Source organism: Janthinobacterium sp. SUN211, from assembly GCF_030587315.1.
Lineage (GTDB): Bacteria > Pseudomonadota > Gammaproteobacteria > Burkholderiales > Burkholderiaceae_D > Janthinobacterium > Janthinobacterium kumbetense.
Genome location: NZ_JAPWIC010000001.1, coordinates 970,083 through 1,025,784 on the forward strand (window position 1 = coordinate 970,083; position 55,702 = coordinate 1,025,784).

55 protein-coding genes (2 of these 55 only partly in view) are annotated in these 55,702 nt (G+C 65.0%); 20 read left to right on the plus strand and 35 right to left on the minus strand.

All coding sequences use genetic code 11. The features are described 5' to 3' along the window. From O3301_RS04225 to ppc, 6 genes are all read right to left on the minus strand, one after another. Positions 1-799, minus strand: partial view of a FecR domain-containing protein gene (locus O3301_RS04225; protein WP_305055643.1) — the 5' portion only. It extends 182 nt beyond the left edge of the window; only the first 799 of its 981 coding nucleotides appear in the window; it begins with the start codon at positions 797-799; the stop codon falls past the left edge of the window. Beyond that, on the minus strand, positions 796-1,302 hold the full coding sequence (locus O3301_RS04230; RefSeq protein WP_257219004.1) for a sigma-70 family RNA polymerase sigma factor: 507 nt from the start codon (positions 1,300-1,302) through the stop codon (positions 796-798). The genes O3301_RS04225 and O3301_RS04230 overlap by 4 nt, the downstream gene beginning before the upstream one ends. 198 nt (positions 1,303-1,500) lie before the next feature. Further along, positions 1,501-1,680, minus strand: a complete 180-nt coding sequence (locus O3301_RS04235; RefSeq protein ID WP_289914548.1) for a hypothetical protein — start codon at positions 1,678-1,680, stop codon at positions 1,501-1,503. Between the two features lie 156 nt (positions 1,681-1,836). Beyond that, positions 1,837-3,297 (minus strand): pyruvate kinase, encoded by a 1,461-nt coding sequence (gene pyk / locus O3301_RS04240; RefSeq protein ID WP_083292642.1) that lies wholly within the window; start codon positions 3,295-3,297, stop codon positions 1,837-1,839. A 91-nt stretch (positions 3,298-3,388) separates the two neighbouring features. After that, the gene (gene gap, locus O3301_RS04245; RefSeq protein WP_289897698.1) at positions 3,389-4,399 is read right to left on the minus strand and encodes a type I glyceraldehyde-3-phosphate dehydrogenase; all 1,011 of its coding nucleotides are present in this window, start codon (positions 4,397-4,399) and stop codon (positions 3,389-3,391) included. 32 nt (positions 4,400-4,431) lie between these two features. Further along, entirely contained in the window at positions 4,432-7,185 is a 2,754-nt protein-coding gene (ppc, locus tag O3301_RS04250; protein ID WP_305055644.1) for a phosphoenolpyruvate carboxylase, read from the minus strand. Positions 7,186-7,650: 465 nt separating this feature from the next. Here ppc and O3301_RS04255 point away from each other — a divergent pair, with 465 nt between their 5' ends. Further along, a complete protein-coding gene (locus O3301_RS04255; RefSeq protein ID WP_251348507.1) occupies positions 7,651-8,106 on the plus strand; it encodes an Rrf2 family transcriptional regulator in 456 nt (151 codons plus the stop codon). 64 nt (positions 8,107-8,170) lie between these two features. Here O3301_RS04255 and O3301_RS04260 read toward each other — a convergent pair whose 3' ends face one another. The 4 genes from O3301_RS04260 to O3301_RS04275 form a co-directional block, all read right to left on the minus strand. After that, positions 8,171-9,856: a cation acetate symporter gene (locus O3301_RS04260; RefSeq protein ID WP_289910223.1), complete on the minus strand. Its 1,686-nt coding sequence runs from the start codon at positions 9,854-9,856 to the stop codon at positions 8,171-8,173. Beyond that, positions 9,853-10,161 (minus strand): DUF485 domain-containing protein, encoded by a 309-nt coding sequence (locus tag O3301_RS04265; protein WP_152281460.1) that lies wholly within the window; start codon positions 10,159-10,161, stop codon positions 9,853-9,855. Before O3301_RS04265 ends, O3301_RS04260 begins: the two co-directional genes overlap by 4 nt. A 129-nt stretch (positions 10,162-10,290) precedes the next feature. Next, the gene (gene hmpA, locus O3301_RS04270) at positions 10,291-11,487 is read right to left on the minus strand and encodes an NO-inducible flavohemoprotein (protein WP_305055645.1); all 1,197 of its coding nucleotides are present in this window, start codon (positions 11,485-11,487) and stop codon (positions 10,291-10,293) included. Positions 11,488-11,532: 45 nt separating this feature from the next. Continuing rightward, complete coding sequence (locus O3301_RS04275; RefSeq protein ID WP_289907149.1) at positions 11,533-11,946, minus strand: hemerythrin domain-containing protein; 414 nt, start codon at positions 11,944-11,946, stop codon at positions 11,533-11,535. Positions 11,947-12,173: 227 nt separating this feature from the next. Here O3301_RS04275 and O3301_RS04280 point away from each other — a divergent pair, with 227 nt between their 5' ends. The 7 genes from O3301_RS04280 (at position 12,174) to O3301_RS04310 (ending at position 19,481) form a co-directional block, all read left to right on the plus strand. Continuing rightward, the gene (locus O3301_RS04280; RefSeq protein ID WP_305055646.1) at positions 12,174-13,067 is read left to right on the plus strand and encodes an STAS domain-containing protein; all 894 of its coding nucleotides are present in this window, start codon (positions 12,174-12,176) and stop codon (positions 13,065-13,067) included. Between the two features lie 7 nt (positions 13,068-13,074). After that, the gene (locus O3301_RS04285) at positions 13,075-13,437 is read left to right on the plus strand and encodes an STAS domain-containing protein (protein WP_099667758.1); all 363 of its coding nucleotides are present in this window, start codon (positions 13,075-13,077) and stop codon (positions 13,435-13,437) included. A gap of 10 nt (positions 13,438-13,447) precedes the next feature. After that, on the plus strand, positions 13,448-13,885 hold the full coding sequence (locus tag O3301_RS04290; protein WP_305055647.1) for an ATP-binding protein: 438 nt from the start codon (positions 13,448-13,450) through the stop codon (positions 13,883-13,885). Then, positions 13,882-14,967: an ATP-binding SpoIIE family protein phosphatase gene (locus O3301_RS04295; RefSeq protein WP_257219001.1), complete on the plus strand. Its 1,086-nt coding sequence runs from the start codon at positions 13,882-13,884 to the stop codon at positions 14,965-14,967. Before O3301_RS04290 ends, O3301_RS04295 begins: the two co-directional genes overlap by 4 nt. After that, on the plus strand, positions 14,964-16,787 hold the full coding sequence (locus O3301_RS04300) for an ATP-binding protein (RefSeq protein WP_305055648.1): 1,824 nt from the start codon (positions 14,964-14,966) through the stop codon (positions 16,785-16,787). Before O3301_RS04295 ends, O3301_RS04300 begins: the two co-directional genes overlap by 4 nt. Next, positions 16,774-18,288, plus strand: coding sequence for a response regulator (locus O3301_RS04305; protein WP_305055649.1), 1,515 nt, complete (start codon positions 16,774-16,776; stop codon positions 18,286-18,288). The genes O3301_RS04300 and O3301_RS04305 overlap by 14 nt, the downstream gene beginning before the upstream one ends. Positions 18,289-18,359: 71 nt before the next feature. After that, positions 18,360-19,481 carry a metallophosphoesterase gene (locus tag O3301_RS04310; RefSeq protein WP_305055650.1) on the plus strand — a complete coding sequence of 374 codons (1,122 nt, stop codon included), beginning with the start codon at positions 18,360-18,362 and terminating at the stop codon, positions 19,479-19,481. 3 nt (positions 19,482-19,484) lie between these two features. Here the strand turns inward: O3301_RS04310 and O3301_RS04315 are convergent, their stop codons facing one another. Both O3301_RS04315 and O3301_RS04320 read right to left on the minus strand, forming a co-directional pair. Beyond that, on the minus strand, positions 19,485-20,237 hold the full coding sequence (locus O3301_RS04315; RefSeq protein ID WP_305055651.1) for a DUF4303 domain-containing protein: 753 nt from the start codon (positions 20,235-20,237) through the stop codon (positions 19,485-19,487). Between the two features lie 16 nt (positions 20,238-20,253). Then, positions 20,254-21,177, minus strand: coding sequence for a LysR family transcriptional regulator (locus O3301_RS04320; protein WP_289897688.1), 924 nt, complete (start codon positions 21,175-21,177; stop codon positions 20,254-20,256). Positions 21,178-21,300: 123 nt separating this feature from the next. Here O3301_RS04320 and O3301_RS04325 point away from each other — a divergent pair, with 123 nt between their 5' ends. Beyond that, positions 21,301-22,062, plus strand: coding sequence for an SDR family oxidoreductase (locus O3301_RS04325; protein ID WP_305052172.1), 762 nt, complete (start codon positions 21,301-21,303; stop codon positions 22,060-22,062). A 27-nt stretch (positions 22,063-22,089) separates the two neighbouring features. On the opposite strand, the gene O3301_RS04330 is transcribed toward O3301_RS04325, so the two are convergent. The 10 genes from O3301_RS04330 to O3301_RS04375 form a co-directional block, all read right to left on the minus strand. Further along, positions 22,090-23,046: an NAD(P)/FAD-dependent oxidoreductase gene (locus O3301_RS04330; protein WP_305055652.1), complete on the minus strand. Its 957-nt coding sequence runs from the start codon at positions 23,044-23,046 to the stop codon at positions 22,090-22,092. Further along, positions 23,033-23,485: an Rrf2 family transcriptional regulator gene (locus O3301_RS04335; RefSeq protein ID WP_305055653.1), complete on the minus strand. Its 453-nt coding sequence runs from the start codon at positions 23,483-23,485 to the stop codon at positions 23,033-23,035. The genes O3301_RS04330 and O3301_RS04335 overlap by 14 nt, the downstream gene beginning before the upstream one ends. Positions 23,486-23,610: 125 nt before the next feature. Continuing rightward, positions 23,611-25,014, minus strand: coding sequence for a cytochrome c (locus O3301_RS04340; RefSeq protein WP_305055654.1), 1,404 nt, complete (start codon positions 25,012-25,014; stop codon positions 23,611-23,613). Then, positions 25,011-26,621, minus strand: coding sequence for a GMC family oxidoreductase (locus tag O3301_RS04345; RefSeq protein WP_099667748.1), 1,611 nt, complete (start codon positions 26,619-26,621; stop codon positions 25,011-25,013). Before O3301_RS04345 ends, O3301_RS04340 begins: the two co-directional genes overlap by 4 nt. A gap of 9 nt (positions 26,622-26,630) precedes the next feature. Next, entirely contained in the window at positions 26,631-27,155 is a 525-nt protein-coding gene (locus O3301_RS04350; protein ID WP_305055655.1) for a sugar dehydrogenase complex small subunit, read from the minus strand. A gap of 28 nt (positions 27,156-27,183) precedes the next feature. After that, the gene (locus O3301_RS04355) at positions 27,184-28,377 is read right to left on the minus strand and encodes a porin (protein ID WP_369812167.1); all 1,194 of its coding nucleotides are present in this window, start codon (positions 28,375-28,377) and stop codon (positions 27,184-27,186) included. 366 nt (positions 28,378-28,743) lie between these two features. Further along, positions 28,744-29,199 (minus strand): homoprotocatechuate degradation operon regulator HpaR, encoded by a 456-nt coding sequence (gene hpaR, locus O3301_RS04360; protein ID WP_251348489.1) that lies wholly within the window; start codon positions 29,197-29,199, stop codon positions 28,744-28,746. A gap of 86 nt (positions 29,200-29,285) precedes the next feature. Beyond that, positions 29,286-30,245, minus strand: coding sequence for a DMT family transporter (locus O3301_RS04365; protein ID WP_305055656.1), 960 nt, complete (start codon positions 30,243-30,245; stop codon positions 29,286-29,288). Positions 30,246-30,305: 60 nt separating this feature from the next. Further along, positions 30,306-32,123, minus strand: a complete 1,818-nt coding sequence (locus O3301_RS04370; protein ID WP_305055657.1) for a DUF885 domain-containing protein — start codon at positions 32,121-32,123, stop codon at positions 30,306-30,308. Positions 32,124-32,188: 65 nt separating this feature from the next. After that, positions 32,189-33,232, minus strand: a complete 1,044-nt coding sequence (locus O3301_RS04375; protein ID WP_305055658.1) for a LacI family DNA-binding transcriptional regulator — start codon at positions 33,230-33,232, stop codon at positions 32,189-32,191. Positions 33,233-33,338: 106 nt separating this feature from the next. Between O3301_RS04375 and O3301_RS04380 the strand changes: the two genes are divergently transcribed. Together O3301_RS04380 and O3301_RS04385 are read left to right on the plus strand one after the other, a co-directional pair. Further along, on the plus strand, positions 33,339-34,532 hold the full coding sequence (locus O3301_RS04380; protein WP_305055659.1) for a phytanoyl-CoA dioxygenase family protein: 1,194 nt from the start codon (positions 33,339-33,341) through the stop codon (positions 34,530-34,532). Positions 34,533-34,563: 31 nt separating this feature from the next. Beyond that, positions 34,564-35,682, plus strand: coding sequence for a Gfo/Idh/MocA family protein (locus O3301_RS04385; RefSeq protein WP_305055660.1), 1,119 nt, complete (start codon positions 34,564-34,566; stop codon positions 35,680-35,682). Between the two features lie 14 nt (positions 35,683-35,696). Here O3301_RS04385 and O3301_RS04390 read toward each other — a convergent pair whose 3' ends face one another. After that, positions 35,697-37,691 carry a glycoside hydrolase family 3 N-terminal domain-containing protein gene (locus O3301_RS04390; protein ID WP_305055661.1) on the minus strand — a complete coding sequence of 665 codons (1,995 nt, stop codon included), beginning with the start codon at positions 37,689-37,691 and terminating at the stop codon, positions 35,697-35,699. 222 nt (positions 37,692-37,913) lie between these two features. Here O3301_RS04390 and O3301_RS04395 point away from each other — a divergent pair, with 222 nt between their 5' ends. After that, positions 37,914-38,957, plus strand: a complete 1,044-nt coding sequence (locus tag O3301_RS04395) for an AraC family transcriptional regulator (protein ID WP_305055662.1) — start codon at positions 37,914-37,916, stop codon at positions 38,955-38,957. A gap of 6 nt (positions 38,958-38,963) precedes the next feature. On the opposite strand, the gene O3301_RS04400 is transcribed toward O3301_RS04395, so the two are convergent. Next, positions 38,964-39,359, minus strand: a complete 396-nt coding sequence (locus O3301_RS04400) for a helix-turn-helix domain-containing protein (protein WP_289916133.1) — start codon at positions 39,357-39,359, stop codon at positions 38,964-38,966. Between the two features lie 162 nt (positions 39,360-39,521). Between O3301_RS04400 and O3301_RS04405 the strand changes: the two genes are divergently transcribed. The 4 genes from O3301_RS04405 (at position 39,522) to O3301_RS04420 (ending at position 41,880) form a co-directional block, all read left to right on the plus strand. Beyond that, a complete protein-coding gene (locus O3301_RS04405; RefSeq protein WP_305055663.1) occupies positions 39,522-40,094 on the plus strand; it encodes an FMN-dependent NADH-azoreductase in 573 nt (190 codons plus the stop codon). Positions 40,095-40,215: 121 nt separating this feature from the next. Next, a complete protein-coding gene (locus tag O3301_RS04410; RefSeq protein ID WP_305055664.1) occupies positions 40,216-40,503 on the plus strand; it encodes a putative quinol monooxygenase in 288 nt (95 codons plus the stop codon). A 79-nt stretch (positions 40,504-40,582) separates the two neighbouring features. After that, complete coding sequence (locus O3301_RS04415; RefSeq protein WP_305055665.1) at positions 40,583-41,149, plus strand: hypothetical protein; 567 nt, start codon at positions 40,583-40,585, stop codon at positions 41,147-41,149. After that, complete coding sequence (locus tag O3301_RS04420; RefSeq protein WP_289914521.1) at positions 41,149-41,880, plus strand: hypothetical protein; 732 nt, start codon at positions 41,149-41,151, stop codon at positions 41,878-41,880. The genes O3301_RS04415 and O3301_RS04420 overlap by 1 nt, the downstream gene beginning before the upstream one ends. A gap of 30 nt (positions 41,881-41,910) precedes the next feature. On the opposite strand, the gene O3301_RS04425 is transcribed toward O3301_RS04420, so the two are convergent. From O3301_RS04425 to alkB, 7 genes are all read right to left on the minus strand, one after another. Beyond that, on the minus strand, positions 41,911-42,609 hold the full coding sequence (locus O3301_RS04425) for a hypothetical protein (protein ID WP_305055666.1): 699 nt from the start codon (positions 42,607-42,609) through the stop codon (positions 41,911-41,913). A gap of 21 nt (positions 42,610-42,630) precedes the next feature. Continuing rightward, positions 42,631-45,078, minus strand: a complete 2,448-nt coding sequence (locus O3301_RS04430) for a penicillin-binding protein 1A (protein WP_305055667.1) — start codon at positions 45,076-45,078, stop codon at positions 42,631-42,633. An 86-nt stretch (positions 45,079-45,164) separates the two neighbouring features. Further along, positions 45,165-45,560, minus strand: coding sequence for a hypothetical protein (locus tag O3301_RS04435; RefSeq protein ID WP_289914518.1), 396 nt, complete (start codon positions 45,558-45,560; stop codon positions 45,165-45,167). Further along, positions 45,557-46,375 carry a class D beta-lactamase gene (gene blaOXA / locus O3301_RS04440; protein WP_305052188.1) on the minus strand — a complete coding sequence of 273 codons (819 nt, stop codon included), beginning with the start codon at positions 46,373-46,375 and terminating at the stop codon, positions 45,557-45,559. The genes O3301_RS04435 and blaOXA overlap by 4 nt, the downstream gene beginning before the upstream one ends. 100 nt (positions 46,376-46,475) lie before the next feature. Beyond that, positions 46,476-46,643, minus strand: a complete 168-nt coding sequence (locus O3301_RS04445) for a hypothetical protein (RefSeq protein ID WP_289897666.1) — start codon at positions 46,641-46,643, stop codon at positions 46,476-46,478. Between the two features lie 24 nt (positions 46,644-46,667). Continuing rightward, positions 46,668-47,597 carry a GTP cyclohydrolase FolE2 gene (gene folE2, locus O3301_RS04450; RefSeq protein ID WP_305055668.1) on the minus strand — a complete coding sequence of 310 codons (930 nt, stop codon included), beginning with the start codon at positions 47,595-47,597 and terminating at the stop codon, positions 46,668-46,670. A 91-nt stretch (positions 47,598-47,688) separates the two neighbouring features. Continuing rightward, positions 47,689-48,351: a DNA oxidative demethylase AlkB gene (gene alkB, locus O3301_RS04455; RefSeq protein WP_305055669.1), complete on the minus strand. Its 663-nt coding sequence runs from the start codon at positions 48,349-48,351 to the stop codon at positions 47,689-47,691. Positions 48,352-48,445: 94 nt separating this feature from the next. On the opposite strand from alkB, the gene O3301_RS04460 reads away from it, so the two are divergent. Continuing rightward, on the plus strand, positions 48,446-48,916 hold the full coding sequence (locus O3301_RS04460; protein WP_034786432.1) for a heme-degrading domain-containing protein: 471 nt from the start codon (positions 48,446-48,448) through the stop codon (positions 48,914-48,916). On the opposite strand, the gene O3301_RS04465 is transcribed toward O3301_RS04460, so the two are convergent. Genes O3301_RS04465 through O3301_RS04475 form a run of 3 tightly spaced genes read right to left on the minus strand, consistent with a single transcriptional unit; the run spans position 48,913 to position 51,093 of the window. Next, the gene (locus O3301_RS04465; RefSeq protein ID WP_305055670.1) at positions 48,913-49,605 is read right to left on the minus strand and encodes an aspartate/glutamate racemase family protein; all 693 of its coding nucleotides are present in this window, start codon (positions 49,603-49,605) and stop codon (positions 48,913-48,915) included. The two genes, O3301_RS04460 and O3301_RS04465, sit on opposite strands and share 4 nt — an antisense overlap. A 17-nt stretch (positions 49,606-49,622) precedes the next feature. Next, positions 49,623-50,390: an SDR family NAD(P)-dependent oxidoreductase gene (locus O3301_RS04470; RefSeq protein ID WP_251348468.1), complete on the minus strand. Its 768-nt coding sequence runs from the start codon at positions 50,388-50,390 to the stop codon at positions 49,623-49,625. Then, positions 50,365-51,093, minus strand: coding sequence for a GntR family transcriptional regulator (locus O3301_RS04475; protein WP_289914514.1), 729 nt, complete (start codon positions 51,091-51,093; stop codon positions 50,365-50,367). The genes O3301_RS04470 and O3301_RS04475 overlap by 26 nt, the downstream gene beginning before the upstream one ends. A gap of 136 nt (positions 51,094-51,229) precedes the next feature. On the opposite strand from O3301_RS04475, the gene O3301_RS04480 reads away from it, so the two are divergent. Both O3301_RS04480 and O3301_RS04485 read left to right on the plus strand, forming a co-directional pair. Then, complete coding sequence (locus O3301_RS04480; RefSeq protein ID WP_289897660.1) at positions 51,230-51,670, plus strand: thioesterase family protein; 441 nt, start codon at positions 51,230-51,232, stop codon at positions 51,668-51,670. 153 nt (positions 51,671-51,823) lie between these two features. Beyond that, entirely contained in the window at positions 51,824-53,188 is a 1,365-nt protein-coding gene (locus tag O3301_RS04485) for an amino acid permease (protein WP_251348465.1), read from the plus strand. 76 nt (positions 53,189-53,264) lie between these two features. Here the strand turns inward: O3301_RS04485 and O3301_RS04490 are convergent, their stop codons facing one another. After that, entirely contained in the window at positions 53,265-54,878 is a 1,614-nt protein-coding gene (locus O3301_RS04490) for a hypothetical protein (protein ID WP_305055671.1), read from the minus strand. A gap of 257 nt (positions 54,879-55,135) precedes the next feature. Between O3301_RS04490 and O3301_RS04495 the strand changes: the two genes are divergently transcribed. Beyond that, positions 55,136-55,702, plus strand: the beginning of a protein-coding gene (locus O3301_RS04495) for a bifunctional diguanylate cyclase/phosphodiesterase (protein ID WP_305055672.1). It continues 777 nt past the right edge of the window; the window shows 567 of its 1,344 coding nt (coding positions 1-567); the start codon lies at positions 55,136-55,138; the stop codon falls past the right edge of the window.

The window sequence follows — 55,702 nt, forward strand, 5'->3', positions numbered from 1 at the left end:
GCACCTCCCCCAGCGGCATGCGTTCGGCGATCAGCACGCCCCGCAGCCAGGCGTTCGCATGGGGTGACGACGGCGTCAAGGCGGAAACGGCCACGTCGTCGAAACTGCCCTGCCGGCCCGCATTGATCGTGCGCAAGCCGTCGGGCGCCTGCAATGGCTCGATCTCGACGGCGCCCTCGCTGACGCCCACCTCGGTGCGCGGCGCCAGCACGCTGCCAAGGTGGCGCACGCTGAAGTGCGTGCCCAGCGCGCGCACGGTGCCATTGCTGCTGCGCACGAGAAACGGTCGCGCCGGCACGGCCGCATCGTGTGCCGTGGCAACGTGGATTTCGCCCGCATGCAAGGCCACCAGCCGCGCCGCGTCGTCAAAACGCACGTCGATGGCCGTATCCGTATTGAGCACCAGTTGCGTGCCGTCGGGTAATGCCATATGCCGGATTTCACCGCGCGCCGTGCGGATCGCGGCGCGCCACGCTTGCCAGGGCGCCGACTGGCTGGCCAGCCACAGCGCGGGTGCGGCCGCGATCAGCCCGGCCAGGCCGTAGAGGACGGCACGCCGCCGCGGCGATTGCGGCGCCGCGTCCGCCGCCTGCCGCAGCGCGGGCGGCACGCCGGCCAGGGTGCTGCACACCAGCTCGGCCCGCTGCCAGGCCGCTTCGTGCGCGGGATCGCTGGCGCGCCAGGCCTGGAACGCCTGCTGCTCGCCTGCAGTCAAGGGGCCCGCGTGCAGGCGCACCAGCCATTGCGCCGCCGCCCGCGCGGCGCGGGGATCGATGGCCGCCGTGCTGGCGGTGCTCACAGGATCAGCAAGATGCAGCGCTCGAACGCCTGCACCATGTAGCGCTTGATGCTGCGTTCGCTCACGGCCAAGCGCCGGGCGATTTCCCCGTAGCTAAGGCCGTCGACATGCGCCAGCAGGAAGGCATTGCGCACCAGCGGCGGCAAGCCGTCGAGCATGGCATCGATGCGCTGCAGGGCTTCGCGCACGAGCAACCGCTCCTCCGGCGACTGCATCAGCAGATCGGGCTGCTGCGCCAGGGTTTCCAGCCACGCCTGCTCCAGCGACAGGCGCCGGTAATGGTCGATCAGCAGGCGCTGCGCCACGGTGGTCAAATAGGCGCGCGGCTCGCGCATGGTCTGCCGGCCTTCCGGCGGCGCCGTCAGCAGGCGCACGAAGGTATCCTGCGCCAGGTCGGCCGCATGGTCGGCGCACTGCAGCTTGGCGCGCAGCCAGCGCATCAGCCAGCCGTGGTGATTGCTGTAAATGACTGCGATCGATTCGCCGGATTGCGCAATGTTCACTAGGGACTCCGATGCGCTCAAGGCAAGGCGCGGCCAGGACGATGGCCGGCCGCAAGGCAAGCGACTCAATTGATAATAATTCTCATTATCACAAATCATTGCCCGCGGCGTCAATGCCGGCGCCCGTCCCGTCCGGCAAACTGTTGTTTCAGCGCGGCGGCTGGCCGTTCAGCGCGTATCGCTTGCTGTGGCGATCGGTTACGCCAGACGGGGTTTCCCGGACTTGGCCGCCAGGACGAGGGGAATGGCAAACGGCCCCAGAAATACCACCAGGATGGCCCTGAGAGCAGTTGTTTTCAAGGAACGGCGTTTGGCGATGAAGAGACAAGCGAAGGCCGACAGGGACCAGATCAGGGCCGGCAGGTAGGTAGTCATCATGAACTCCGGAAGCGCCTTGGAAGGCAGGAAACCATGCTGACACGGAAATATGAGCATCGCAATGGCAAATCGGGCATCTGCCATTGCGATGGGCGGCCAGGCACCCCGCTTTCAGTCATTCTTAAGACTGCAGGCGGTGGCCGGCCGGCGATGCGGTCAGTGCTGGCCGATCTTCATGATCTTCAGCGCGTTCGTGCCGCCGACCTTGCCCATCGGCTCGCCCCAGGTCAGCACGACGGTATCGCCCTTGGCCACGACTTTATGTTCCACCAGCAAATCTTCCGCCTGTTGCAAGACCTTGTCGCGGTCCGTGCCGGACGTCAATTCCAAGGTGCTGACGTTGCGGTACAGGGCCAGCTTGCGGCGCGTGCCCACGCTCGGGGTCAGCGCGACGATGGGGATGTCGATATTGCAACGGCTCATCCACAGCGCCGTGGAACCCGATTCCGTCAGGGTGGCGATGGCTTTTACGCGCAGGTGATGGGCGGTAAACAGGGCACCGTAGGCGATCGACTGGTCGATGCGCGAGAACGTGGCGTTGAGGAAATCGGCGTCCAGCTTGCAGGTGTCCCATTTCTCCGCGTCCAGGCAGATGGCGGCCATCGCTTCCACCGTTTCGATCGGATAGCGGCCCGAGGCCGTTTCCGCCGACGTCATGACGGCATCCGTGCCGTCCAGCACGGCATTGGCCACGTCGGACACTTCCGCGCGGGTCGGCACGGCGTTGACGATCATCGATTCCATCATCTGCGTGGCCGTGATCGCCAGCTTGTTCGACGCGCGCGCCATCTTGATCATGCGCTTTTGCAATGCCGGCACGGCCGCGTTGCCCACCTCGACGGCCAGGTCGCCGCGGGCCACCATGATGCCGTCGGACGCGTCGAGAATTTCTTGCAGCGCAGGAATAGCTTCCGCGCGCTCGATCTTGGCGATCATCATCGGCTTGTGGTCCCACGCTTCGCCGGCGATATTGGCCAGCTGGCGCGCCATGACCATGTCGGTGGCGTTTTTCGGGAAGGACACGGCCACGTAATCGGCCTGGAAACTCATCGCCGTCTTGACGTCTTCCATGTCTTTCGCCGTCAGGGCCGGGGCCGACAAGCCGCCGCCCTGGCGGTTGATGCCCTTGTTGTTCGACAATTCGCCGCCGATTTTCACGGTCGTATGGATTTCGCTGCCGACGACCTTGTCCACCGTCAAGACGATGAGGCCATCGTTGAGCAACAATACGTCAGCGGCGCGCAAGTCGCGCGGCAATTCCTTGTAATCGAGGCCGCAGCGCTCGATGTTGCCCAGTTCGCCGTTTTCGCCCCATTTCGCGTCGAGGATGAACTTGGCGCCGTTTTCCAGGAAAATCTTGCCTTCTTCAAACTTGCCGACGCGAATCTTCGGGCCTTGCAAGTCGGCCATGATGGCCACTTCGCGGCCGCACAGGGCTGCAGCTTCGCGCACCATGCGGGCGCGGTCGATATGGTCTTGCGCCTTGCCATGCGAAAAGTTCAGGCGCACGACGTCGACGCCGGCCTTGAACATGCGGACCAGGGTATCGATATCGTTCGAAGCGGGGCCGATGGTGGAAACGATCTTGGTGGCGCGTTGCTGTACTTGCATGGTCATGGTGTGCTGCTTTCTATAAAGTTCGTGCTGCTACAAGGGCCGGCCTTGTGGGCCGGCCGTCCTGGTGCGCTGGATCAGCGGTACTACGTTCTTACTTGGCCGCCATCAGGGCGACCGTGGTGTCCAACATGCGGTTCGAGAAGCCCCACTCGTTGTCGTACCACGACGACACTTTCACGAGGCGGCCCGAGACCTTGGTCAGGGTCGAATCGAAGTTCGACGAGGCCGGGTTATGGTTGAAATCGATGGAAACGAGCGGTTCCGTCTGGTACGTCAAAATACCCTTCAAGGCGCCTTCCGACGCCGTTTTCAGCAAGGCGTTGACTTCCTCGACGGTCGTATCGCGCCTGGCGATGAAGGACAGGTCGACCAGCGACACGTTGATCGTCGGCACGCGCACGGCAAAGCCGTCGAGCTTGCCATTCAGTTCCGGCAAGACGAGGCCGACGGCGGCCGCCGCGCCCGTCTTGGTGGGGATCATCGAATGCGTGGCCGAACGGGCGCGGCGCAAGTCTTCATGCATCACATCGGACAACACCTGGTCATTCGTGTAGGCGTGCACGGTGGTCATCAGGCCCGATTCGATGCCGATGGCGTCGTTCAGCGGTTTCACCAAGGGCGCGAGGCAATTCGTCGTGCACGAAGCATTCGAAATGACCGTATCCGAGGCTTTCAAGACGTGCTGGTTGACGCCGAACACGATGGTGGCGTCCACGTCCTTGCCGCCCGGCGCGGAAATGATGACTTTCTTTGCCCCGCCCTTCAAATGCGCCGAGGCTTTTTCCTTGGTGGTGAAGAAACCCGTGCATTCGAGCACCACGTCGACGCCGAGTTCGCCCCAGGGGATCAGGGCCGGGTCGCGCTGCGCGAAGACGCGGATGCGGTCGCCATTGACGAGCATATTGTCGCCGTCGATGGTGACGACGCCGGGAAACTTGCCGTGCACCGTGTCGTAGCGCGTCAAGTGCGCATTCGACTTGGCGTCGCCCAGGTCGTTGATGGCGACGATCTCGATATCCTGCTGCTTGCCGCCTTCATAAAACGCGCGCAAGACATTGCGGCCGATGCGGCCATAGCCATTGATGGCAACTTTGATGGTCATGCTGTCTCCTTGATATTGTTTGAATGACTTACTTAACCACTATTTCTCAGTCCCGCCGCGATACCATTGATCGACAAATGGATGCCCGTGCGCGCCGCCGCGTCCTGCTTGCCCTCGCGGAAGCGTTTCAGCAATTCCACCTGCACGTGGTTGAGCGGGTCGATATACGGGAAACGGTTGCGTATCGAGCGCTGCATCAGCGGATTGGCTTGCTGCAACTCTTCCTGGCCCGTGATCAGCTTCAAGGCGTCCAGCGTGGCCGCGTATTCGGCGCGGATGCGCGTGAAGATGGCGTCGCGCAAGGCCTTGTCCTTGACCAGTTCCGCATACTTGCCGGCGATGGCGATGTCGCTCTTGGCCAGCACCATATCCATGTTCGACAGCAGGGACGTGAAGAAAGGCCAGTCCGTGTACATGCCGCGCAGCACGTCTGCCCCGTCGGCCGGATGGGCGGCCAGGTAGGCTTGCACGGCGGAACCGAAACCGAACCAGCCCGGCAGCATCAAACGGCATTGCGCCCAGCTCAAGACCCAGGGAATGGCGCGCAAATCCTCGATGGACGTGGATTTCTTGCGCGAGGCGGGACGGCTGCCGATATTCAGCGCGGCAATTTCCGCGATCACCGTCGATTCCCAGAAATACTGCTCGAAGCCCTCCGTGCCATACACGAGGTCGCGGTAGGCGTTCAGGGCCGTGCCGGACAGCTCTTCCATGGCAGCCAAATGGCCCGCGCCGGCCGAAGCTTTCGGTTGCAATTGCGCCTGCGGCAGCAGGGTCGACTGGATGGTGGCGGCCACCAGCACTTCCAGATTGCGGCGCCCTACTTCCGGGTTCGCATACTTGGCCGTGATGACTTCGCCCTGCTCCGTCAAACGGATCTGTCCCTGCACGGCGCCGGCCGGCTGGGCCAGGATGGCTTCGTAGCTGGGTCCGCCGCCACGTCCCACGGAACCGCCGCGGCCGTGGAACAGGCGCAGCTTGATGTGATATTCCTTGAAGACCGTCACCAGCTCGATCTCGGCCTTGTAGAGTTCCCAGCCGGACGTCAAAAAGCCGCCATCCTTGTTGCTGTCCGAGTAACCGAGCATGACTTCCTGCTGGTCCGCGCGCGATTCGAGCAGGCCACGGTAGAACGGCAAGCCAAAGGCGCGCGCCATGATGGCGGGGCCGGCGCGCAAGTCGTCGATGGTTTCGAACAGGGGGATGATGTTGACGTCCACTTCGCGGCTGTCCTGGCGCAGCAAGCCCACTTCCTTGAGCAGCAAGGCTACTTCCAGCAAGTCCGAGACGCTGGCCGCCTTGGAAATGATGCAGTTCGGTACCGATTCCTTGCCATATTTGACATGGGCTGCGCGCACGGCGCGGAAGATGTCGAGTTCGGACGTCGTTTCCTCCGAGTATTGCGCATACGGCGACGTCAGCAGGCGTGGCGACTCCAGCTCGGCCAACAGCAAGCTGATGCGTTGCTCTTCATCGAGGTCCAGGTAGACGAGGCCAGGCTGGGCGCCCGCGAACAGTTCGCCCACGACGCGCTCGTGCACGTCGGAATTCTGGCGCAAATCGAGCGGCGCCAGCGAAAAGCCGAACACCTTCACGGCGCGGCGCAGCTGGCGCAGCCGGCCACGGGCCAGCGCGCGCAAGCCATTGCTGACGAGCGAATGCTGGACCACGTCCAGGTCGGCCAGCAGGTCAGATGCAGCAGCGTAAGGCTGCACGCCGTCTGCCTGCTTGCCCTTGCCAGAAAGCACGACGCGCGTGGCGTCCAGGCGCGCATGGATGCCGTGCAAGGCGCGGCGGTACGGCTCGTCGACGCGGTGCGGCGAGGCGTCGGCCGAGCGTTCCGCCAGCGCGCGCAGCGGCTCGCTGCAGGCATTGAGTATTTGCGCCAGCGACAGTTGCGAAGCGAGCTTGCGCAATTCGCCCAGGTAAAAATCGAGCACCTTGTCGGCCTGCGTCTGCAGGGTGCTACGCAGGATGTCGGCCGTAACGAACGGGTTGCCATCGCGGTCGCCGCCTATCCAGCTGCCCACCTTCATAAAATTGGGCAATTCCGCATCTTCCCAGCGGGCATCGCGCTGGGCCAGCATCGTTTCCAGCGAGGAATACAATTTCGGCAATTCGCGCAAGATCGTGTGGTCGTAGAACGACAGGCCATTGGCCACTTCATCCATGACGGACAGCTTGCTCGTGCGCAACAGACGCGTCTGCCACAGGGTGACGATGCCGCGGCCCAGCGCTTCTTCGTTCTGTTCCGCTTCTTCCGGCGTCATTTGCACGCGGTCGCGCTCGCTCAACAGGCGCGCGATAGCCATCTGGCAATTCTGGATGCTCTTGCGCTGCACTTCCGTCGGGTGCGCCGTGAAGACGGGGCTGACGAACGCATCGTCGAAGAACGTCTCCAGCGCATCGGCCTTGCCCGCGTCAAACACATTGCCGACGGCATGGCTGAGGCTACCCTGGCGCGGCGGCGAGCCGGCGATCAGATGGGCGCGCGTGCGGCGGATGTGATGTTGATCTTCCGCAATATTGGCCAGCAGCGAGAAATAGCTGAAAGCGCGCGTCAATTGCGTGGTTTCTTCCTGCGACAGCGCTTGCAGCGCGTCCGACAGCTGCGCGCGCGCCGCTTCATCATTGTCGCGGCGGAAACGGATGGCCAGCTGGCGCACATGTTCGATGCGTTCGAAGGCGGGGTCGCCCAGGTGGTTGCGGATGGCGTCGCCCAGCAGACGGCCCAGCTGGCGGATATCGCTGCTCAGCAGCTCGTCTTTCACTTCATTCATTTGCATGGTATTCATTTCCTGGGGCGGCCACGGCGGCACCGCACAGATTGCGTAGTACGCGCTTCCCGGCCCGGGAAACGCCCATCGTCGAATTTGTAGTAAATTTACCTTATTGCTTCACCATCCTCTTGATTTCCATCAATAAAAATCATATCCAAAGGGCCGACAAGGGCTTACGAGCTGTTTGCCAGGGCAACAATATGAAAATTTACTACGCATTTAAGCGAAAGGCAATCAACTTTTGTCTTTCGAGGCTGAAAAGTGACGGCGCAACACACATGGCCGGCGCTCTCCTGTATGCTGGCGGCTGAAACAAGGATGTAATCCACATCTTTCACACACCGGACAAAACCGTAGCGAGCGGATGTGAGTTGTGGCCGAGAAGCGGAGCTGTGCGGATGCACAGTGAGCATCGGAGGCCGCAAATCGCGACGTGCAGCAGGTTTGTCGGGTGTTTTACTCTCTTCTCCCATGCGACTGACTGCCTACACTGACTACACCCTGCGCACCCTGATGTACCTGGGCGTGCACCGCGACCGGCTCGTGACCATCCAGGACATTGCCGACCTGCATTCCATCTCGAAAAATCATTTGATGAAGGTGGTGCACCAGCTGGGCCTGTCGGGCATCGTGGAAACGGTGCGTGGGAGAAATGGCGGCCTGCGCCTGGCGCGCGACCCGGCCGAGATCAATATCGGCACCGTCGTGCGCGAAACGGAAAACGATTTTTTCATGGCCGAATGTTTTAACAAGGAAAACAATACCTGCCCGCTCACGCCCGATTGCCTGCTGAAGGCCAAGCTGGGCCAGGCCACGGCCGCCTTCCTGGCCGTGCTCGACACGGTGACGCTGGCATCGATACTCGACGCGACGCCGGGCGCGCCGGCGCTGGCGGCGGGCGTCATCCCCCTGCGCGTGGCAAAGTAAGCGCGCCAGAAACAACAATGCCCGGCGAACCGGGCATTGTTTCCTTCAGTAACTCCTGTTTACATCAATGCGCGCTGGCGCCTGCCGCGCCGATGCCCGTTTCCGAACGCATTTGCTGCGCTTCGTAACCGGCGCGGTCGATGCGCGCGCGGGGGCTCTTGTCGAGCACCGAGAACAGCCAGATGCCGACGAAGCCGGCCGTCATCGAGAACAGCGCCGGCGAGGCATACGGGAACAGCGCTTCGCCATGGCCCAGCACGTCGACCCACACGGACTTCGACACCACCGTCAGCGCGACGGCCGTGATCAAGCCCAGGAAGCCGCCGATGGTGGCGCCCCGCGTAGTGCAATCCTTCCACAGCACCGACATGAACAGCACGGGGAAGTTGGCCGAGGCGGCAATCGCAAAAGCCAGCGAAACCATGAAGGCGATGTTCTGCTTTTCAAAGGCGATGCCCAGCACCACGGCGATAATGCCCAGCACGATCGTCGTCACGCGCGATACTTTCAATTCATTGGCGCCCGTGGCCTTGCCCTTCTTGATGACGGTGGCATACAGGTCGTGCGACACGGCCGACGCGCCCGACAGGGTCAAGCCCGCCACGACGGCCAGGATGGTGGCAAACGCGACCGCCGACATGAAGCCGAGGAAGACGTTGCCGCCCACGGCCTTGGCCAAGTGCACGGCCGCCATGTTGTTGCCACCCAGCAATTTACCTGCGGCATCCTTGAACTCGGGATTGGTACTCACCAGCACGATGGCGCCAAAGCCGATGATGAAGGTCAGAATGTAGAAATAGGCGATCCAGGTGGTGGCCCAGAACACGGATTTGCGCGCTTCCTTGGCGCTGGGCACCGTGAAGAAACGCATCAGGATGTGCGGCAAGCCGGCCGTGCCGAACATCAGCGCCATGCCGAACGAAATGGCGGAAATAGGATCCTTGATGAAGGAACCGGGGCCCATGATGGCTTCCTTGGTGGCGTGCACGTCCACCGACTTGGCGAACAGCGCTTCCGGGCTGAAGTTGAACTGCGCCAGCACGGCCACGGCCATGAAGGTGGCGCCGCCCAGCAGCATCACGGCCTTGATGATCTGTACCCAGGTGGTGGCCGTCATGCCGCCAAACAGCACGTAAATCATCATCAGGGTGCCGACCAGGACGACGGCGATCCAGTATTCCAGGCCGAACAGCAGCTTGATCAGCTGGCCCGCGCCCACCATCTGCGCGATCAGATAAAAGGCCACGACGACCAGGGTGCCGGACGCGGAGAAAATGCGGATCGGCGCCTGCTTGAAGCGGTAGGCGGCCACGTCGGCAAAGGTGAAGCGGCCCAGGTTGCGCAGGCGCTCTGCCATCAAAAAGGTGATGACGGGCCAGCCAACGAGAAAGCCGATGGCGTAGATCAGGCCATCGTAGCCGTTCAAAAAGACGGCGGCGGAAATGCCGAGGAAGGAAGCGGCCGACATGTAGTCGCCCGCGATGGCCAGGCCATTCTGGAAGCCCGTGATGCCGCCGCCGGCCGTGTAGAAATCGGAAGCCGACTTGGTTTTCGCGGCCGCCCACTTGGTGACGAACAGCGTGAAGATGACGAAGGCGGCGAACATGATGATCGCCGTCCAGTTGGTCGGTTGCTTGACTGCCTGGCCCAGGTCGGCGCCGGCCGCCAGCACGCTGCTGCTGGCGCCCGCCAGCAAGACCAGGCTTGCCAGGCAGGCGAGTTTGCGTTGCGTCAATGTAGTGCCGTTCATGCTTGCACCCGTGCCTGGATGGCGTTGCTCAAGTCATCGAATTGCTTGTTGGCGCGGCGCACATAGATGCCCGTGACCAGCACGGTAAACACGATGACGAACAGGCCGATCGGCATGCCCCAGGTCATCACGCCGGTGCCTGTTTTAGTGGCAAGAAATTCCTTGTCGAAGGCGATGAGCAGGATGTAGCCGTAGTACACCAGCATCATCAGGCCCGTCAGCGCCCAGCCGAAGCGGGAACGCACCTTGACCAGTTGATGATAGTTGGGGTCGCTCTTGATTTTTTGAACGAGATCGTCATGCATTGTGTTGCCTCCTGTTATGTAAAAGCTGCTCTGTTGTTTTCGAGCTTGGATTCACAGTACAGCGCGAGGCTTACCCGCCCCTTACGGCAGCGTTTTTTCTCGCGGCGACAACACAAGGCAGGCAAAGAATCAATTCAAGGCGGCAGCCGGTCCGAAGAACTCGTGGTGCGTCTGCTGTTCCGGCACGCCCAGTTCGCGCAAGTATTGCTTGACGGCCCGCATGAATGGCTGCGGCCCCAGGAAGTAGGCATCGACGTCGCGCGAGACCGGCAGCCAGCTGTTCAACTGCTCTTTATTCAGCAAGCCGACGGCGTCCGGCGCGGCGGCGCCCGGCGCATCGTGTTCGCCGCCATGTTCCGCGTAGCAGTAATAACGCTGCAGCTGCGGGTGCTGCGCGGCCAGTGCATCGATCTGCGCGCGGAATGCATGCACGCCGTGGTTGCGCGCCGCGTGGATGAAATGCACGGGACGCTTGCCGCGCAGGGCCGCCGTCAGCATGGCCAGGGTGGGCGTGATGCCGACGCCGCCGCTGATCAGCACCAGCGGCTTGTCGCTCTCCGTCAGCACGAAGTCGCCCGATGGCGGCGTCAGCTGCACGGTGTCGCCCGCCTGCACGTGGTCGTGGAAGAAATTCGATACCTTGCCGCCCTCTTCGCGCTTGACGCTGATGCGGTAAGTCTGGCCATTGCTGGCGGCCGACAAGGAATACTGGCGGCGCATGGGCACGCCATCGACGGTGGTCACCACGCCAATGTATTGACCTGGCGCAAAGTCGAGCACGGGCTGGCCATCGGCGGGCGCCAGCAGGAAGGAGGTGATCTCGGCGCTTTCCACGCTCTTGCTGCGCACTAAAAAATCGCGCGCGCCGCTCCAGCCGCCTGGCGCGGCCGCTTGCGCCTTGTAGATGCGCCCTTCCTCGCCGGCCAGGATGTCGGCCAGCTGGCCGTAAGCCGCGCCCCAGGCATCGATGACGGCGTCGCTGGCCACTTCTTCGCCCAGCACTTCGCGGATGGCTTGCAGCAGGCTGGCGCCCACCAGCGGATAGTGCTCGGCGCGAATCTGCAGGGCCACGTGCTTGTTGACGATGGTGGCCACCAGGTCGCCCAGCGCGGCAAGCTTGTCGATATTTTTGGCATACATCAGCACGCCATTGGCCAGCGCGCGCTGCTGGTCGCCGCTGTGCTGGTGCGCCTGGTTAAAGTACGGCAGCACTTCGGGATGGTCGCGGAACAGATTCTTGTAGAAATGGCGGGTCAGCGCTTCGCCTCCCTGCTCGAGGATGGGGACGGTGGCCGTGATGATGGCACGTTGTTCTTGGGTCAGCATGTAAAACTCCTGTGTATCTATTAGTGTATTTATTAGTAAGCGGTTTCAGGCCAGCGATTCAATGGCGGGATACAGATCGTGGTCTTCGCGCCGCATGCGCTGGAACAGCGCGTGCAGCACGGTATTGGCTTCGCTGCGGAAGGCGTCCGGTTCGGCTTCCAGGCGCACGGGCGTATTCCAGCGGCCGGCGAAATCCAGATAGGCGCCGGCGATGCCGTGCATCTCGTTTTCGTACTGGCGTCCCAGCCGGGCCACCTCGGCCACGCCGCACGCTTGCGCGGCCGGATACAGGTAGCGCTGCTCGACGGCCAGGTGCAGCTTGATCAAGCCGCTCATGGCGATGATCTGGTCGGCAATGGCCTGCGCCTGCGCGGCGACACCGCCGCGCGCCAGCTGGCGCAAGTCATCGATGGCGGCCAGGATGGCCAGGTGCTGCTGTTTGAATTTGTCGATATTCATGATGTTTTTCTCTTGTTGAGTGTTCCCAGTGTAGCGGAATTCGCTTAAACATGCAAATTACATGCATCTTTAAAGGCGCAAATGTTTCCCACAAGAATGTACATCGACATGCGCCACTATGTGCGGCACAGAACACAAGCTATGGCCACGCCTGCCTATAATTTATTCATCACAGCGCGTGCCCGCTTGCGGCCGCGCCGCACCCTCCACTCCAGCCAAGGATGAGCATGAGTATGAAGACGGACACGGTCAAGACGGGCACGAGCCAGGCGCAGCAACTGGCCGGCATCATCAACGAACACCACACGGCATTGCTGGACGGCTGGATGGCCGGCCTGATCGCCCGCCTGGTGCGGCGCGACAAGATCGCCGAAAACGAGCTGCGCCAGCAGGCATCGCAATTCCTGCCGCTGCTGGCGGGCGCGCTGGAAAACGGCGACTCGTTCGACATCGAAGGCGGCGCCTGGGACGACACGCGCCAGCTGCTCGCGGAAATATCGCAGTCGCGCGTGCGCCAGGGCTATTCGCCGATCGACACGGCCAGCTTCATGTTCTCGCTCAAGGAACCGCTGTTCACCTACCTGCGCCAGGAAATCACGGCGCAGCCGCAGGAACTGGGCGACGCCATCGTCAGCACCAGCAAGCTGTTCGACGAGCTGGGCCTGCTCACCATCGCCATCTACCAGAAGGCGCGCGAACAGGTGATATTGCGCCAGCAGCAGGAATTGCTGGAACTGTCCACGCCCGTAGTGCAGCTGTGGCAAAACGTGCTGGCCCTGCCCCTGATCGGCACCCTCGACAGCGCGCGCACGCAGGTGGTGATGGAAAGCCTGCTGCAAAAGATCGTCGACACGGGCGCGCTGATCGCCATCATCGACATCACGGGCGTGCCCACGGTCGACACCCTGGTGGCGCAGCACCTGCTGAAAACCATCGCCGCCGCGCGCCTGATGGGCGCCGACTGCATCATCAGCGGCATCCGCCCGCAGATCGCGCAAACCATCGTGCACCTGGGCGTGAACCTGGAAGACGTGATGACCAAGGCTACCTTGGCCGACGCCTTCGTCGTGGCCCTGAAGCGCACGGGCTCCAGCATCCCCTACCAGCAGCAAACACACTGAGGCGCCTATGGAAAGAATCCCCATTTTACGCATGGGCCGGCTGCTGCTGGTGACGATCCAGGTGGACATGCACGACCGCCTGGCGATGACCTTGCAGGACGACCTGACCACCCGCATCGTGACGGACCGCGCCACGGGCGTGCTGATCGACATTTCCGCGCTCGACATCGTCGATTCCTTCATCGGCCGCATGATCAGCAACACAGCGGCGATGGCGAAAATCCTCGACGCGCGCACCGTCGTCGTCGGCATGCAGCCGGCCGTCGCCATCACCCTGGTGGAACTGGGCCTGACCCTGGAAGGCGTCAGCACGGCCCTGAACGTGGAACGGGGGATCAAGCTGCTGGAACGGGGCGGCGCATGCGCATGACGGGGGCGCCGTGCTAGGCGCGCAGGCACAGGAGCGGGCGCAGGCCGGGTCGCAGCAGATTCTGCCCCTGCACAGCGACGAAGACGTCGTGCGGCTGCGCAAGCAGGTGCGCGACAGCATGGTCGCCATGGGTTTTGGCCTGATCGAACAGACCAAGATCATCACGGCGGCCAGCGAACTGGCGCGCAACACCCTGCGCTACGGCGGCGGCGGCGAAGCGCGCATCGCGCGCATCTGCGATGGCGCGCGCCAAGGACTGGAACTGCGCTTTGTCGATGCGGGACCGGGCATCGACGATATTCCCCTGGCGCTGACCGATGGCTATACCAGCGGCGGCGGGCTGGGACTGGGGCTGGGCGGCGCCAAGCGCCTGGCCGACGCCTTTCACATCGACACGGCGCCCGGCGCGGGCACCACTGTCACCATCGCGAAATGGAAGCTGTTTTGAACCACCTCGAGCAAGCCCCTGACATTGCCAGGCAACGCCGTTTTTCCGTCGGCGAACCGAGCGAAATCGCCACGGCCCGCCGCGCCGGCAACGAACTGGCGCGCCACATCGGCTTCGACGACGTGCGCACGGGCCAGCTGGCCATCATCATCAGCGAAGCGGCGACCAACATCGTCAAGCACGCGCAGCGCGGCGAAATCCTGCTGCGCAAGGTGCTGCGCGGCGGCACCAGCGGCATCGAAGTGCTGGCCATCGACAACGGCCCCGGCATGGCGAATGTACGCCAGCACATGCAGGATGGCCATTCCACCACGGGCACCTACGGCGTGGGACTGGGCGCGATACGCCGCCTGAGCCAGGAATTCGACCTGTACACGGCGCCCGGCAAGGGCACGGTGCTGATGATGGTGGTCTGGGGGCCGAACGCCAGCAGCGCCATCCCGGCCAGCCCGAACTGGCAGATCGGCGCCGTCTGCCTGCCGCTGGCCTCGGAACAGGTATGCGGCGATGCCTGGAACGTGGTCTGCGAAGGCCATGAACTGAGCCTGATGGTGGCCGACGGCCTGGGCCACGGCCCGCTGGCGGCGCGCGCCTCGGAACGCGCCAGCGCCCTGCTGGAACACGACACGCCGGGACTGCCGCCGCTGCCCGCCCCCTTCATCGAGCTGGCCAACGGCGCCCTGCGCGCCACGCGCGGCGCGGCCTTGGCCCTGGCGCATATCGACAGCGCGCGCCGCCAGTTGCGCTACGCGGGCGTGGGCAATATCGCCGCCTGCGCCTTCGATGCGCGGCAGCGCCGGCATTTGCTGTCGCACAACGGCATCGTCGGCAGCAACCTGCGCAAGGTGCAGGAATTCTGCTATCCGTGGCAGCCTGGCGCAACCTTGATCATGCATAGCGACGGCCTGCACACGCGCTGGGACCTGGAACAGTATCCGGGCCTGGCGCACTGCCACCCCAGCCTCGTCGCCGCCGTGCTGTACCGCGATTTTGCGCGCGGGCGCGACGACGTCACGGTGGTGGTGCTGCGCGAACATGAGGAACAGCAGGCCGTGACGGGGGAAAGGAGCGAAACAACATGACACGACGCATATTGACGGCCCATATCGGCAGCGAACTCGATGTGGTGGGCGCGCGCCAGCGCGCGCGGCAGATCGCCGCCCTGTGCGGCTTCGGCGTGCAGGACCAGGTGCGCATCGCCACGGCCGTATCGGAACTGGCGCGCAACGTCTACAACTACGCCGGCAGCGGCAAGGTGCATTTCGCCATCGATGGCCAGACGGCGCCGCAGGTGCTCAGCATCCGCATCGAGGACCAGGGCCCCGGCATCGCGCAGCTGGAACAGATACTGGCTGGCACCTACCGCTCGCCGACGGGCATGGGCCTGGGCATCCTGGGCGCCCAGCGCCTGATGGACCGCTGCCATATCCGCAGCGCGCCGGGCGACGGCACGCAGATCACCCTGCACAAGCTGTTCCCGCGCGACGCGCCCCTGCTCGACGGCGGCAAGATCGGCACGCTGTCCGGCGGCCTGCAGGCGCTGCCGCCGGACATCACGCTGTCGGAAGTGCAGCAGCAGAACCGCGAGCTGCTGACCACCCTGGCCGAACTGAAGACGCGGCAGGACGACCTGCTGCAGCTGACGCGCGAACTGGAAGACACCAACCGCGGCGTGGTGGCGCTGTTCGCGGAACTGGACGAAAAAGCCGACCACCTGCGCCGCGCCGACCAGATGAAATCGCGCTTCCTGTCGAACATGAGCCATGAATTCCGCACGCCGCTCAGCTCCATCCGCGCCCTGTCCAAGCTGCTGCTCGACCGCATCGACGGCGATCTGTCGGAGGAACAGGAAAAACAGGTGCTGTTCATCCTGCAAAGCGCCGTCAGCCTGAGCGACCTGGTGAACGACTTGCTGGACCTGGCCAAGATCGAGGCGGGCAAGGTCGACGTGCACGCCAACAGTTTCCAGGTAGCGGACCTGTTCAGCGCCCTGCGCGGCATGCTGCGCCCGCTGCTGGTATCCGATGCGCTCACCTTGACCTTCATCGACCCCGATCCGGCGCTGCATATCCACACGGATGAAGGCAAGCTGTCGCAAATCCTGCGCAACTTCATTTCCAACGCCCTCAAGTTCACCGAGGCTGGGGCCATCGTCGTCAGCGCTACGCCACTGCCGGAGCAGGACGCGATCCGCTTTTCCGTCTCCGACACGGGCCTGGGCATCGCCGCCGAAGACGTGCAGATGATCTTCGAGGAATTCAGCCAGGTGGAAAACCACATGCAGCGCAAGGTCAAGGGCACGGGTCTGGGCTTGCCCCTGTGCCGCAACCTGGCCACCCTGCTCAATGGCACGGTGAGCGTGGAAAGCACGCCGGGCCACGGTTCGCTGTTTTCCGTCGTCCTGCCCGCCAGCTACCACGCGCCCGAAGGCAGTCTGCCCCCGTGCGCGCCAGCCAACGACAATGGCAACGACCAGCGCATCGCCGTGCTGGTGGTGGAAGACAATCCACCCGTGCGCCTGTTGTATGAAAAATTCCTGGCCGGCAGCGAATTTCGCGTCGTCCCCGCGCGCAGCGTGCGCGAGGCGCAGGAGCGCTGGGAACAGCAGCGCCCCGCCGCCGTCATCCTCGATATCCTGCTGCACGGCGAAACGGCCTGGCACTGGCTGGCCGAACTGAAAAACGACCCGCTGCGGCGCCAGGTGCCCGTCATCGTCGCCACCGAGATCGACGACGTGCGCAAGGGCCTGGCCCTGGGCGCCGACGCCTACTACGTGAAACCGCTGCCGCGCCAGCAATTGCTGGCGACACTGCGCGCGCTGATCGGCAATCCACACCACCGGCAAGAGCCGGTTCCGCCGCAAGGCACAACCACCTGGGACAATGCGCATGCTACCGGATAACAACAGCGATGCTCTGATCCTGAACGTCGATGACAGCGATGGCGCCCGCTACGCCAAGTCGCGCATCCTCCAACGCGCCGGTTTCAAGGTCATCGAAGCGTCGAACGGTGGCGACGCGCTGCTGCGCGCCCGCCACGACCGCCCCAACCTGATCCTGCTCGACGTCAAGCTGCCCGACATCAACGGCCTGGAAGTGTGCCGCCAGTTGAAGGGCGGCGCCGAGACGAACACCATCCTGGTGCTGCAAACGTCGGCTTCCTGCATCGGCACGGCCGACAAGATCCGCGCCCTGGACGGCGGCGCCGACAATTACCTGGTCGAGCCGATCGAGGCCGATGAACTGATCGCCAACGTCAAGGCGCTGCTGCGCCTGGGCCGCGTCGAGCGCGCGCTGCGCGACGTGGATCGCCGCAAGGATGAGTTCTTGGCCACCCTGGCGCACGAATTGCGCAACCCGCTGGGCCCCATCCGCACGGCGCTGGCCCTGCTGTGCAAGCTCGACCCCGTCGTGCCGGCCGTGCAGGACAATGCGCGCCGCACCATCGCCCGCCATACCGATCACCTGGTGCGCCTGGTGGACGACCTGCTCGACGTGTCGCGCATTTCGCAGGGCAAAATCTCGCTGCAATGGGAAAGCGTGAGCCTGGCCAGCGTCATCCGCAGCGCGCTGGAAACGAGTTCGCACAGCATCGAGGCGCGCGGCCATGCGCTGGACGTGAACCTGCCCCGGGAAGAGCTGTGGGTCTGCGGCGACGCCGTGCGCCTGTCGCAGATCGTCGCCAACCTGCTGCTCAATGCGGCCAAGTTCACGGCGCCGGGCGGGCGCATCGCCATTACCGCCGAACGCGAAGGCGACAATGTGCGCATCCGCCTCAGCGACAACGGCATCGGCATCGCCGCCGCCAGCATCGACAGCATCTTCGGCCTGTTCGAGCAAAGCGGCCACTCGCCCGACCGGGTGCAGGATGGCCTGGGCATCGGCCTGTCGCTGGTGCGCAACCTGGTGACCCTGCACGGCGGCCAGGTCAGCGTGCGCAGCCCCGGCGTGGGGCTGGGCAGCACCTTCGAAGTCCTGCTGCCGCTCGACGCCAACGTGCCGGTGGCGGCAGCACCAGCGCCGCAGACCGCCACCGGCGGCAGCCAGCGCATCCTCGTCGTCGACGACAACCGCGATGCGGCCGATACCCTGGCCGAACTGCTGGAAATGTACGGCCACACGGTGCACACGGCCTACACGGGCGCGCAAGCCACCGAGCGCACGCTGGAATTCAAGCCCGACATCGTCTTTCTCGACATCGGCCTGCCCGACATGAGCGGCTACGACGTGGCCGTCAAACTGCGCCAACTGCCGATACCGCAGCAATTCCTGCTCGTCGCGCTGACCGGCTACGGCCAGGAACACGACCGCCAGGCGGCCCTGCAGGCCGGTTTCAACGAACATTTCGCCAAACCCGTCGATTTCGGCAAGCTGGCCATGCTGGGATTGCATATCGCCCCCTGAACGGGGTGGCGGCTGCCTGCGGCCAAGGCGTCGGCTATAATCGGCGGCCGCCTCACCTCTGGAAGCATGACATGACAACCCGCACGCCGCTGCTGCGCATCACCATGATACTGGGCGCCCTGCACGCCCTCCTGGGCTGGCTGCTGCTGCCGTCGCTGCCCGTCGGCCTGGCCGGCTGGCTGCTGGGCGGCCTGGTCCTGCTGGCGTCGACCATGCTCATGCCGATGACCATCTTCGCCCGCGCCGTCACCAACGATGCGCGCCTGGCCGACCGTCTGAGCTGGGCCGGTTCGCTTTGCATGGGCTTTTTTTCCTCGCTGTTCGTGCTGACCGCGCTGCGCGCACTGCTGATGCTGATTCCCGCCACACGCCCGCACGCGCAGGCGTCCGCCATGCTTGTGCTGCTCCTGGCGCTGCTGGCCACCGTCGTCGGCTTCATCAACGCCCGCCGGGTGGCGCGCGTGCGCGACGTCGACGTGCCCATCGCGGGCCTGCCGGCCGCCTTGCAGGGCTATACCATCGTGCAACTGAGCGACATCCACGTGGGCGCCACCATCAAGCGCTCCTACGTGCAGGCCATCGTCGCGCGCGCCAACGGCTTGCAGGCAGACCTCATCGCCATCACGGGCGACGTGGTCGACGGCACGGTGGCGCAACTGGGCAGCCACACGGCGCCGCTGGGCGAGCTGCGCGCGCGCCACGGCGTCTTCCTCGTCACGGGCAACCACGAATACTATTCGGGCGCCGCGCCGTGGGTGGCGGAATTTCGCCGCCTGGGCTTGCGCGTGCTGATGAATGAACATGTCGTCCTCGACCGCGACGGCGCGCGCCTGGCGCTGGCCGGCGTCACCGACTTCAACGCGGCCGCCTTCGATCCGGCGCAGAAAAGCGACCCGCAAGCGGCCATCGCCGGCGCGCCGGCCGGCATCCCCCGCATCCTGCTGGCACACCAGCCGCGCAGCGCCCCCGAAGCGGAAGCGGCCGGCTACGACCTGCAATTATCGGGCCACACGCACGGCGGCCAATTCTGGCCATGGAACCTGTTCGTGCCGCTGCAGCAGCCCTATGTGGCGGGCCTGCACCGGCAAGGCCGCCTGTGGATTTATGTGAGCCGCGGCACGGGCTACTGGGGGCCGCCGAAACGCATCGGCGCGCCGGCGGAGATTACAAGGCTCAGGCTGGTAGCGGCGTAGAACCTAGTCGGCCCAGTTGGCCATCCACGCCTCGAACCGCGCCACCACCGCCGGCGGATTCAAACGCGCCATCGCGCCTTCCACCGCTTCGCTGTCGCTGACCTCGAACAGCAGCACGCTCTCGTCACGCCGAGCGCCCGTGCCGAATACCCCTTCGGCGTCAAGCTGCGCCAGCGCCGCGATGCAGGCGTCGAACACGCCGCTGCGGAAGGCGGCGAAGTCCACGTCGAACGGCAAGTCGCGGTGCGCCTGCAGCAGCAATCGGTGGGCGCTGTCAAAATATTCGCCGCCGTCCTCGAAAGCCCATTCGGCGGGATTCCACAACATTTCCTCGCCGTACTCCGAGGCGGCCAGCGCTTCGCGGCTGTTGGCCATGGGGCCGATGGTCATGGCGCTGTCGTCGCTCACCAACGCGAAAGCGTCGATGTGCTGGTCGGGATGCGCGCGGCGCGCGGCTTCGACAGCCAGGCGCGCGGCATCCGCCACCAGGGTTTGCAGCAGCGCGAAATCGAAGACGGCCGGGTCGATGACGCTTTCGCGCGCCAGCACGTAGCCGTCGGCCAGCGCGGCCCGGCCATGCGCCAGGTAGACGGCGTACGCTTCGGCTTCCCTTGCGTAGTCGTTGCGCGTCTCCTCGCCCCAGGTCATGACCGTGCCGCTGGCCGTCCAGACGGTCGTGCCGAAGACGCGCGCTTCCCGGAAACGGGCCGGCCGGTCGCCGTCGAAGGTGTAAAACAGGCTGTAATTGCTATGCATCGGAATTCTTTATCGGTTAATCGGGCCGCATCTGCGCGGCGAAATCGCGCTGGCGGAACTGCTCCAGCAGGAAATCGACGAATACGCGCGTCTTCGCGGGCAAGAGTTTCTTGCTGGGATAGTACACGGACAGAGGGCCGGAATCGGCGTGCCAGCCTGGCAGCAGGCGTACCAGCGCGCCGCTGCGCAAGTGGGCCAGCGCGTGCGGCATGGGCAGCAGTGCCACGCCGACGCCCAGGATGGCCGCCTGCGCCATCGCTTCCGGGTCGTCGAAGATGGCGCGCGGCCGGCATTCGGCCACGCCTTCGCCGCCCGAGCCGTCGCGCAATATCCAGCTGCGTAGCCTGCCGCTGCCGGCCGAGCGGCGCGCCACGCCGTCGAATTGCGCCAGGTCCGACGGATGCCTGGGCATGGCCTTGCCCTGCATGAAGGCGGGCGACGCCGTGGCGACGATGTGGGCGTGGCCCAGCTCGCGCGCCACCACGCCCGGCGTCAGCTCGATGCCGCCGCCGATGGCGACATCGAAGCCTTCGCCGATCAAGTCGACTTGCCGGTTGTCGAAATGGCAGTCGGGCACCACGCCCGGGTGGCGCGCGATGAAGTCGCCCAGCAGTGGCACCACGTAGCTGCGCCCGAACGACGGCGCCATGCTGATTTTCAGGATGCCCGCCGGCTGGCCGCCCTCTTCCGCCACGCCGGCGATCGCTTCGCGCAGGGTGGACAGGGCGCCGCCTATCTGCTGCAGGAAACGCTCGCCCCCTTCCGTCAGGGTCAGGCGGCGCGTGCTGCGCTGGAACAGCCGCAATCCCAGGCTCGCTTCCAGGCGCGCCACGTTCTTGCTGACGGCGGCCGGCGTCAGTCCCAGGCGGCGCGCGGCGGCCGAAAAGCTGCCCAGCTCGGCAGACAGCACGAAAGATTGCAAGTGATTGAGGGCGTCCATGCGCCTATTCTACCCGCTCAGCTGATACCAATGGTTGAAAGTGATTGTAGCGATTCATGGCTAGCGCGGCAGGAATGAAAGGCAGATACTGAACTCCTCGATTCCTCACTTAGAAAGCACATCATGCAAACCCAAACCACCACCTCCCTGCCACTGCAAGACAAGATCGCGTTTGTGACGGGCGGCTCGCGCGGCATCGGCGCCGCCATCGTGCGCCGCCTGGCCAGCCAGGGCGCCAACGTCGTCTTCACGTATCAAAGCTCGGCCGCCGAAGCGCAGGCGCTGGCCGCCACGGTGGAGGCAAGCGGTGGCAAGGCCCTGGGCGTGCAAGCCGATGCGGCTGACGCCACCGCCCTGACGGCGGCCATCGACAAGGTGGCGGCGCAATTTGGCCGCATCGATATCCTCGTCAACAACGCCGGCGTATTCCTGCCGGGCGCCATCGACGACTTTTCGCTGGCAGACTTCGACAAGACCGTGGCCGTCAACGTGCGCGCCGTGTTCGTGGCCATCAAGGCAGCCGTGGCGCACATGCAGACGGGCGGGCGCATCATCAACATCGGCAGCACGAACGCGCACCGCATGCCGTTCGGCGGCGCTGCCGCCTACGCCATGAGCAAATCGGCGCTGAGCGGCCTGACGCAAGGCCTGTCGCGCGACCTGGGTCCGCGCGGCATCACCATCAACAACGTGGAGCCGGGCCCCGTCGCCACGGACATGAACCCGCCGACGGGCGACTTCGCCGACCTGATGCACGGTCTGATGGCCCTGCCCCGCCACGGCACGGCCGATGAAATCGCCGGCATGGTCGCTTACCTGGCCAGCCCGGAAGCGGCGTTCGTTACGGGTGCAGGGCTGAAGATCGATGGCGGTTTTGCCGCCTGAGCGCCAGCACGTACCACGGCCCCGGCATTACGCCGCCGGGGTCAGTCCGAACATCAGCGAGCGGTGCGCTGCCACGCCAGCCATGGCGCCATCGGCCACCGCGAACGCCACGCTGCCGGCCATGCGGCCCGCGTCGCCGCAGCAAAAGACGCCAGGCACGCTGCTGGCCTTTTGCTCGTCGGTGCGCACGAACGGGCCCATGGCACCCTCTTCCAGCGTGCAGCCCAGCTCACCGGCCAGGGAACTGGCCAAGCGGGTGCGGGTCGCCACGAACAGACCGGCCATCGCATGGCGGCTGCCATCCTGCATGACCACGTCGGCCACGCCGGCGATCCGCGCCACGGGCGCGCGCACCACCGTGACGCCGCGGGCGGCCAGCTGCTCCAGCTGCGCGCCATCGGGTTCGAACGCGCCATTCAGGAAAAAAGTGACCGTGCCCCAATCGGGCAGCATCAGCGCATGGTGCATGGAGAGCGGGCCGGTGGCCAGCACGCCGATGGCGCCCTGCTCCAGTTCATAGCCGTGGCAATACGGGCAGTGAAAGACGCTGCCGCCCCAGCGCTCGGCCAGGCCATCGACGGGCGGCAATTCGTCGATCACCCCGGTGGCCAGCACCAGCCGGCGGCCCCGCACGCGCATGCCGTCCGCCAGGGTCACGTCGTAGCCATCGCCATCGCTGCTGGCCGCTGCCTGCACGGCCGTGCCATCCAGCCAGGCGACGGTGGCATACGCCATCAGCTGCGCCTTACCCTCGGCCGCGATGGCAGCCGTCCCGCTGCCGTCCTGGGTCAGGAAACCGTGGGAGTGGCTGGCGTAGCGGTTGCGGCGCTGGCCGCCGTCGACCACCAGTACGCGGCGGCGGGCGCGCGCCAGTTGCGTGGCGGCCGACAGGCCCGCGTAGCTGCCGCCGACGATGATGGCGTCGAACGGGGCGTCGAATGCGGCGGCAGGCGTGGCGCCGCTCTGAGATTCAGGAATGGTCATGCGGTGCTCCTTGGTGTGCGGCGTATTGTTGGCTGAAACGTTCAGCCAGGTCGGCCAGGGTGACGGCGCCAAAGCGCCGGATCAGCAGCGCCTCGGCTTCGTCGAAGGCGCCGGCCAGCGACTGGTTGACCACCTGCTCGACCAGGCAGCCCGGCTGATCGACGCGGTTGCCCATGGCGAAGACGGTGGGCGAACCCACGGCCACGTAAATGTCGTGCAGCGTGACGCGGTGCAGGTCGCAGACGATGCGCCAGCCGCCGCCGTGCCCCTTGACCGAAGCCACGTAACCGCGCTCGCGCAAGCCGGCCATCACGCGCCGCACCAGCACGGGATTGGTATCCAGGTAAGCGGAGAGTTCCTCGGACGTCATCGGGCGTCCCGCGTGGGCCATGTGCAGCAGCACATGGAGGATCGATGATAGTTTACTGTCGCGTCTCATGTAACTAATGATAGTACATAAATTCCGCAGATGCAAACCAGTTGCGATTTCAAGACGTAAAAAAGGGCCGGACCATTCAGCCCGGCCCCTGCCTGTACTTCAGCGCCTGTTATTCGCGGCTGCTTCTACGCCTGCTTGCGCCGGCGTCCCCGCCACCACAGCAGCAATGCCAGCAACACCAGCACGCCGACGATGATGCCCGCGCGGGCCAGGCCGATCAGGTTGGACGGCGCGCCGCCGTTGCGCAGGGTCGTCACCTGCTCTGCCGTCACCTTGATTGCGGGATTGCCGTACATCTTCTGCACGTAATTGCCCAGGGTGACGATCTGCTCGTCCGACAGGGTCTGGCGGAAGGCGGGCATCAGGTGTCCCGCAGCATGATTCCCCTTGCCATCCTGGCGCTCCACGCCGTCGAGGATGGCCATCACCAGGTTGTTGCTGTTGCTGCGGCCCGTCACCGAGTTGTGGAACAGCGGCGGCAGGCTGCCGTCGAAACTGCCCTCGCCCCTGGCCTGATGGCAGCTGGCGCACTGCGCATCGTACAGCTGCGCACCCGACATCTTGTTCAGGTTTTGCGGCAGCGGCACGCCGCGGATGCTGGCCAGCTCGTCGCCCACCTTGCCCCACTGCGTCACCGGCTGCGTATCTGCCTTGTCGCGGATGGCCGGCACGCTCTTGACGTAGTGCGCGATGGCGTGCAAGTCCGCATCGCTCAGGTGCTTCAGGCTATGGTCGATGGCTTCGGCCATCGGTCCCGCCGCTTGCGCCTTGTTGGCGGTGCGGCCCGTGCGCAGGTAATCGACCAGTTCCTGCTGGCTCCAGCCGCCCACGCCGCTGTTGATATCCGACGTGATGTTCGGCGCATGCCAGGTGCCCAGGTCGGCGCCGCCCAACTCCTTCGACAGCTGTTCGGCCATCAGCGCATTGCGCGGCGTGTGGCAGGTGGTGCAGTGGGCCAGGCCTTGCGCCAGGTAGGCGCCCCGGTTCCACTCCATGCTTTTCGCCGTATCGGCGACGAACGGCTTCTTGTCGAGGAAGAGCATGTTCCAGCCCGCCATCGACAAGCGGATGTTGAACGGGAACGGCAACTCCGTCGCTTGCGCCGGCGCCGCATCCACGGCCGCCACGCCGTGCATGAAGTAGTCATACAGGGCCGCCGTATCCTCGTCCGTCACCTTGGCGTAGGCCGTGTAGGGCATGGCCGGGTACAGGTTGGCGCCGTCTGCCCGCACGCCATGGCGCACGGCGTCGGAAAACTGCTTGAGCGTGTAATTGCCGATGCCGTGCGTTGTCGACGGCGTGATATTGGTGGCGACAATGGCGCCCAATGGCGTCGCCAGGGACAGCCCGCCCGCCATCGGTTTGCCGCCAGGCACGCTATGGCAGGCGATGCAGTCGCCGGCCGTGGCCAGGTAGCGGCCGCGTTCGATCGCCGCCGCATCGGGCACGGCCTTGTCGGCAGCCAGCACGGGCATGGCCGCGAGGGACAGCAAGACGGCGCCCGCCGTCAGTCTGAAGGCCGCCATCATGCTGTGCCTCCCTGTTGTTCGTCGAGGATGTGCTTGACGGTGCGCAGCGCAACGGCCAGGCCGTTTTCCGTCGAATTGCAGGTGCCGGACGTGGGCAGCACGCCGGTACTGCACAGGAACAGGTTGGCGTGGTCGAAGGTGCGGCCCCACTGGTCGCACACGGCCTTGGCGGGGTCGGAACCCATCGACAGGGTGCCGCAGATGTGCTGGTTGTTGGCAAACACGCCTTCCTTGCTGTGGCGCAGATTGGTGCCGCCCATCAGCTTGGCGATCTGTTCGAAATCCTGCTTCGAGCGCTCGTGGCCACGCTTCGTGTACTCGTCGATCGAATAGTGTGCCTGCGGCTTGGGGATGCCCATGGCGTCCTTTTCGCTGCTCAGGGCAATGCGGTTTTCCGGGTTCGGCAGCACTTCCAGCACGTTTTTCAGGCTCATTTCGCGGGCCGAGCGGAAACGCAGCTGCTGCTCGAATGCTTCGCCGAACACGCCCTTGCCGATCAATTCCCTGGTGGCGCCGTCGACGCGCGAGATGTTCGTGAAATCCAGGCGGTACGGCGAGTGCTCGCTGCGGAAGTCGCCATCGCGCATGGTGTTGATGGAATTGGGGCTTTGCGGGCCCCGGCCCAGCCACAAGTCTTCATCGGCGTCGAAGGTGATCGAGGTGCTCGGATGGTCCATCAGGTTGCGGCCCACCATGTCGCTGCTGTTGGCCAGGCCGTTCGGGTATTTGTCCGAGGCGGAAACGAGCAGCAGACGCGGGCTTTCGATGCCGTTGGCGGCGAGGATAAAAGTCTTGGCCGTGACCCGGTGGCTTTTCTTGTCGACGTCGTAGTACAGCGCGGCCGTGATGCGGCCCTGCGCGTCGTGTTCCAGCTTGTAGACGTTGGCATTGCAGACGATCTTCACGCCCGCGTCTTCCGCCTGCTGCGCGGCAATGCCGCCGTGGTATTGCGCATCGATGGGGCAGATCGGCTGGCAGCTGTTGTTGCCGCAGCAGGCCGGGCGGCCATCGTAGCTGACGCTGTTGCGCGCCACCGTGTTGCCGACGACCTTGAACGTGGGGTCGAGGCGCTCGCGGATGCGGCGCATGGCGTACGGCTCCGTCACGGGGTCCATCGGAAATGCCTGCTTGCGCGGAGAACCCGTGTTCTCCGCACCCGAGACGCCCATAATCTCTTCCGCTTCCTGGTAGAACGGCTCCAGGTCTTCGTAGCTGATCGGCCAGTCGACGCCCACGCCATACAGCGTATGGATGCGGAAGTCGTTCGGCACGTTGCGCCAGGCCTGCGCGGCCCAGTGCCACGACGTGCCGCCGAACTGGCGGATGTATTCGGCCGGGTACGGATACGGGCCGGCCTGCACCAGGTAGCCGTTATCGGTCGGCTGGTAGATCGGGTGCGGCGCCGTGGCGACGGACGGATACGGCGACATCCAGTCGCTGCGGCGCGTCGTATTGCGGAAACGGGCGACGATTTCGCCGCGCGACACGCGCGGTCCCGCTTCCAGGATCAGCACCGAGGCGCCGGCCAGCGCGAGCTTGCGCGCAGCCAGGGAGCCGATGATGCCGGAACCGATCACGAGGTAATCGGCAGAGAGTTCTTCAGCCATGATGGCTCCTTAAATTGGTTTTCTGGCCCAGCTGCCGTAGGCGCCGTAGGAATACGTGGGAGGTTTCAGCACGTCGGCCACGACGGCCGCGTTCAACGCCTGCTCGTAGGCGACGCAGACGGCCGCCTCGCCCGTGCCGACGATGCCCAGGTACCAGGCGCTGGCGATCTGGCGCGGCAAGGCGGCCAGCGGCGACTGGGCCGGGTCCAGCCCGTCGAGCGCTTCCTGCAGGCCGGCCGCCTGCAAACCCTGCGCATTGATCAGCGCCAGCAGCGCGCGCACCTTCGCCGGGAAGGCCGTATCCTGCGCCACCAGCGCGTCATACAGGCGCCTGGCCAGCACGAGGTCGAGCACTTGCCGCCCCACCAGCATGGCCGACACGCCCAGGAAGGCGCCCTGCTCCGCATTGGCGACCGGTTCGGCCAGCGCCCAGGGAATCAGCGCCGCGGCCGAAGCCGACAGCAAGCCGGCCAGCACCATGCGGCGGCCGGGATTGAGAGGGCCGCGGCCCTCCTTGTGATGTGTAGCGTCCACTTGAAGCTCCCGTGAGTTCAGCAACCGTTCAGAAAGAATGCTTGAGACCGACCATGACCACCGACTGGCCGCCGGTCGACGATGGCGTGCCGTTTTGCGAATCGCCGACCGAGGCGACGGCGTTGACGATGGCGCCGTCCTGGCCCAGGGTCTGGCCGCGCGCCAGCTGGCGCGCCTCGATCAGGTAGATCGCGGTGCGCTTCGACAGCGCATACGTCTGTTCGAACGACAGCTGGCGGTAGCGCGCGCGGTCGGCGATGCCGTTGGCGTGGCTGGCGAAGGTGTCGCTGTAGCCGGCGGCCAGGAACCACTGCGGCGTCAACTGGTAGCTGGAGATCAGGCCGGCCGTGTTGAAGATGGCCGTGTCGCGGAAGGCCGAGCGGCTGCCCGCCTCGTATTGCACGTTGCTGGCGTTGGCGCCCACCATCCACTTGCCCATGGTATAGCGCGCACTGGCGGCGATGAATTGCACGCTTTCAGCCGAGGCGTAGCCCTGGTTGATGGCGGAAATGCCGAAGCTGCCCGAAGCATTGCTGTTCCAGCCGCCCTGGGTGCTCATGGCCATGGCGCTGGCATTGTTCTGGCCGTTTTTCAGTTTCAGGTAGCCGAGCGCGAATTCGGCCGGCGAGGTGCTGTACTTGACGGCGGCGCTAAAGCTGCTGCCCACGGCATTGCCGTCTGCCGCTTCGCCAAAGCCGTACTGCGCGCTGGCCTGCAGGCCGCGCCAGGCCGGCATGCTGTAGGTGACGGAATTGCTGATGCGCACGGTCGTATCGAGGCCGTCGATATCGCCAGGATGGGCGCCGGTGGCGCCCGTCAACACGTTGCTCGACGCCAGCGAACCCACCAGCAGGTAATACGGCGTGTACTGGCGGCCGGCCGTGACGGTACCGTAGGCTGTCGATTGCAAGCCCACGTAAGCCTGGCGGTTGAACAGGGAGCTGGCCGAACTTTGCGCGCCCGTATCGCTTTCAAAGCCGTTTTCCAGCAGGAACAGCGCCTTCAGGTCGCCGCCCAGGTCTTCCACGCCCTGGAAGCCGATTTTGCTGGCGGACAAGTTGCCGCTGCGCATGTAAGTGTTCGAATTGCCGCCCTGGTTGCTGGTGTACGCCATGGCCGCGTCGACCACGCCATAAATGCTGACATTGCTTTGGGCGCAAACGTTTGCGCCGATGAGCGTGGAGACGGCCAGCGCCGCAGCGCGCATGCATGTAGTGTTCATTTTTTCCTGACTTTCCTGTTTTATAGTACGCCCGGCCGGCATTGCCGCCGTGATGGCGACATACCGGCTGTGGCGCCGCGTTGCGGCCCCATACAGCGCGTGGGGCGTCCGCTTTTCTTCTTGATTTGGATCAAGTGGAGCAAATTATACGCTTAATTACTCACATATAAGTAATTGACTGTAAGGCGTAGTCTTATAGCAAAACTTTCTTGTGTCTTATAGCAAAACCGGCAGGCATGCGGGCGCACGCCCGGCAGGATGCGGAAATACGCGGAACAGGCATGGGGAAAGCAGCGGCGGCGCGTGTCGAAAAACACGCGCCCGGTGGCTAATCAGGCAGGCGGGAAAACGGGGAAAGCGGGACGGTCAGCGCAGGATGGCGGGCGCCACCGGCAGGGTTTCGAGGGCAATGAAGGCTTCCAGGGTGCGGCGCATGTCTTCGAACACTTGCTTGCCGTAGGCCGCTTCCAGGTGTTCATATTGCAGGTCGATCAGCTTGCCCATCTGCAGCAGCAGGCTGGCGCCCGCTTCCGACAGGTGCACCTTGCGGCGGCGCTGGTCGCCTTCGAACTTGCTGCGCCCGATCAAGCCGATTTCTTCCATGCGCGCCAAGATGCCGCTCATGCTGGGACTGGAAATCTGGCAGATCTCGCACAGTTCGCGCGGTTCCAGGGTCGGGCTTTCGTTCAGCGCGCGCATGATGCGCCACTGCTGCTCCGTCACGCCGAAGTGGTTGAGGATGGGGCGGAAATGCTGGAGCAGGCTGTCGCGGGCCTTCAGCAGCAGTTGCGGCATGTTCGGATAACGGATCGGTAGCTGCAAGCGGAACTCCCTGGGTGGGCGGAAAATTAGCGTAATTATACGGCCCGGCCACTGCAAACGGCAGGCCGGCAACGATGTATTTTTCGCTACGTCCACCCTGCCTCCTGCCCTGCTCCCTCCTCCTGCGCATGCCGCCGCACGGACCACAGCACGCCCGCCGTCAGCAAGACCATGGCGGCCCACTCCAGGGGCCGCGGCATGCGCTGCGCGTAGACGAAGCCGTACAGCAGCGCGAACAAAGTCTCCGACAGGATCAGCTGGCCCGACAAGGTGACCGGCACCAGGCGCGACGCCAGGTTCCACAGGTAGTTACCGATCACGGAAGCGCCCAGCGCCAGCAGCAAACACACGAGCCAGTAGCGGTGCCAGTCGCGCGCCGGCGCGTCGTCGGCGCCGCTTGCCTGCTGCAGCGCCAGCATCGCGGCGCCAACGGCCAGGGCGATGACGCCGCTGGCCAGGCCATACAGCATGGCCCATTCCACGGAACTGAAATGCGCGTGGCGCTTGAGGAAACGGGCATTGTCGAGCGCATACCAGGTCCAGCAGGCGAGCGCGCCAACGGCGCACAGCACGCCGGCCAGCTTGTGCGCCAGACCGGCGCCGCCCGCGCCGCCTGCATGGCTGAAGATATCGACATTGATACAGGCGATGCCCAGCGCTACCACCAGCAGCGGCCAGGCCAGCTGGCGCAGCGGCAGCGCGCCGTGGTCCTTGCGGCCCAGGATGGTGACGCTCAGGGGCAGCAAGCCGATGATCAGGGAAGTGGGCGCCACGCCGGCCAGCTTGACGCCGTAGGCCAGCAGCAGGTAATACACGACATTGCCGGCCAGCGCCTGGCGCAGCATGGCCAGCCAGTCGCTGCGCCGCAAGCGCCGCAGCAGGGGCACAAGGCGCGGCAGCATCAGGCTGGCCGCCACCGCGCCATAGCAGATGTAGCGCCCCACCATCAGCTCGACCGGGGAAAAGTCCGGCAGCAAGACGGGCACAATGAAAACGGCGCCCCAAAAGGCGCCGGCCAGCACACCACATACGATCCCACGCCACATGCCTGCCACTCTCACGTTTTCATTCAAGGGCGCCAGTATGGCATGCGCAGGAGACCGCCGTCAGCCCCTGGCTTTTCTCTGTGCGGGGATGAAGTGTTCGCGCACGGCCCTGGCCAGCAAGTCCGGCGGCAGCAAGCCTTGGCCCAGCAGGAAGTTGTTGAAGGCCAGGCGGTCGAATCTGTCTCCCAGCGCCAGCTCCGTTTCCGCGCGCAGTTGCAGGATGCGCGTGTAGCCATAGAAATAGCTGCCCGCCTGGCCCGGCATATTGAAGGTGTAGCGGTCCAGTTCCTGGCGGGCCATCGGTGTCGACAGCATCACCTCGTCCGTCAGGATGCGGCCCGCCTCTTCGCGCGTGACCTGCCCCAGGTTCAGCATCGGGTCCAGCATGGCGCGCGCCGCGCGCAGCATGCGGAACTGCAGCGCGATGAACTGGCCTTCGGACGGCTCGTAGGGAATCATCTCTGCTTCCGCGTACAGCGCCCAGCCTTCCACGTTGACGCTGTTGAACGCGTACAGGCTGCGCGCCTGCGACACGCCCCGCTCCACCATGGCGCTGAACTGCAGCTCGTGGCCAGGACGGCCCTCGTGCGCGCTCAGGGTCCAGGCGGCGCCCGCGAAATTGAAATCGTCATACGCCTCGCCCTTGCCGCTGGCGGCCGGATTGCTGACGGGGAGGACGAACTGGCCGTGTTCTCCCGTATTGCCGATCAGCGGAGGCGGACGCATATGCGGCGCCGGCTGGGCCGCCGATTCGGCGGCGGACGCCAGGCGCATGGTCATGGCGCGCGCTGGAATATCGACCACGCGCTGCCGGGCGATGCGTTCTTCGAGCTGCGTATTGACGCCCTTGTAATGCGCTTCGAGCTGCTCGTTGGGAATCGACGCGCTTTTCAGCGCGCGCAGCACCTGGCGGTAATCGCTGCCGTCGACACCTTTCAGCGACATTTTCTCCGCCACGACGGGCGCCAGCGCCTGCATGGCGGCGCGCGTTTCCAGGTAAGCCACCTGCGCCCGTTCGACCAGCGCGCGCGGCTCGATGTCGATGCCCACCTGCTTCAGGCGAAACGCATACAGCTCGGGCGCCATGCGGAAATCCGTGCGCGACAGGGGCAGCACCACCTGCTTTTCCCACGCCGCATAATCGGTCAGCTGCTGTTCCATGGCCGCCAGCGCACTCTCCGCGCCCGCGATCTGCATGTCGGCGAACAGCTTGCGGATGCCGGCGACATACGTCGGCACGTTTTCCAGCGACTGCTCCACCTGCAGGCGCACGGGTCCCGCCAGGCCGGGCTTGCCGATTTGCTCCGTGAAGCGGGCCTTCGCCTGCTGCGTGATCGGCGTGCTGCCCGGGTATTGCCCGACGTAGCGCTGCAGACGTTCCAGCGCCTTGGCGCGGCGCGCGGCCGGGCGCTGTTCCTGCAGCAGGCTTTGCATGCTGCCAAAGACCATTTGCGGCACATCAACCCACGGCAAGGCGTACTTGGCTTCCAGCTGGGTGCCAGCGATTTCCTGGTCGACGGCGCCGATCAAAATCTCCAGGTCCTGGCGAATGCGTTCGTCGCGTTCAAGTTCCAGCTTTTGCTGCAATTGCGCGCGCGCCTGCTGCATGGCCGCCACCTGGCGTTCGACAATATTGGGTCCCAGGTCGGCAGCCAGGCCGTCGTACTGCACCAGGCCCGTGTCGGAAGCGTTTTCAGGCGAGAACTGCGCCTGCGCCGCCAGCACGATGGCCGCGTTGCGGTTGCTGGCCTCGACCCAGGCCGACGAGGTGGCGGCGGCTGCCGCAGCTGCGGGGGCGGCGGCCATGGCCGGCATGGCAAACGCGGTGGAAAGCAAGGCGGCAAGCACGGTCTGATGCAATTTCGGGATGACGGACATCGGGGGATTCCTTCAAAGGTGAGCGATGAGCGAAGCGGCGAGTATCGGCCAGCCTCGCATGCCTGTCAATTCAGGCCATTCAGGGCGGGCAGGTTCCACGGCGTGACGATCTGGATGGCGGACAGGCAGGCCGGCTGCGCCAATGCCGGCAGCGCGCCTTGCGCCCGCAGGATTTCCTGGCAGGCGCGGCGCATGTCCTGGCCCAGGTCGTGGTGCAGCACGGCGTGGATGGCGCCAGACTTGAGCAGCGCCAGGTTGTCCGCGTCGAGGTCATGGCCGATGAAGACCTGGCAAGGCCGGCCCGCTTTGGCGAACGCCTGCACGATGGCGGCATTCCCGCCGCCGATCGAATACACGGCGGCGATGCCCGGATGGTCGGCCAGCGCCTGCCGCACCAGCGCGCCCGTGGCGCCGTCGATGCCGTGGCCTTCGCTCACTTCGACGACGCTCAAGTGCCGATGTCGTTCGCGCAGCGCGCGGCGAAAGCCGATCTCGCGCTCTTCCTCGCCATGAAAGCGGTTGCTGCTCAGGGTCACCAGCACCTGCTGTTTTTTTCTCACGCTGCCCAGCCACTGGCCGACCAGGTAAGCGGCCGTCTCGCCCGCCGCCCGGTTATCCATGCCCACATAGCTGCGGCGCGCGGAAGCCGGCAAGTCCGTCACCAGGGTCACCACGGGGATGCCGGCCGCCGCCAGCCGGTTCACCGCCTCGGCCACTGGCGGCAAGTCGGGCGCCTTGAGCAGCACGCCGTGGCTGCCGTTCTTGCGGATGCGCTCCAGCAGGTCGACGATGCCGTCCACCTCCAGGGTTTCATGCAGGTGAAAGCGCGAACGCAGCACGGCCGGATGCAGCGACGGCAGCTCCGCCTCCAGCGCGGCGCGCACGGCATCCGTAAAGCGGCGCGGCGCCACCATCAGCACGTCGAGCATGAATTTTCTGCCGGACAGGCCCACCTGCGTGCTTTGCCGCGCCAGTTCATCCAGCGCCTGCATCACGCGGCGCACCGTATTGGCGTGCACGCCGCCGCGCTGCTTGATCACGCGGTCGACCGTGGCCACGCTGACGCCGGCCTGCAGCGCCACGACCTTGACGGGGAAAGGATGCGTCACGTGCTCTCCATTTCGAATTGATGGTTTTTTGATGGATTTTCTGATGAAAAATGCGGATTTTCATCCCTATACTGATTCTACAACTTAAATAATCAGGAGACACCGCATGCACACCACCAACGCCGGCGCCCCGCCGCCCGTCCCGTATTGGCTGACGCCGGAAAGCTGCGACCTGCAAGACTTCATCGGCACCGTCAGTTGCCGCACGGCGCTGGCCGACTATCCGCACGCCGCCGCCGTGGAAGAAAATATCCTCGTCTACGACTGCGATGCAGTGCGCGAACTGGCTGCCAATCCGGCGTCGCTGCGCGCGCTGCAGGCCGAATGGGGCAAGGCGCTGATGGACGGTCCCGGCGTCATCGTGCTCAAACGGGCCGTCACCGACATGGAGACGCTGGAACAGGCGAATCGCATGTTCCGCGACCTGATCGCCGGGCAGCATGCCAGCGGACAGGCGGGCGGCGACCATTTCGCCAGGTCGGGCGCGAATGACCGCATCTGGAACGCCCAGCAAAAGCTTTGCCTGCGCGCACCCGTAACATTCGCGCGCTACTACGCCAACCCCGTCTTCGCCTGGATATCCGAGGCCTGGCTGGGTCCCTCCTACCAGATGACGGCGCAAGTGAACGTCGTCAATCCCGGCGGGGCCGCCCAGGCGCCGCACCGCGACTATCACCTGGGCTTCCAGAGCGCCGCCGCCTGCGCCGCCTATCCCGCGCCCGTGCACCAGATGTCGGCCCTCTTGACCTTGCAGGGCGCCGTCGCCCATTGCGACATGCCGCTGGAATCCGGTCCCACCCTGTACCTGCCTTATTCGCAGCGCTACCGGGCCGGTTTTCTCGCGTGGCAGCAGCGGCCGTTCCGCGACTATTTTGCCCGGTATTGCGTGCAGCTGCCGCTGTCGAAAGGCGACGCCGTGTTCTTCAATCCCGCCCTGTTCCACGCGGCCGGGCATAACCGTTCGCCCGACATCCGCCGCATGGCCAACCTGCTGCAAGTGTCGTCGCCATTCGGGCGCGCCATGGAAACGCTGGACCGCCGCGCCATGAGCGCCGCCCTATACCCAGCCTTGCAGGCGCTGCGCGCGCAGGGCACCCTGGATGACGCTGGCGTCGGCCACGCGATCGCCGCCTGCGCCGAAGGCTATGCCTTTCCCAGCAACCTGGACCGCGACCAGCCCATCGATGGCATGGCGCCGCCCACGCAGCAGCAGCTCATGCGCGAAGCGCTGGCGCAGGACTGGCCCGCGGCCCGCTTCCTCGACGCCCTGGACAGCCACGCCTGGCGCCAGCAAGCCTGAATCCCCTACGCGTCACCCTCGGAGACTCCCTATGCAAGACATCCACATCGGCCTGATCGGCGCCGGCTACATGGGCAAGGCCCACACCATCGCCTACAAGACCGTGCGCAGCATCTTTCCCACGGCCCGCAACCCCGTCTGCGCCTGCATCGCCACCAGCAGCGAAGAAGGCGCGGCGCGCAGCGCGCGGGAACTGGGCTGGAACAGGTCCACCGGCGACTGGCGCGCACTGGTCAATGACCCCGCCATCGACGCCATCGTCGTCGCCACGCCGCCCGCCACGCACAAGGACATCGTGCTGGCGGCGCTGGCCCTGGGCAAACCCGTGTTTTGCGAAAAGCCGCTGGGCATGACGGCCGCCGAATCCTTGCTGCTGGCGCAGGCGGCGGAAAGCGCGGGCGTGGCCAACATGGTCGGCTACAACTACATCCGCACGCCCGCCAGCCAGCTGGCGCGGCAGATCATCGAATCGGGGGAAATCGGCGACATCATCCACGTCGCCGCCGAGCACGTGGAAGACTACCTGCACGACCCGCGCGCACCCGCCTCCTGGCGCACGCGGGAAGCCACGGCAACGCGCGCCGGCGCGCTGGCCGACGTGGGTTCGCACCTGCTCAACCTGGCCCTGCGCCTGGGCGGCCCCGTCGACTCGCTGGTGGCCGACATGAATACCGTGCATGCGCGGCGCGACGGCCCGCATGGCATGGAAGCGGTGGACAACGACGACCAGGGGAATCTGATGCTGCGCTTTGCCAGCGGCGCGCTGGGCGCGCTGACCTTCAGCCGCGTGGCGGCCGGGCGCAAGATGGGCTACACCTACCGTATCACGGGGACGAAAGGCGCCATTGCGTTTGATCAGGAAAGCCAAAATGAGCTGTGGCTGTACGACGCCAGCCGCCCCGCGCAACGCCAGGGTTTCCAGCGCCTGCTGATGGGCCCCGCCCACCCCGACTACCTGGCGTTCAGCCAGGGAGCCGGGCACGGCACGGGCTACAACGAACAAATCGTCATCGAGGCGCGCGATTTTCTGCAGGCGATCGCCGGCGGCCAGCCGGTCTGGCCCACCTTCCGCGACGGCTACGAAGTGGACCGGCTGATAGCCGCGGCGCTGCGCTCCGTGCAGGAGCGCAGCTGGATTACCGTGCGCTGACGGCAGGAGCGTTATCAGTACGCCAGGCCGTAACCGAACTTGTACAGCGGATGGGCCGTGTCATACGGCACGTCCGATTTCTGCACCTGCACTTCGGCCATCGACGATGGCAGTTCGAACGGCAGCTTGCCTTGCGGTTTGGCCTTGCCCGTCAAGACATCGAACAGCGCGCCGTCGCTGACGCCAAAGTTGGCGAGGATGGCGCTGGCCTTGTCCTGCACGTTGCCGAGGATGGCCGGGCGGTCCAGGTAGACCGTCACCACCGTCTTCGGCGCGAACTTCGCCGCGTTCTTGATGGCTTCGTAGTCGGCGTCGCCATCGACATAATTCAGGCGTCCTTCGTGCTGCATGCTGCCGAAGATGTAGTTCGGGTGCAGGATTTCATACGGCGCGGCCACGCGCAGCAGGGCCATGTCCGCTTCCTGCGGCGTGGCGACCACCGTGTAGCCATACTGCTTCGCCACGGCCGCATCGATGCCGTACAGGTAGACCTTCTTGACGGTGGCCGCCAGCGGCAAGACCTTGTCCTTGTTTTCCAGCAAGACCAGCGAGCGGCGCTGGGCTTCCAGGCCCGCCTCGATGAAGTCCGCCTTGCCCACCGTGGTTGCCGCCTTGGCCGCATCGACGAATGGGTGTTCGAACAGGCCTTGCTTGAATTTCTGGATCAGGATGCGCCGCGCCGACGCGTTGATGCGCGCTTCCGTCAACTGGCCCCGCTGCACGGCTTGCGTCAGGTAGGGCGCTTCCGTCACGCCGCCAAACTGGTCCATCCCGGCCGTGACGGCTTTCACGTAACGCTCGGCCTTGGTGGCGTTTTCCATGCCCCACGGCGTGCCGAAGCCGATGAAGGAAGGCGCCACGCCGGCCGGCGTGCCGTTGCGGCAGTTGGCGTCGCAGTCGGAAGTGATGCCCCAGTCGGACAGGATCACGCCCTCGAAGCCGTATTTACCGCGCAGCAAGTCCGTCAGCATGGTCTTGCTGAAACCGGCCGCCACCTGCTCCAGGGTGATGCCGTCGATGGTGATATTGCCATCCGGCAGCGCGTAGGTGGGCATGACGGAGGCCGCCTTGGCCGTGAAGGCGCCCTCGAACGGTTTCACGTGGTAGGCGAAGTTGTTGCCCGGATAAGTCATGTAGCGGCCATAGTAATTGTGGCCGTCGAAACCCTCTTTCGTTGCGCCGTAGCCGACCCAGTGCTTGACGACGGCCACCACGCTGCCGTCGTGCAAGCCCGTATTGCCGTCCTGGAAGCCTTCGATATAGTGCTGCACCATGCGCTTGGCTAGATCCGCATCTTCGCCGAAGGTGCCGTTGATGCGCGACCAGCGCGGCTCGGTGGCCAGGTCCGCCTGCGGCGACAGCGCTTGCGTGATGCCGACGGCCAGGTATTCCTGGCGCGCGATATCGCCGAAACGGCGCACCAGCGCATCGTCGCCGATGGCGGCCAGGCCCAGGGTTTCCGGCCACTGCGAGAATCCCTTGGTGCCGGCGCTGGCGCCCACCGTGTACTGGAAATGGTGGCGCGGGTCCGTGCTGATGGATACGGGAATGCCGTGGCGCGACGTTTCGCTGATTTCCTGCACCTTGTTGTACTGGGACGCCATGTTGGCCGTATCGCCGGCCATGCGCGTGATGAAGGTGTTGACGTACTGCTTGACGATCAGGTCTTGCAGGGCCGTCAAGTCATACGCGCCACCGAGGCCGATGCCGGAAGGGTCGGACACGGTGGGTGCCGTGCCGTGCATCATCAGGCCCGCCTTCTCGTCGAGGCTCATGCGCGACAGCAAATCGTCGGCGCGCGCCTCGGCGGACAGGCGCCAGTCTTCGTACGGATCGATCTTGCCGTTGCGGTTCATGTCCTTGAAGGTATAGCCGTCGACCTTGAGCTGGCTATAGGTGGTGGCGCCGAACACGGGCTGCGTGTATTCCTCGCTGACGGTGTCGTTGCCGCAGGCGGCCAGGGCAAGCGTGGCGACGCAGCCGGCGACCATGCGGGCCATCGGTTTCATAGTGCAATTCATCATTATCTCCAAGACTGTTTTTGTAGGTATCCGGGTGGCATCAGGGCCAGCCCGAAATCAATATAGCGTGAGAATGCGTGAGTTTCTTGACCGCACAGCACGCGTTTTATACCCGCGAGAACAATTTTTGGTTAGACGGCACGACAACCAACAATCTCCTACAAAGTGCTAATATTTGTGAAAAATTACTACAACAAGCAGGAGACACCCTTGCACAAACCCGATACGCGCACGGTTTCGAACCGGATCGCGCAGCAATGCGCGCGCGCCATGCAAGCCGATGGGCACGACCCCGCCGACTTTTTCCGGCAAACGGGCATCACGCCGGCGCAGCTCGAGGAACCTGGCGGGCGCATCAACGCCGAGCGGCACCGCCGCATGACGGCCTACGCCCAGCAGCTGCCGCAGCACCGCGGCTTGCTCGACCTCGACGTGACGCACTGGTTCGCCCATTACTCGGGCATCGCCCACGTCTGCTTCAACCGCCCCACCCTGCGCAGCGCCTTGCACGAGCTGCTGCACTTGCGGGGCCTGATCGGCGAATTCGACTTCATGCTGATGAGTGAGAATGGGACGCGCATCGAGATCGAATACCTGTCCGAGTTTTGCCCGCTGGGGGGCGCCATGCAGGCGCTGGCCAATTTCCGCATGCTGTCGCTGGTGGCGCGCGCCTACGACAATGGCGCGGCCACGGCCTTCCATGCCGGCTTCCAGGGCAAGGCGCCGTGGTTCGCGCCAGCCATTGGCGAGTGCTTCGGCGCCGCCGCCACCTTCGGCCAGGCGCGCAACACGCTGACGTTTGACGCGCCCGCGCTGGACCGGCCTTTCGCCCAGTTCAACGCCATGCTGGCGCCGCACGCGCTGCGGCACGCGCAGGGGCAATTGCAGCAGTTGCAGGGCGCGCAGCTGTTTTCGGCCCGCGTGGAGCAAGCCATCATCGATTTGCTGGGCCAGCAAGCCGACGCCGATGGCGCCGCGCTGCTGCCGGCCCTATGCGACGGCCTGGCGATGAACCGCTGGACCCTGCAGCGCCAACTGCAGCAGGAGAAAACGTCGTTCCGCGCGCTGGAACTGCGCGCCAAGAGCCGCGAATCGCGCCGTTTGCTGCGCGAAACGAGCCTGAGCGTGGTGGAAATCAGCGAACGCCTGGGCTTTTCCTCGCAAAGCGCGTTCACCCGCTTCTTCAAGACCCAGTTCGAACTGCCGCCGGCGCGCTACCGGCAAGACATGCAAGGCGCCCGTACCGCCGTCTGAACGGGGCTAGTCGCCCGAAGGCGGCTGGACTGCGCCTTTGGCATCGAACGCCAGCCGCGCCGCATCGATGGCGTCGCGGTGGCCATGGGCCCAGGCGCCCAGCGCGCTGATGGGGATCAACAGCGAGCGGCCCAGGTCCGTCAGGGCGTAATCGACGCGCGGCGGCACGGTGGGAAATACGGTGCGCGTCACCAGGCCGTCGCGTTCCAGCCCGCGCAGGGTAAGGGTCAGCATGCGCTGCGAGATGCCGCCGATCAGGCGGCGCATCTCGTTGAAGCGCTTGGTGCCATTGCCCAGCAATATCACCACCATCACGCTCCATTTGTCGCCCACGCGGGTCAGGATATCCGTGATCGGGCGGCAGGAAGCGGCCACGCCCGCATGGCCGCCCTCGTCGCGCATGCGCCGTTCCAGCTCTGCTCCTTGAGCGGCGGCATCGCCAATAGTCACATCCGTGTGCCCCAGTGTGGAAAAAGTGCCTTCTTGTGCGTTCATTTGATAGTCACTATATTTAACTCGGTTACAAAAACATACCACCCGATCATACCACCCAAGAAGGCCCACATGAACATCCTGCACATCGATTCGAGCATCCTCGGCGAGCATTCCCTCAGCCGCCAATTGTCCGCCGCCATCGTCGCCCGCCTGCAAGCGGCCGCGCCGGGCGCCGCCGCCCACTACCGCGACCTGGCTGCGCAGCCGCTGCCGCAATTTACGGCCGCGCCCGGCGCCGCCGACGCTGCCGCCTTGTCCGGCGCGCTGGAGCAGGTGCTGGCCGCCGACGTCATCGTCATCGGCGCGCCCATGTACAACTTCGCCATCCCCAGCCAGCTCAAATCGTGGCTCGATGCGCTGGCCGTGCCCGGCAAAACGTTCCAGTATGGCGCCAACGGCCCCGAAGGCTTGCTGGGCAGCAAGCGCGTGATCATCGCCTCGACGCGCGGCGGCTATTACGGCGCCGACACGCCGATGGCGGCCCTGGAACACCAGGAAAGCCATCTGCGCGCCTTCTTCGGCTTCCTCGGCGTCACGCAGATCGAAATCGTGCGCGCCGAAGGCGTCAAGGTCAGCGACGCCGCCAGGGCGCAGGCGTTGACGGCCGCGTTTGAACAGATCGGCGCGCTGCAGGCAGCGTAAGCGGCGGCGGATTTTCTGGCTGCGACGGAAACTGTTTCGGCGCAGCCAGACTGGACATGACAGGCATGAAAGTCCAGGATGCGCTAAGCTGCATCCGCCCCACCACTACACAAGGACCACCATGACCCTGACCGTCGTCGCCACCATCGATGCCCAAGCCGACCATACCGACGCCGTGCGCGCCGCCCTGGAAGCCGTCGTGACGCCGAGCCGCGCCGAAAGCGGCTGCCTGCGCTACGAATTGCACCTCGACAACCAGATTCCCACGCGCTTCATCATGCTGGAAGAATGGACCGACAAGGCGGCCCTGACGGCGCACTACGCGACGCCCCACTTCCTGACCCTGGTGGCCGCCACTGACGGCAAGGCCGTCAAGATCGACGTGGCGGAATTAAGCAAGCTGAAGTAACGGCCGGCGCGCCGTTCAAGCGCGCGGCCATCTTGGCAAGTTGCCATCTATAATATGGCAACTTTTCTTTATGGCCATCATGACATCCTTTTCCAAGTTACAAGGCGCCCTTGCGGCCGCCGCCTTTACTTTCTGCGCGGGCGCCTCGGCGCAAGCTCCCCTGACCAAACTCGTGGGCGACTACAACCTGGCCTCGTCGGCGACCGTGCCGGCCAGCACCTGGGGCTATTCCAAGGGACGCATTTCGGTCAAGCAACTCGATGACCAGCATCTGATGATCGTCCTGTCGTGCGAGTGGAAACGCGAGCCGAAAGCCGTCTGCGGCGACTATTTCTATGCCCAGCAGCGCGACGACGGCCTATATCTGCAGGACATGAATACCTTCGCCATGCGTGTGTACTTCGAGCCCGCCTCGCGCAAGCTCACCATCATCTCGCGCGGCGCCGACGCGAAACAGAGCGTGCGGCACGACGTGTTCGCCGCCACGACGGCGCCGCTCACGGACCCCGCCCTCGTGCGGCGCATGAAGCGCGAAGTGTCGAATGCCGACAGCAAGGAAAACCGGCGCGTGTTCGGCCCCTACACCAAGTGGGCTTATCAAGAAAACCGCATCGAATTCCAGCGCCAGGACTTGACGGCGCCGTGATGCCGGACCTGGTCCAGCCCCTGCGGCGCCAACTGCTGCGCCTGGCCAGCGCCCTGCTGTGCTCGCCCATGCTCGCGCGCGCGGCCGACGACGGCCTGCCGCGCGCCGTGCGCCAGCGCATCCTGGCCACCCTCGACGCTCCGCTGCCCAAGGTGCTCAATGTGCACCACCTGGCGCTGATACGGCGTTTCAACATCGGCTGGTCGCCCGTGGAAAGCGGCGCGCCCATGCTCAATCCGGAGCACCCGCTGGGCAATGGCGATACCCTGCAACTGGCCATGCAAGCGATCGCCGGCAAGGATGCGGCCCTGGCCGCGCAGCGCCTGATGGAAGCATCGCTGCTGCTGCCCCACTTCGTGCAGATGGCCGACCTGAAGCCGGGCAGCTATGCCAACGCCAAAACGCCGTTCACCTTGACCGCGCGGCACCTGACGCTGCTGCGGCAACAGGCGTGGATGCCGCTGGAAATGCTGGGCATGGCGGCGGAAGACTACCTGGCAGAAGGCTATTGGCCCACCCCGTCCGTGGACGGCAAGCGGCCGTATGGCAACTTCACGAATTACCCGGTAGAAATGGCGCAAGCGCTGGGCCTGCCCGTGCGCCGGCAGGCGGATGGCAGCCTGGCCGTCACGCCAGCACTGGAAGCGGAACTGCAAGCGCTGCACGAGCAGACCATGGCCGCGCTGCAAGTGTTCGTGCGGCAAGCGGGGTTGAGGCGCAATACGCCCTAAATCCGAGACTGGAACGGGCGGCGGCACGGCTTACTGGCCGCACGCATCGAGTCCCCTGTTCAAGAAGCTCAACACGCCATCGGCCCTTTTGATCAGGCGGGCCATTTCAATCCAGCTGACCACCGCGCCGCCGGATTTTTTTTGTCGATGGTGCCGGCTTTCCACGTTAGCGCTATTGGTTACAGGTACTTCGCAAAGCACGAGGCCCGATGGCACCCCGCCTCTTCCCAGGCTCAGCCACTCACCACCAAATTGTCTCCCGGCATCTGCATCAAATACCAGGGGGGCCGCATGCAGGGAAACGTAATATCCCGCTGGAAATTTACACTTCAAACGCTTGCTTTCTGCATAAGGCAAGGCCACGTTCAGGGACGCAAAGAGGTCTCTGGCCTGGCGCTCGCTTCGATGTTCCAGGAACACCAGGTACTTGAGACCCGCTTGGAGAGGAGAAGTCTCCACAGGCAGGAAAAACTGCACATCACCGTCCTGGCTGCCCTTCAATGCCTGCACGACTTTTGCCCGGTAGACAATGCCACAGTGTTTCCCATCCGCAGCATCCTCGTGCGGCACCACCGTCGCGGACACGACCGTCACCCGCGCCACCAAGGAAGAGCTCTCGACGACTTGAGCTAGCTCAATATAGCCCGTTGGCGAACCGACCTGGATCAATTCTTCCGCAGAGGAATCAAGTGCGCAACACAGCATCAACGGCAGCAGTTTTTTAAGCATGGGATGCTCCCTTGGATCCTTTTAACCCTGCGGCACGGGCACGGGCGCAGGCTGCGGAACAGGCGCAGGCGCCGCCTCCGGCACCGCCTTCCCATGCGATTCCTGTCCGCCCTCGCCTTCGGCCGGCATGGCCAGCGGCGCGGCCGGTGCGCCTTCCTGCAGCAAATCGCCCGGCTCTTCCACGGGTTCGTCCGCGGGCTCGTCGACCGGCTCCACATGGCGCAGCGGCGGTGGAGGCTTGCCGCCAGGGAAGATGGCGTCGCGCGACAGTTTTCCCGTGTCGAGCGCCGTCTTGAAGAAGTCGCCCACCACCAGCACGGCATTGTGACCGCCCTGGCCCCAGTAATTGCTGCGCATGGTGACCCTGGCGTCATTGAAACCGACCCAGGCGCCGCCCACCAGTTCCGGATGCATCAGGATGAACCAGCCGTCCGCATTGTTTTGCGTGGTGCCGCTCTTGCCGGCCACGTCGGAGCGGATGCCGAAGCGGCTGCGGATGGCCGTGCCCGTGCCGCGGTCGATGACGCCGCGCATCATGTCCGTCAGGGTGGCCGCCGATTCCACCTTCATCGCGCGCTGCGGCTTGTCTTCGCCGAAGCGGGCGATGACCTTGCCTTCGCGGTCCGTGATGTGGGTGACGACGAACGGCAGGCGCGCTTCGCCCTGGGCCGCGATGCTGGCGTAGGCGTTGACCATTTCCAATAAAGTGACGGGACTGGTGCCCAGCGCCAGCGACGGCACTTTTTCCAGCTTGCTGCCGCGGATGCCCAGCGCGCGCGCCAGCTTGATGATCGGCGGCAAGCCGACATCCTGCATCACTTGCGCCGTGATGGTGTTTTTCGAGTACACGAGGCCGTCGCGCATGGTCATGTCGCGCCCCGTGGTGCCGCTCATGTCCGTCGGACGCCATATCGTGCCGTCGGACGCCTTGATATCCATCACGGCATCGCGGTAGACGTGCTCGGGGCTCAGGCCCTTTTCCAGCGCCGCACCGTACACGATGGGCTTGAAGGTGGAGCCGGGCTGGCGCGCCGCCTGCGAGACGTGGTCAAATTGTTCACGCGCAAAGTCGCGGCTGCCCACCCAGGCGCGCACGGCGCCCGTGGCCGGGTCCATGGCCGCGAAGCCCGCTTCCAGGCGCGTCTTCGACTTGCGCAAGGCCGCCATGAAGGCGCGGTCGCCCTTCAGTTGCGCCAGCGCATCGTCCGGCGTGGCGCCGGCCGCCGTCAGCTTGCGGTAGTCGCCCGACTCGCGCACGAAGGCGTCGAGCAGGGCCGGATGCGATTTCCAGAAATAATCGAATGGCACGCTGCCGCCCTGCATGCCCGCATACATGCCTGTCGACGTGGATGACGGCACGCCGGCGCGGCTCCATTCCACGTCGGCGATCGCCTGCAAGGCATTCGCCTGGCGCTCGACGGCACGCTCGGCCGCCTGCTGCAAATCCTGGTCCAGCGTGGTGTGCACGATCAAGCCGTCGCGCTCCAGGTTGTAGTCGTTCTCGTCGGCCCAGTCGATCAGCCACTTGCGCACATACGCCGTGAAATGGCTGTCCGATTGCGCCCGCTCGCTCTGGCGCTCGAAATGCAGGCGCAGGGGACGCTTGATCAACTGCCTGTAACGCGCCTCGTCGATGACATCATGTTTGCGCATTTGCCCCAGCACCACATTGCGCCGCTGCAAGGATCGTTCGGGATTACCGACGGGATTGTAGTAATTCGTGCCCTTGAGCATGCCGACCAGGGTGGCGCTTTCCAGGATGTCGAGGCGCGACGCAGGCTTGTCGAAATAGGTGCGGGCCGCCATTTCGATGCCGTAGGTGTTGTACAGGAAGGGGACCGTGTTCAGGTAGGCTTCCAGGATTTCCGTCTTGCTGTAGGTGGCCTCGATTTTGAGGGCCGTGATGAGTTCCTTCAGCTTGCGGTTCAGGTTGCGCGAGCGGCCGATTTCCTCGGGGAACATATTGCGCGCCAGTTGCTGCGTGATGGTGGAGCCGCCCTGGGGGTTGCCTCCCGCCGTATGCAGGACGGCGCCCGCCGTGCGCGTGAAATCGATGCCGTGATGTTCATAGAAACGGTGGTCTTCCGTCGAAATCAGCGCGCTGATCACATTCGGCGAAATCTGTTTTAAGGTGACCCGTTCCTGCAAGCCCTGGTCGAAGCGGGCCAGTTCCTCGCCATCCGCGCTGACCATGGTGCTGGGCGCGGCCGCGCGCGCCTGGCGCAAGTCGTGGATGCTTGGCGTCAGGGGGATCAGCAGCAGCATGTACAGGATCACCAGCGCCAGCACGGCCAGGAACGACCAGAGCCCCAGCACCAGCGCACGCCGCACGGGCGGCAAGGTCATCAGGTGCGCGTGGCCGCGCCGGTACAGCGCCACCGCCTTTGTCCACGCCACTCCCGCCACGCGCACGGCTTGCGCGCGCGTCCATGTCCATGCCTGCCGTGCTTTTTCCTGAAACTGCTCCATGCCTGATGCCATGCTTGTAACCTTGTCTGATGCCGGATGATCCGTTTCAGCAAGTATATAGGGCGGGCAACAAAGCGGGCCGGATTTTACGCCAGGCAAGCATCCAGGCGCGCCAGCGTAACGCCCACGTACGCGCCCACGCAGCGCGCATCATGCGTCGTAAACGGGTTTTCCAGCTGCAGCAAGCCGCAATCGCAGATGACGGGATCGACCTGGGTCACGACGCCCAGCGCCAGGTAGCGCCAGCCATCGAGCCGGCGCACGCCCTTTACGCAGCCGGGGTTGGCGCCGAAGATGGCGTCCCAATCGTCCAGCTCGCTGATCATGGGCCACAATTCGAGCCGGACTTGCGTGCCGGCGGCCAGTTGCCCGCCGCCGAACTCGTCCATCACGTGCAGGCGCTGGCCTTCCACCTCGATGACGGCTTCCAGGTACTCGCCGTCGGAAGCTATGAAGGTGGCGGCGACGATGCTGGCCGTCACTTCTGTGCCTGCTCCAGCAGGGCCGGCAATTCCTTCAGCATGGCGTCGCGCGTGCGCAAGCCTGCAGACTGCTGTCCCTTCTGCTCATCCTGCACCAGGCGCGCAAACACGATGCTGCGCTCGCCCTTGCTGGCCCAGCCCACGAACCAGCCGTAGCCATGCGCTTCGTCAAAGCTGCCGTCGGCCTTGCGCGGGAAGGCCGCGCCCGTCTTGCCATGCACTTGCCAGCCGCCCACGTCCGCCAGGCGGGTCAGGCGGCGCGTCTGCTCCATCGCCTGCTTGCTGACGGGCAACTGATCGTTGACCAGCTTGCGCAAAAAGCCCAGCTGTTCCAGCGGAGAGATCTTCAGCGAAGAGCTGATCCACGAGCGCTCCAGGCTATTGTCCTTGCCCGGATCGCCCGACACGTCTGCATTGCCATAGCGCAAAGCCTTCGCATATTTCTGGAAGCGCTCGGCGCCCAGCGCCTGCGTGACCTGCTGCGAATACCAGACGACGGAATACTGCATCCAGCGCGACGGATCCGTTTCCTGGCGCCACGCTTCGCCGCCCCAGTCCACATAGCCCTGGCGGTACGGCAGGGTCGGCTTGTGCTCATCCTTGAGGAAACCGGCGTCATAGCCCATCAGGCTGAGCGCGATCTTGAACGTGGAGGCGGGGGTGACGCGGTCGAGGCAATTACCCTCTTGCAGCAAGACGGTGCCCGTTTTGGCGTCCGCCATGGCGGTGCAGATGGTGGCGGCCTGGGCTTGCGAGGCGGCCAGGACGGCGCCTGTCAGGCCGAGGATGAACGGGAAAAATGCGCGATATTTCATGGGCCTCCGGGGTTGGGGGAGCAGGACAAAGCGAAATTGTACCGGCCAGCGCCGCGCGATGCCAGCGATGATCGCGCCGCCTTGACTCCCGCGCCTGACGCTAGCGCCCCGCCGGCCCGCCGGGCTGGCGTTCCCGCTTCAGGTGCTCCTCTTCCAGCTCGTCCATGCCCAGCTTTTCCTCGTCGATCAGCGCATGCTCGCGCCGTTCGCGCTCCAGTTCCTCTTCCAGGCTGTCATCGTTGACGTCCCGCTCGATTTTCTCCGGCATGTTGCCCTCCTCCACGGTGGTTGACTACCAATCTCCGGCAAGCTTGCCCGCCTGCGCCACGGCATCGTGCGGATGCAGGCTTTCCATATGCCGTACGGTAACACGCGCCTGCGCATACGGTGGCACCAATGGCGCCAGCGCCGCCTGCACGCGGCGGGCCGCATCCTCCACATACATCAGGTTAGCACCATTGAGGCGCGCGAACGCCTGCTCGTCGGCCCGTTTCACGGCCGTCTGCAGCGGTGTCGCCAGCGCCGCTTCCACCACGTCGATCAGGGGAAACAGGTCCAGTTCCGCCTGTTCCGTCAAGGGCACGGTGACCGTCGCCGTGCTGCGCTGGCTGTGCGGCGTGGCCAGGCTCGCGTGTTCCCGCAGCCATTCACGCGCAGCCGTGCCATCGATGCCACCCGCGCCGAACTGCGCCGCGAAGGCGTCGGCGAGCAATTGCCGCGCCAGCGCCGCCGAGCACGGGCAGGTCGACGAGTAGCCGACCTCCACCGTCAAGGACAAGGCAAAGCCCTGCGGCGAAACACTGGCCTGCAGGCGCACGGGATACGATTTCCAGCCGGACAGCCCCGCCGTCAGCAGCGCCGGCTGGCGCCGCAGCAGGGGGAACGCCAGCGCCAGCCTCGCCTGCGTGCTGCCGCAATCGGCGTGGCTGTCCACCATGCGCCGCAGCACGGCGGCCAGCGCACCCGCATCGAGCGGCTGCGCGGCGGCGAACGCGTCGAGCAGCAGATACAGGCGCGACATGTGGATGCCCTTCACCTGCGGGTCGGGCAAGTCGACCTGCACGTCGGCCCAGGCATGCACTTGCTGCGCCTGCCCGCCTTCCTCCAGCCACAGGGGCAAGGCGATGCCCTGCATGCCGACCCACTCGAGCGGCAAGGGGTGGCCCAGATGGGGGCCGGCCGCCACGTCGGGCAGGGGCGAGGAAATCGGATCGCGCTTCATGCTGAACACTCCATATGCAAACAAGTTGCATATCATGGAGAAAAACGGCCGCATTTGCAAGTACCTTGCATTAATGGAGCGTATTGACGGATCAGCTGGCCTTGCGAAACGTCAAATTGATGCGCTGCGCGCCCAGCAGCGCGTGTTCGCCTTCCTTCAGGGGCGCCACGCCGTGGAAGCGCAGGCGGTCGGCGCCGCCCCACACCACCACGTCGCCATGCAGCAAGGCGATGCGCGCCGCCTTGTCGGCCCGCCCGGCGCCGCCGAACAGGAAGGTGGCCGGCAGCCCCAGCGAGACGGAAACGATGGGCGCGGTGAAATCGCATTCGTCGCGGTCCTGGTGCAGGGCCATGCGCGCGCCGGGAGCATAACGGTTGACGAGGCAGGCATCTGGCGTGAAGTCCGGATAGCCGGCCGCCAGCGCCGCCTGCCGCGCCAGGCGCAGGAACACGGGCGGCATCGGTGGCCAAGGCAGGCCGCTGGCCGGATCGAGCCGCGCATACCGGTAACCGCGTCCATCCGTGACCCAGCCGAGTGGGCCGCAATTGCTCATGGCAACGGACATGCGCAAGCCGCCCGGCGTGGCCATGTGGCGCGGGGGCGCCGCCAGCACGATGGCGTCCAGCGCCGGCAGCACCTCGTCCAGATACGGCAGCGCAAAGCCGCGCAGCAGCACCGAGGCGGAAGAGCCAGGCACCAGCGGCGCCGGCCCGGCCGGGGCCTGGTCTTCATCGGCAAACAGGGACAGGTTCATGCGGCCTATTTTAGCCGCGCCACGGAAAAAGCGCGCGCGGCTGCCCCGTGGTGCGCTACAGTAGCGCTTCCAGCCACTACTACCCGCCTCCACGATGGATCATTACGCCGATTTGCTGCAAACCCTGGCACAACAGGAAGAATCCCTGCAATTCGAACGCTTCGACAACGATGCCGCGCTGGCCGTGGGCCTGTGGATCGTCGAGGAAGTGCGCAAGCGGGGCAAGGCCGTCACCGTCAACATCACGCGCAACGGTCAAATCCTGTTCCACCACGCCATGACGGGCGCCACGGCGGACCAGGCGGACTGGATACGCCGCAAGAACAATACGGTACAGCGCTTTTGCCGCAGCTCCTACTACATGGGTATCTCGTATAAAAGCCGCGGCAGCACCTTCGAAGACGTGAAATACCTCGATGACATCGAGTACGCGGGCCACGGCGGCGCCTTCCCCCTGCTGATACGCGGCGTGGGACTGGTGGGCACGGTGACCGTTTCCGGCCTGGCGCAGGCCGACGACCACGCACTGGTGGTGGCCGCGCTGCAGGCGCAGCTGGAACGCTAGGTTTCCAGCGCCCGGCGCAAGGCGGCGCGCGCCAGCAAGCGCGTGGAATCGAGCGTCGGCAGCGGCGAATTGGCGTCGCTGATGATCAGCGGGATTTCCGTGCAGCCGAGGATGACGGCGTCGCAGCCCTGCTCCCGCAAGCTGCCGATGATGGCCTGGAAGCGCGCCACGCTGTCCCCCTTGACCACGCCCGGCACCAGCTCTTCCATGATGATGCGGTTGATCTCGCTGCGTTCGTCCTCGCCGGGCCGCACGCAAGCGATGCCGCGCGCGGCCAGCCTGTCCGGATAGACGGCACTGTCGACCAGCCAGCGCGTACCCGTCAGGCCCACCCGTTGGACACCGCGCGCCGCCGCTTCGGCGGCCACGACGTCCGCGATATGCAGCCATGGCAGCGGCGAACGGGGCGCCATCAGCTCGAATGCCTGGTGGATGGTGTTGTCGGGGCAGATCAGGAAATCGGCGCCGGCCGCGGCCAGCTTGCGCGCCGACGCCAGCATCAGTTCGGCCACGCCTGCCAGGTCGCCCCCGTTCAGGCAATCCACGTAACGCGCCAGCGACGGCGTGTGCATCGATACTTCCGGGTGTTCATATGGCCCCAGCGCATGCGCGCCCCCTTCGCAAATCGTGCGGTAGCACAGGGCCGCGCCTTCGGCCGAGCAGCCGACGATGCCGATATGTTGTGTCATGCGATCTTCCTTTTCAATTAAATACGCTGCCCGCCGTCGATGGGGATTTCCGCGCCCGTGATGTACGAGGCGCGCTCGCTGCACAGGAACTCCACCAGATCCGCCACTTCGGCCGTCGTGCCCAGGCGGCGCAGGGGGATTTGCGTGTCGACGATGTGCGAAGTGCCGGGCGACAGGATGGCCGTGTCGATCTCGCCCGGCGCGATGGCGTTCACGCGCACGTTCAGCGGCGCCATGTCGTTGGCCATTTCGCGCGTCAGCGACGCCAGCGCCGCCTTCGAACTGGCGTAGGCCGAACCGGCAAACGGATGCACGCGATAGCCGGCGATCGAGCACAGATTCACGACGGAGCCGCGCGCATTCGACAATTCCTGCGCGAAGCCGCGCGTCAGCGCCAGCGGCGCAAAGAAATTCGTGTTGTACATTTCCTGCCACGTCTGCATGTCCGTCGTCAGCGAATTGACGCGCGAGCCGCCCGGCCCCTTCGGCGACACGCCCGCATTGTTGACCAGCGCGTGCAATTTGGCGTCGCCCAGCATGGGGCGCAGCGTCTCGACCATCTGCCCGATCTGGCTCAGGTCCGACAAATCCATGCACACATGCGTGTTGTGCTCCTGGCTGCGCGGGCAGCCGCCGGGAATCGGGCTGCGCGAGACGGTGATGACCCTCCAGCCCAGGCTGCGGAAGCGCTCGGCCACGGCATGGCCGATGCCGCGGCTGGCGCCCGTGACGATGGCGGTTTTCTGTTCCATGTTCTGTTCAATCTTGTGCTTGATGTGCGTCATGTTCTTCCTTGTCCTCTTCGGTTGTGCCGGCGTGGATGCGCTCCTGGCGCATCACGTAGGCCAGCATCTGCGTGCCGCCGTCGAGGATGTCCTGCTCGATGGCGCGCCGCGCGGCCCCGCTGTCGCGCTGGCGCAGCGCGCTGATGATGGCGTGGTGGTGGCCCACCCGCATGTCGGGCGAAAAGCTGGCGTAGCCGGCGGCGATCAGGGGCGCCGTCTGCATCCACAGATGGTCGACGAAACGTTTCAAGGTCGGCATGCCGGCCGCCTGCGCCAGGCCCAGGTGAAACGCCTGGTTGCATTGCAGCGCCGCGGCCAGGTCGTGCCGCGCGATGGCCTCTTCATTCGCCTGCAGCAGGCGCTCCAGGTCGGCCAGGGTGGCGGCGTCGATGCGCTGCGCCGCCTCCGCCGCGCCCAGGCCTTCCAGCTCCAGGCGCAGCGCGCGGATTTCCAGGTAGCGCGCCACGCTCAGCACGGGCACGCGGAAGTCGCGCGGCGAGCGCAGCACCAGCGCCTCTTCCTGCACCAGCTGCAGCATGGCGTCGCGCACAGGCGTGACGCTGGTGCCCAGCTGCTGCGCCAGTTCCCGGATGCGCAGCCGGTCATTCGGCTGGAAGCGCCCGGCCGCCAGCGCTTCGCGCAGCATGGCGTACACGGACTTGCCCAGATTGACGTGCAGCAGAGTATCCAATGGATGGTTCATGCGTGTTTTTGATCGCTGATAAATTATGATGCATCATACATCAATGTGAAAAACAGTGTTTTTCCACGCGTGCGCCGCAGACAGGAAGCGCCGCGAGACCGTACAATCAGCCGCCACCGTATCGAAAGGAATGCTCTTGAACTGGGATTATCCGCACGCCCACACCCTGCCCGTCACGCCAGAACCGGGCGACATCGACGGCTTGCAGCACACCAACAACGCCGTCTACGTGCGCTGGTGCGAGCATATCGCCTGGCACCATTCGGCCACCCTGGGGCTGGACCTGGACGATTACCGGCGCCTGGACCGGGCCATGGCGATACGCCGCGGCGAATACGACTATTTGCTGCCGACGCGGGCCGGCGAAGCGCTGACCCTGGCCACCTGGCTGTGCGCCAGCGATGGCCGTTCCAGCATGGAGCGGCGCTTCCAGCTGGTCCGCGACAGCGACGGCGCCACCGTCGTGCGCGGACGCTGGGACTTGATCTGCATCGAATTGAGCAGCGGCCGCGCGCGCCGCCTGCCGCCCGAGTTCCTGGCCACGTACGAACCGGCCATCGTCGCGGCCGGCGCGTAAAAGCGGACGCCTGGGCCGCCGTTTTGCGCGCCGTTCGGCGAAGATGCGGGGCTTTTCTTGCGCCTCCGCAGTGCAACATGCATTTCGCTCCTGATTTGCCCATTCATGCTTTAGAATCAGCGACCTCAGCCCCGTAAAAACAGGATAAAACATATGACGGCAGTCGGGATTACCGAACCACAAGAGCTCAAGCGCGGCCTGAAAAGCCGCCACATCCAGCTCATCGCCCTGGGCGGCGCCATCGGCACCGGCCTGTTTCTGGGCATCGCGCAAACCATCAAGATGGCCGGCCCCTCTGTCCTGCTGGGTTATGGCATCGCCGGCGTCATCGCCTTCCTGATCATGCGCCAGCTGGGCGAGATGGTGGTCGACGAACCCGTCGCCGGCTCCTTCAGCTATTTTGCCGACAAATACTGCGGCCACCTGCCCGGCTTTTTGTCGGGCTGGAATTACTGGGTGCTGTATGTGCTCGTCAGCATGGCCGAACTGACGGCCGTCGGCATCTACGTGCAGTACTGGTGGCCGGGCGTGCCCACCTGGGTGTCGGCGCTCGTCTTCTTTTGCGTGATTAACGCCATCAGCTTGTTGAATGTCAAAGCCTTCGGCGAGATGGAGTTCTGGTTTGCCCTCATCAAGGTGGTCGCCATCATCGGCATGATCGTCTTCGGCGCGTACCTGCTGGCCTCCGGCGACGCGGGCCCGCAGGCGTCGGTGGCCAACCTGTGGCAGCACGGCGGCTTCTTCCCGAATGGCTGGCAGGGACTGGTGATGGCCATGGCCGTCATCATGTTCTCGTTCGGCGGCCTGGAACTGGTCGGCATCACGGCGGCCGAGGCGGATGACCCGAGCACGACGATCCCGCGCGCCACCAACCAGGCCATCTACCGCATCCTGATCTTTTATATCGGCGCACTCGGCATCCTGCTGTCGCTGTACCCGTGGCAAAACGTCGTCACCGGCGGCAGCCCCTTCGTGCTGATCTTCCATGCGCTCGACAGCAATCTGGTGGCCACGGCCCTGAACGTGGTGGTGCTGACGGCCGCCCTGTCCGTCTACAACAGCGGCGTGTACTGCAACACGCGCATGCTGTTCGGCCTGGCCAAGCAAGGCAATGCGCCGCGCGCGCTGCTGCACCTGAACCGCCGCGGCGTGCCGCTGGTCGCCCTGGGCGTGTCGGCCCTGGCGACGGGCGCCTGCGTGGTGGTCAATTACTTCATGCCGGGCGAAGCGTTCGAAGTGCTGATGGGACTCGTGGTGTCGGCGCTGATCATCAACTGGGCCATGATCAGCTGGATCCACCTGCGCTTCCGCGCGCAGAAAAAAATCGAAGGCAAGACGACCCTGTTCCAGAGTCTGGGCTACCCGTTCACCAACTACCTGTGCCTGGCGTTCCTGGCCGGCATCCTGGTGATCATGTACCTGACGCCGGGCCTGCGCATCTCCGTCTACCTGATTCCCGTGTGGCTCGCCGCGCTGGGCGTCGGTTACTGGATCAAGCAAAGCAAGGCCAAAGCGTAAGCTGTTTGCGCCGCATCAAACAAAAAGCCCGTCTTCGCAGGAAAACGGGCTTTTTTTAATATGAGGCAAGGGGCAATTAACGGACCGCCTCCTCGGGCGGCACATCGGCTTGCCACAGGCTGATGGTCTGGCCCGCATACGACTGCAGCAGCACGTCGTCGCTCAAGGTCAGCAACGCCTGCTTGCGCTGTTCCAGCCGCGCTTCGGGCGTCATCTCCTTCTCGCCCGACTTGTATGGCCCCAGCACGGGCAGCAAGTCGCGCAGCACGGAGAAATTGCCCGGCGTGGTCTTGTCCGATTGCAGCTTGCCCAGGAAATACTTCATGACGTGTTCGGACTGGCTGCCCTCCTGCCGCAAGCTCGCCTTCACCATCTTGCCATCCTTGTAGGCCACTTGCGCCTCGCTGCTGGCCGTATCCTCGATCTGGTGGTAGGTATAGTTCTGCGATTCCGTGTTGTCCAGCAGGCGCAGCGGCACGCCGGGGACGAGCGTCTGGTGGTAGCTGGCGCTCAGCTTCGATTGCTGCTGCTGCCTGATCGACCGCTCGTCCTGGCGGGGGCCGGCCTGTTCCGTCTTTTGCGACACTTCATAGTTGAAGCCATCCTTTTCCGCGCTGCGCATGGGATTGCTGAATTTCACGGTCTGCGACACGGAGGCGCTGAAATCGGCCAGCCCCGTCAAGATGGACTTGTCCTCGGCCGCCAGGCGCCACTTGCCCGTCTCGGGATTGTCCGTGGCCACTTGCGGCGCGGCGGTATTGCTGTGCAAGGCAGTGAAGCTATCCTTGAGCATGGCCACCAGGCCCGCGTCGCCATGGCCGCGCGACGCCGCCTGGTCGAATTGCTTCATATAGCTGCCCAGCGCCTTGGCTTGCCGCTCGGGGCTGCCCAGGGTATTGAGCGCGCTGGTATCGACCTTCAGGTCCAGGCTGCCGGCCTCGCCGCTGAAGCTGACCTTGCGCTGCGCGCCATCGGCCTGGAAATCCAGGGTTTGGGTACTTTCCGTTTCGCCGCGCACCTTGACTTCCGCATGCAGCTTCACCGACTCGAGCACTTGCTGGTCGAACTGCATCAAACCTTCCAGCTTGATTTTCGGCGTGCTTTGTCCCAAGCCGTCGATGGCTTCCTGGAAACCTTTTGCCAGCTCGCCCAGGGCGCTCGCTTCAGCGTCGCTGAGGTCGCCGCTGGTCGTCATGTTCACGGCCAGGCCGTCGCCCTGGCTGTCGAGCGACAGCTTGACTTCCACGCCGCTCTTCGTCGTGATGCTGAGGGAAACCCGGTCTTCGCCATTGCCATGCAGGCTGCCGGGCGCGATGCCGGACGCAGCATAGATGTTCGGCGTGGTGCTCGGCGGCGGCTGCCGCATCGCCTGCGAGAAATTGTAGTTTCCCAGCTTGGCTTGTCCCAGCATGGCCGCGCCCAGGCCGCTGAAGCGGCCGCCAAACGCATACGAAGAAAAACTCTTCGTCATCGCCTCGCTCACCTTGTCGCGCGTCGCGCTTTCCCACACCATCGGTGGTTTGACGAGCGCCGCCGGCTTGCCGTCGTTCACGCTTTCCGGGCTGAGAGCAACGATGGACGATGGCGTCGATACGGGCGACGGCGCTGCCGCCTCCGCGCGGTTCGACGTGGCGGCGGCAGCCCGCGACGGGGCGCTGTTCCAGCTGGACAGTGGAGAAATGGAGGTCATGGCGCTGTCACCTTGCAAATGAAGAGAAGATGCATCATAAAAGTTCGATATGGTTAAGTATTTTGCAATTACCTGGCGCCAGGCAAACCTTGCGTCACGTTATCTGGCGTGATGGCAAGTACTGCATGGCAATACTGCATTAACGGCAAGAAACGGAAAAGCATGAGCGTCGGGGAAATGAAACATTTTCATGCCGCCGACCTCGCCTACCCCCAACAAGTTGAATCACAGCCGGGAATGTCCATTAAAATGCCACCATGGAACACAAGATTCTGCGCGCGCCGCTGGCCAGCTTTACCGACTTGTTGCTCGATGCCGTGTGCATGGTCGACGTGGAGGGGCGCTTCGTTTTCGTCAGCGCCGCCTGCGAACGCATCTTCGGCTATACGCAGCAGGAAATGGTCGGCAAGCTCATGCTCGACATGGTCGCCCCGGCCGACCGCGCGCGCACCCTGGCGGCCGCGCGCGCCATCATGGATGGCCATGCGCAGACGCACTTCGAGAACCGCTACCTGCGCAAGGATGGCAGCCTGGCGCACATCATGTGGTCCGCCCGCTGGTCCGCCGCCGACCAGCTGCGCGTGGCCGTGGCGCGCGACGTCACCCTGCTGAAACAGGCGCAGGCAAAGCAGGCCGCGCTGTACGCCATTTCCGAAGCCATGCAGGCGACGCAAGACTTATCCGCCTTGCTGCACCGCATCCAGCACATCATCGGCGAACACTTGCCCACGCGCAGCCTGACCTTGCTGCTGCATGACGAACACGGCGCCCAGCCTCCCATGACTTCGCATGCCGACGACAGCGCGCCGCAGCCCACGTCATCG

What these genes read in the sequence shown, in the direction of transcription:
- O3301_RS04235 (WP_289914548.1), bottom strand. Translation starts at nt 1,680, where the DNA reads ATGATGACTACCTACCTGCCGGCCCTGATCTGGTCCCTGTCGGCCTTC.
- pyk (WP_083292642.1), bottom strand. Translation starts at nt 3,297, where the DNA reads ATGACCATGCAAGTACAGCAACGCGCCACCAAGATCGTTTCCACCATC.
- gap (WP_289897698.1), bottom strand. Translation starts at nt 4,399, where the DNA reads ATGACCATCAAAGTTGCCATCAATGGCTATGGCCGCATCGGCCGCAAT.
- ppc (WP_305055644.1), bottom strand. Translation starts at nt 7,185, where the DNA reads ATGCAAATGAATGAAGTGAAAGACGAGCTGCTGAGCAGCGATATCCGC.
- O3301_RS04255 (WP_251348507.1), top strand. Translation starts at nt 7,651, where the DNA reads ATGCGACTGACTGCCTACACTGACTACACCCTGCGCACCCTGATGTAC.
- O3301_RS04260 (WP_289910223.1), bottom strand. Translation starts at nt 9,856, where the DNA reads ATGAACGGCACTACATTGACGCAACGCAAACTCGCCTGCCTGGCAAGC.
- O3301_RS04265 (WP_152281460.1), bottom strand. Translation starts at nt 10,161, where the DNA reads ATGCATGACGATCTCGTTCAAAAAATCAAGAGCGACCCCAACTATCAT.
- hmpA (WP_305055645.1), bottom strand. Translation starts at nt 11,487, where the DNA reads ATGCTGACCCAAGAACAACGTGCCATCATCACGGCCACCGTCCCCATC.
- O3301_RS04275 (WP_289907149.1), bottom strand. Translation starts at nt 11,946, where the DNA reads ATGAATATCGACAAATTCAAACAGCAGCACCTGGCCATCCTGGCCGCC.
- O3301_RS04280 (WP_305055646.1), top strand. Translation starts at nt 12,174, where the DNA reads ATGAGTATGAAGACGGACACGGTCAAGACGGGCACGAGCCAGGCGCAG.
- O3301_RS04285 (WP_099667758.1), top strand. Translation starts at nt 13,075, where the DNA reads ATGGAAAGAATCCCCATTTTACGCATGGGCCGGCTGCTGCTGGTGACG.
- O3301_RS04300 (WP_305055648.1), top strand. Translation starts at nt 14,964, where the DNA reads ATGACACGACGCATATTGACGGCCCATATCGGCAGCGAACTCGATGTG.
- O3301_RS04305 (WP_305055649.1), top strand. Translation starts at nt 16,774, where the DNA reads ATGCTACCGGATAACAACAGCGATGCTCTGATCCTGAACGTCGATGAC.
- O3301_RS04310 (WP_305055650.1), top strand. Translation starts at nt 18,360, where the DNA reads ATGACAACCCGCACGCCGCTGCTGCGCATCACCATGATACTGGGCGCC.
- O3301_RS04315 (WP_305055651.1), bottom strand. Translation starts at nt 20,237, where the DNA reads ATGCATAGCAATTACAGCCTGTTTTACACCTTCGACGGCGACCGGCCG.
- O3301_RS04320 (WP_289897688.1), bottom strand. Translation starts at nt 21,177, where the DNA reads ATGGACGCCCTCAATCACTTGCAATCTTTCGTGCTGTCTGCCGAGCTG.
- O3301_RS04325 (WP_305052172.1), top strand. Translation starts at nt 21,301, where the DNA reads ATGCAAACCCAAACCACCACCTCCCTGCCACTGCAAGACAAGATCGCG.
- O3301_RS04330 (WP_305055652.1), bottom strand. Translation starts at nt 23,046, where the DNA reads ATGACCATTCCTGAATCTCAGAGCGGCGCCACGCCTGCCGCCGCATTC.
- O3301_RS04335 (WP_305055653.1), bottom strand. Translation starts at nt 23,485, where the DNA reads ATGAGACGCGACAGTAAACTATCATCGATCCTCCATGTGCTGCTGCAC.
- O3301_RS04340 (WP_305055654.1), bottom strand. Translation starts at nt 25,014, where the DNA reads ATGATGGCGGCCTTCAGACTGACGGCGGGCGCCGTCTTGCTGTCCCTC.
- O3301_RS04345 (WP_099667748.1), bottom strand. Translation starts at nt 26,621, where the DNA reads ATGGCTGAAGAACTCTCTGCCGATTACCTCGTGATCGGTTCCGGCATC.
- O3301_RS04355 (WP_369812167.1), bottom strand. Translation starts at nt 28,377, where the DNA reads ATGAACACTACATGCATGCGCGCTGCGGCGCTGGCCGTCTCCACGCTC.
- O3301_RS04365 (WP_305055656.1), bottom strand. Translation starts at nt 30,245, where the DNA reads ATGTGGCGTGGGATCGTATGTGGTGTGCTGGCCGGCGCCTTTTGGGGC.
- O3301_RS04370 (WP_305055657.1), bottom strand. Translation starts at nt 32,123, where the DNA reads ATGTCCGTCATCCCGAAATTGCATCAGACCGTGCTTGCCGCCTTGCTT.
- O3301_RS04380 (WP_305055659.1), top strand. Translation starts at nt 33,339, where the DNA reads ATGCACACCACCAACGCCGGCGCCCCGCCGCCCGTCCCGTATTGGCTG.
- O3301_RS04385 (WP_305055660.1), top strand. Translation starts at nt 34,564, where the DNA reads ATGCAAGACATCCACATCGGCCTGATCGGCGCCGGCTACATGGGCAAG.
- O3301_RS04390 (WP_305055661.1), bottom strand. Translation starts at nt 37,691, where the DNA reads ATGAAACCGATGGCCCGCATGGTCGCCGGCTGCGTCGCCACGCTTGCC.
- O3301_RS04400 (WP_289916133.1), bottom strand. Translation starts at nt 39,359, where the DNA reads ATGCGCGACGAGGGCGGCCATGCGGGCGTGGCCGCTTCCTGCCGCCCG.
- O3301_RS04405 (WP_305055663.1), top strand. Translation starts at nt 39,522, where the DNA reads ATGAACATCCTGCACATCGATTCGAGCATCCTCGGCGAGCATTCCCTC.
- O3301_RS04410 (WP_305055664.1), top strand. Translation starts at nt 40,216, where the DNA reads ATGACCCTGACCGTCGTCGCCACCATCGATGCCCAAGCCGACCATACC.
- O3301_RS04415 (WP_305055665.1), top strand. Translation starts at nt 40,583, where the DNA reads ATGACATCCTTTTCCAAGTTACAAGGCGCCCTTGCGGCCGCCGCCTTT.
- O3301_RS04420 (WP_289914521.1), top strand. Translation starts at nt 41,149, where the DNA reads ATGCCGGACCTGGTCCAGCCCCTGCGGCGCCAACTGCTGCGCCTGGCC.
- O3301_RS04425 (WP_305055666.1), bottom strand. Translation starts at nt 42,609, where the DNA reads ATGCTTAAAAAACTGCTGCCGTTGATGCTGTGTTGCGCACTTGATTCC.
- O3301_RS04430 (WP_305055667.1), bottom strand. Translation starts at nt 45,078, where the DNA reads ATGGAGCAGTTTCAGGAAAAAGCACGGCAGGCATGGACATGGACGCGC.
- blaOXA (WP_305052188.1), bottom strand. Translation starts at nt 46,375, where the DNA reads ATGAAATATCGCGCATTTTTCCCGTTCATCCTCGGCCTGACAGGCGCC.
- O3301_RS04445 (WP_289897666.1), bottom strand. Translation starts at nt 46,643, where the DNA reads ATGCCGGAGAAAATCGAGCGGGACGTCAACGATGACAGCCTGGAAGAG.
- folE2 (WP_305055668.1), bottom strand. Translation starts at nt 47,597, where the DNA reads ATGAAGCGCGATCCGATTTCCTCGCCCCTGCCCGACGTGGCGGCCGGC.
- alkB (WP_305055669.1), bottom strand. Translation starts at nt 48,351, where the DNA reads ATGAACCTGTCCCTGTTTGCCGATGAAGACCAGGCCCCGGCCGGGCCG.
- O3301_RS04460 (WP_034786432.1), top strand. Translation starts at nt 48,446, where the DNA reads ATGGATCATTACGCCGATTTGCTGCAAACCCTGGCACAACAGGAAGAA.
- O3301_RS04465 (WP_305055670.1), bottom strand. Translation starts at nt 49,605, where the DNA reads ATGACACAACATATCGGCATCGTCGGCTGCTCGGCCGAAGGCGCGGCC.
- O3301_RS04470 (WP_251348468.1), bottom strand. Translation starts at nt 50,390, where the DNA reads ATGACGCACATCAAGCACAAGATTGAACAGAACATGGAACAGAAAACC.
- O3301_RS04475 (WP_289914514.1), bottom strand. Translation starts at nt 51,093, where the DNA reads ATGAACCATCCATTGGATACTCTGCTGCACGTCAATCTGGGCAAGTCC.
- O3301_RS04485 (WP_251348465.1), top strand. Translation starts at nt 51,824, where the DNA reads ATGACGGCAGTCGGGATTACCGAACCACAAGAGCTCAAGCGCGGCCTG.
- O3301_RS04490 (WP_305055671.1), bottom strand. Translation starts at nt 54,878, where the DNA reads ATGACCTCCATTTCTCCACTGTCCAGCTGGAACAGCGCCCCGTCGCGG.